Genomic DNA, 41,628 nt, shown 5'->3' with positions numbered 1-41,628 from the left:
AATTGGTAAGGGCCGCCGTTGTACAACCACTCGTCTAAGGAAGCTGCTTCCCAGATTGGGTAGAAGTGAAGACCAATGGCGTTGGATGAGGGAACAACAGCACCTGTGATGATGTTGTTACCGTACATTAAGGAACCTGCTACTGGTTCGCGGATGCCGTCGATGTCCACTGGAGGAGCAGCGATGAAGGCGATGATGTAGCAGATGGTGGCGCTGAGCAAGGTAGGAATCATCAAGACTCCGAACCAACCGATGTAAATCCGGTTGTCGGTTGATGTTACCCACTCACAAAAGCGTTCCCAGACGTTGGCGCTTTCGCGCTGCTGTAAGGTTGTTGTCATTGTTTTATGATTGCTGTATTTGGTTGTCAATGTTCGGATGATGTTTATATTATTAACGGTGTTGTTAAGGTTTGTAAAGGGGTTTGACGACAGTTAAACTGATGACTGTGATTAGGAAAGCTGATGTAAGGAGAGACAGGGGCGTAGCTGGCGGGGCCCGACGCCATTGCCCCCGCGCGAAAAGATGAAGATAGCGTGCACACGCGGCGCACCTCAACCCTAACGAACGGGAGCGCTCGGAGGCGGAGAAGGTAGAGGAACAGGAGCGAGGACAGGTGGAGAGGCAGGGATGCGAGCAGGTGGAGAAATCCTGAACTGCTGGAGTTGCTGTGGCGTGAGCGATCGCAAAATTCTCAGTCCGAGGGTGTCTCTGGAGATGCTTAAAGCGTAGGATGGCTCCAAATACGGGCGGAAATTGGATTTGTTGTTCAAATAGCTTTCCATGAAAGCTAGGCTGAGTCCGCTGAGGTAGCGGCGGGCTAAAACAGGTTCCGGCCCAATGACCTCTGGTGGTGGCAGAAAGAGGCTTTGAGGGGAATCCTCGATCGTTGAGAAGTGAGTCCCGTTGTTCATCAGCACCAGATATTTGTTGGGCGATGTCAGCCATGTGAACGGTTGAATTTGTTCGAGCAAAGCGGGGGCGACGGTATCGGCGCTGCCTGCGATTAGCATGACTGGGATTTGGATTTTGCTGAGGTTTGTTTCTCCAAGAATGCTGCTAACGATCGGGTTAACGGCGATCACAGCTTTGATGCGCGGGTCGTCGAAATTGTACTGGTTGCGCTCTAGGCCGCGGGCGCGGCACTGCAACAGTAGGGAGAGGTTCCAACTATCGTTTTCGACTCCGCAATCTTTGTCTAGCTGTGCAAAATTAATCCCCGCCCCGGCTAATGCTAAAGCCGTATAGCCCCCGAAAGACTGGCCGATGACACCGACCCGCTGCAAGTCGAGCTGCCCTTGATAGGCAGGATTGGTGGTAGAAAGTTGGGTTAAATAATCGAGCAAGTCTTTGATGTCGAGGGGGCGGTTGATAAATTCTGCTGGTTCTGCTACTTCATTCGCTCTGCCTGTTACTAAGTTTTGGATTTGTTGGGCGTTGCTGCCGGGGTGTTCGGGGACGGCGACCGCAAAGCCGTAGGAGGCTAGATGTTTGGCTAAATACTCGAAGGAAAGGCGATCGGAACCTAAACCGTGGGAAATTACTACTACTGGGGCCGGTTGCGGACTGCCTTGTGGCAGGTAAATGTCCATATCAAACGTGCGAGGGCGATTTGGACTCGTCACAGTTACCGATGATTTTTTCCAAGTATAGGGGCCCGGTAGCTGGGGCTGCAGCATTTCGGCTGGCGGTATGGCGGGTTCTGAGGCTGCTTGTGCTTCGGACAATTGAGCTACTCCGGCGATCGTCTGATTGGAACGGTTGATCAGCGATGTCAGCTCGTTGGCGATACCCAAGGCGCGGGCGATGTCAATCCTGATGCCATAGGTGGGGAATTTCCGCAGCACGTTGAGAATTGTCAGGCCTTCTGGATCTGAGGCTGCTAAAATCAGGGCGGCTCGGATGGCATAAAATCCAGGCTGCCGAGCTTTGGTTTGAATTACTCGGCCCAAGCGTCTCAGCAGCACTTCTCCTTGAGGCGTGTAAAGGAATTGGGCGATCGTCACCTGGCTGATTTCAGCTTTTGCTTGCAGGGCGGTGCGAATCTCAGCTAGCTGAGATTCTTTGACGTACTGAGCGAAGCCGTCCAAGTTTGAGTCTATTTTGCCTTCTTTGGCGAAAAGTGCCAGAGATTCGATGGGAACTGATTCTTCTAGCGGCCCGTAAGTTACGTAAATTCGCTCGGCACCCATTGCCGGTGCGGCAGTGCAAACAGCAGTGAATGCAAACAATCCTAGGTATTTTTGGGCGATCGACCGCCGAGTGCGAAGGGCAGCAGTGGAGAGGCTCGAAAACAGACAGTTCATAACTTTCACACCTAGGACTTCTAATAATTAGTCGGTGAAACGATGTAAATTGTTTCGTCAAAATTTAATGCCACAAAATCGATCTGTTGCTTCGGATGCTTCGGAAATTAGGTTATCTTGGGAAGCATAGCCAAAAAAGCAATTTTCTGACCTGACAAGACTAGCTGAAATTTAAAATTCAACACCGAGGGGTCAAACCTATTGGAATGCCCATTGATTATTTTTTCAGCTATGCAAGATATTTTCGATCAAGTTTGTAACTACAGCCTGAGTGGGAGAATTTATGATGTTCAATGCAACTGCTATCCTGATTGACGCTTTTGTGCAAGAGCTGCAGGCCGGCTACCGTCGCACCTACGGCAAGTACAAGCCTGACTACCCTGAAATTATCGCCTGGGCAGGGACTATGGCTCTGGAAAATATCGCTAACTGCGATGCTCTCTACCACAATGTGGAACACACAATGCTCGTGGCTTTGGTGGGACAAGAGATTCTCCGGGGCAAGCATATTCGCGAAGGCGGAGTGTCGCCGGAAGATTGGCTGCACTACCTAATCTCGCTGCTGTGTCACGATATCGGCTACGTCAAAGGTGTTTGCCGCCAAGACCAAGAAGCTGTGGGACTATATGCTACGGGTATTGACGGGGGCATGGTTTCTGTGCCGATCGGCGCAACTTCAGCCAGTTTAACTCCTTATCATGTCGATCGAGGCAAACTCGTAATTGACGAACGCTTCGGCGGCCACACATTAATTGATGCCGAACAAATCAAGCGCAATATTGAATTGACGCGCTTCCCAGTTCCTGCTAGCGAAACTCATCAAGACCGAAATAATTATTCTGGACTCGCTAGGGCAGCCGATTTGATCGGTCAGTTGAGCGACCCAAATTACCTACGAAAAATAAGTGCTCTGTTCTACGAATTTGAGGAAGTCGGCACTAATAAAATCTTGGGCTACAAGTCTCCGGGAGATTTGCGGCAAAATTACGCCAAGTTTTATTGGAATGGAGTTTTTCCATACATTCCAGCAGCTTTGAACTACTTGGAATTGACCCAGGGAGGCAAACAAATTATTGCCAACCTTTACGCCAACGTATTTCAGGTAGAACACGCTGAACCGCTCGCTTTCACCAAACCGAACGCTCAAGAATTCACCAAATCCCGCGCCAATAGCAACTTTAACGGCGAAAAAGATGGTGCGAATATTCAGCATTCCCTGTCCGGGGAAAACAAGAAATTTACCGAGTTTCCAGACTTAAATTTGTGATTATTTACGCCCAGAATGGGGCATCTATAAAGGCGAGTCAGTGGATTTTAAAATTGATAATTCTGTGTGATATGTTTGGCGCAACGTTCTGCTTTCAATCAGTCGAAGGATTTGAAATTTAATCCATAGATGAATCTGGGATGTTAAACAAGAGTCGAAATTTTAGGCCGACAGGCGTTGCCAGTCGGAAATTAAGTATCCGTTTTTTGGCAGCGTGATAATCAGGATAAGTTTTGATTTTTTAGTTGCTGGAGATTGGTTTTTAGCTCAAATTTAGATTAATTATCTCAAATCTAAAATTGCTCTAGCGGCAGATAGGTTGCTTGCTCCTTTTTTTTGAGCTAAAATCAAGAGTTATCATCAAAAATTTAACATAGAAAATCGAAAACCTTAAATTGATATGGCAGCAGAAATTCAGCAGCAAATTCAACAGTTGAGGCAGCAGCTACAGGAAGCTAGCTATGCTTATTATGTTCTCGATGCGCCGATTATTCCTGATGAGGTGTACGATCGACTTTATCGCCAGTTGCAAGAATTAGAATCAGATTATCCGGAATTAATTACTGCCGAAAGTCCGACTCAGCGGGTGGGAGAACAGCCTGCTACTCAATTTTTTAGCGTCAAACACAATATTCCTCTCTACAGTTTGGAAAATGCTTTTAATTTTGAGGAATTTGCTAAATGGCAGGAACGCTGGCAAAGGGTAGCACCTCCCCTAACCCCCGGTCAAGAGGGAAATGCACCCCCCCTAACCCCCCCTTATCAAGGGGGGGGACTTGATGGCAATGCACCTCTTCTAACCCCCGGTCAAGAGGGAAATGCACCCCCCCTAACCCCCCCTTATCAAGGGGGGGGACAAGAGGGAATAACATCTTCCATTAGCAATCAGGAAAATAGGGAAATTACTCCCCCCCTTAGCAAGGGGGGGCTGGGGGGGGGTTCCTATGTTTGCGAGTTAAAAATTGACGGTTCTGCTTTAGCGTTAACCTATGAAAATGGGGTTTTAGTTCGCGGTGCGACGCGGGGAGACGGCATTGCGGGAGAGGAAATTACTCAAAATGTCAAGACTATTCGCTCGATTCCTTTAAAGCTCAATTTAGATAATCCGCCGCCTGTTGTGGAAGTGCGGGGAGAGGCTTTTTTGTCTTTAGCTGTGTTTGAGGAAATTAATCGGGAACGGGAAAAAGCGGGGGAACAATTGTTTGCTAATCCTCGCAATGCTGCGGCGGGTACGCTGCGGCAGTTGGATTCTAAAATTGTGGATAAGCGACGGTTGGATTTCTTTGCTTATACTCTGCATTTAGATCAGGGTAACGAGGGTAATACGCAGTGGGATTCGTTGGAATTGTTGCGAAGAATGGGGTTTAAGGTGAATCCCAATCGCAAAATTTGCTATTCTTTGGATGAGGTTCGCGAGTATTACGAATATTGGGATACTGAGCGACGGAATTTGCCTTACATGACGGATGGGGTTGTTGTTAAGATTAATTCGGTTGGGCTGCAAAAACAATTGGGTTTTACTCAGAGGTTTCCGCGTTGGGCGATCGCCCTGAAGTATCCCGCGGCCGAAGTGCCTACAATAGTAGAATCTGTCACCGTACAAGTAGGCAGAACCGGGGCTCTGACTCCTGTAGCGGAACTCAAACCAGTACAGTTGGCGGGAACGACGGTTTCGCGGGCTTCTCTCCATAATAGCGATCGACTTTCCGACCTAAATCTCCATATTGGCGATACTGTGATTGTCAGAAAAGCTGGGGAAATTATACCAGAAGTTGTGCGAGTTTTACCGGAATTGCGTCCCCAAAATGCTCAACTTTTCCAAATGCCTAGTTGCTGTCCCGAATGCGAACAGCCTGTGGTTCGGGAAAAGGGGGAGGCCGTTACTCGCTGCATCAATACATCTTGTCCGGCAATTTTGAGGGGTTCGCTGATTCATTTTTGCAGCCGGGATGCTCTGGATATTAACGGTGTTGGCGAAAAGTTGGTGCAGCAGATGGTTGATAGCAATCTGGTGCATTCTGCGGCGGATTTGTACGATTTGACTGCGGAAAGATTGATGAGTTTGGAACGGATGGGCAAGAAGTTAGCAGAAAAGTTGGTAAGTGCGATCGCCCAATCGAAAAATCAACCTTATTCGCGCGTACTTTACGGCTTGGGCATCCGCCACGTCGGCAGCGTGAATGCTCAATTGCTAACAGAAAGGTTTGCAAATGTGGAAGAGTTAGCAGGAGTATCGGCGGCCTCGATTGAGGGCGTTTACGGCATCGGGCCGGAAATTGCTCAAGCTGTTTATCAGTGGTTTCGAGTGCCGGCTAATCAAAGTTTAATTGCACGGTTGAAAACTGCGGGATTGCAATTGCAGTCAGAAGTAAAAAATCCCAATTTAGCCAGCACAAATTTACAACTTGCAGGCAAAAGCTTTGTGCTTACCGGAACTTTGCCCACTTTGAAAAGAGATGAAGCTAAAGATTTGATTCAAAAAGCAGGAGGTAAAGTCACAAGTTCTGTGAGTGCTAAAACTGATTATGTGGTTGTGGGAGAAGATGCAGGTTCTAAGTTAGAAAAGGCTCAATCTTTGGGGATAAAACTACTTTCGGAATCGGAGTTATTAGAACTGCTATCGAGACCATAAATGATTGGTGAAAGTCAATATATCTCTCTTTTTTCTTTCTCTGCGCCCTCTGCGCCCTCTGCGGTTCGTAAAAAAGCTGATTCACTTGAGCCGTTTTCCGAGAACATCGCCAACCATTCTATTTCCCTAGGTGGAAAATAGCCCCTCGCGAATTGGGCAATACCTCAAAAGGCATAGAAATTGCGCTCGCACTTGGTCAATATACCTACTTCCCCGGCGGTGCTGCCCGCATCGGTTGTCGGTACTGGCTAGTTTTGCTAAAATTTGATAAAGTTTGCAATAGCGATCGCAACTGCCCGCTTAGCCAAATCCCAGCAATCATAGGAGATACATTATGTCTGAAATTCCAGCAGAACAAACACAAACAAACTTGACAACTCCAGAAATAACTACCGAAAGCTCCATTTCTGGAGTGGAAAACGTGAAAAATAGTTTGGGAAACGTCCTAAATAGTTGGAAGTTGAAAGCAGGATTAGCCGTTGCTGTACTTTTGGGAGTTTTGCTATTTGCTTTCTACTGGCAGCATATGATTGCAGTGGTAGGTATGAAGAGTTGGTCGGCGCGATCGGGAGCTAACCCGATCGAATGTATGGTAAGAGATACTAATAATGACGAGTATGTCAGTTGCAGCGCCCTCCTCGATCAGCAGATTGTCCCTCTTGAGTGCAGTTCGAGTTTGTTCAATATCGGCTGTCGAGTCAATTACGGAACTGCTGCACCAAATCCGAGACAAGTCAACCCTAGATAGAGCATCTGCGGGTTAGAGATGATTGTTCAATGAACAGATTTGCTGCTTAAAATATGGGACTTACAAAAAAAATCTCACCGTAAAAATACTCCACCAATAAGGATGAGAAAACTTTTGTTTTTCTCGTTGTAAATTAGCAGGTAATGAAAGTTACCTGCTATTGCCATGAGGTAATCTGTGATAGATGATGTGCGCCAGTATATTAATGTGAAGATTTCACATTTAGCATGGGTATCAAAGCATCCTCAGCTACTATAATAGATCAGTGCGCTCGCCCCTCATGATTGCTGACTATCTTTAATAACATTTTCTTCTATCATTGAAACCTGAAAATGATCGAGATTAATGGCTACGAGATTCTCACTCAAATCTACGAAAGTATCAACTCCACCGTTTATCGAGGCATCCGCCAACAGCACAACTAAGCCGTCATCTTTAAATTCCTCAAAGAAGACTATCCTACCCCCCTCCGCAGGGTAAACGCATCTTAACTTTAACCCAACATATGTTACAATTAAATCCGAGTAAATTTTAATGTAGTTTATTGTAGTTTATTGGTGCTATCAAGGGCCAGAGGTTTTAGTAAAGCTGTAAATTCCCGACAAAAACAAATAGATTCATTGGCTTACCTGAATATTTTAAATGCCAGTTTTTTAGAAGATTTTGCCAAGTTGAAGAACCCAAGAATAGAAAGAAGTCAATAACATTTGCTCAAAGATATTAGATCTATTGCGATTTTAGCTGTCATCAGCGGTGTCGACTGATGGGCAGGAATATAAGCTTATGGTAATGCCAAATATGAATGGTTGAAAAGCTTTATATAATTACCGAATGGTATCATCTCATGACAAGTTTAGTCTCCTTATTTGCCAGAATTGAACCGCCGCAGTTTCAAAAATGTTTTTTGAGTTAGGTAAATGCGATAGTCCGGGAAGTCTAACTAGAAGTGATTGCCATTGATGGCAAAACAATGAAACAATCTTATGACCGCAATGACCAGCAAAAAGTGCTACATATAGTTACTGCCTAGTCTTCATCTCATCAATTATTTTTAGGCAAAAAAGGGGATAAAATTTTTCATGAGCTAACAGCAAATCTTAAGGTTCTGATTTCATCTGCTCAATTCGGGTGAAAATTAAGAATTTCAAGAAGGTTTTTTTAGTTGTTTAGTAATTTACAAATTCACGCTTTTGTCACATTAATTGAAATGTGTTGGCCCTGATTATATGATGACTTTTCTCAACTCCTTGTGTAAAGCTTGATTGAGATTCTCTTACCCTGAAGATTGTGTTTAAAGTGCGATCGTATTTATTTCTACTATTTTTACTCCTCAAAATTTCTCATGTCAATAGGAGCAGCCTATTTTTGGCGATCGAATAATTAGGAATAAAAAAATGAAATGTATGTTTTTAATTACTATGCTTTACGTAAAAACAGTTTTTTTACTAGGAATCAGGCGCGGGAAATGAAACTTGGTTTCTTTTTTTGACTTTCACTGCTTCCCTGACCCAATTACCTTAAAAAACCGGGTTAAAGCGTCCGGGACTGTTGGTGAAAATATGGCACAGAACGCGAGGTTTATGGGTTTAAAAAAGTCTGAATTTTAGTCAAGACTACGTAAGTAGCACTCGCCTATTATACAGCTTGCTTAGATTGGCAAAAAACTCGCTCAAATTCCTACTCGCGGCCGCTGCCGCTTATTTTTGCATCCGGCGAGCAGCTTGCAGCGCGCTTTGAGGAGCAACTAACCGAACAGCCGAGTTTCTCTCAAAAACTTTATATTTTATGGATTAACTTTACTAAAACTTTATAAACCGCGAGCAAAAATTTTATGTATTTTTGATGAAAGCCAATATTTGCAAGTCTTACACTCAACTTGAGAGCGTTACCGAAACCAAGTAAATGTAGTAGGTTGGAAGTCTACGCAGGATGAAAATCTTGCTCTGACAGATTAAACTATGCCAGTCTGGTGTCAGTGAAAACTCTTAGAAGAAGCACTCATTTACTCCAAAACACCCTTAAGTGACATCTGTATGTATATTCACTGGTGTGGAGCCTCTTCTTTAGGTTTGACGATCGCCCTAAATATAGCAGGCTCGCGATCGTCTATTCGCGTCACGGCAACATGGCATTTAGGGCATTTTCCGCCTTACTACCTAACAATACTGGAGGAATCAGGGTTATGACTACCTTAACGCTAGTCAAAAAAACATCTTTTACAGTCGCCAGCTTGGCAACCACAATGTTGCTCAGCATCTGCACGCCCGTCCGAGCTTTCACGTTTGGCACTGCCGGCATCCAGTTCGATCAAGATACCAATATAAACTTTTCATTCGACCGATCTCGCAGCCCTTACCAGTCAAACTTGTGGGTTGCCCAAGCTGAGCCAGAAAACAATGGCTACACCAACATCGCTAGACTGTTTTACGAGACTAAAGCTTCAGATAACGGCTCTGCCAACAACTGGGAAGGAACCTTCGGCAACGCAGTCACCTCCGAAAACGGCTCCATCACCCAAACCTTCAGATTTTTGAAGAATCAAACTTATGCCCTGCTGCTGTGGAGCGACACGGGTAGTGGCAACTCTCGCGAGCAATACGTCTCGTCAAGCACCTTCATGAACAGCACCCTATGGTGGACCCCCGACACCCAGTTCCGAAGAGATGAATGTGGGGTGGCCGGATGTCAGCTTGCTGTGTTTGGTAACTTTATGCTCAACCCCAACTCCAGCGACTCATTTACAAACATCAACGGCGGTAAAGGCCCAGAGCAATTTTCATCCCTCACAATGGCCCAACTGGCTAATGGCACACAAATCTCCTTCGACGATTTGCACGATGCCAAACCAGGAACCGGGCTTGACTTCAAAGACTTCACCGTGTCGGCTCAGTCAGTCCCCGAACCAGTCCCCGGACCAGTCCCCGAACCAGTCCCCGAACCAGTCCCCGAACCAGTCACAGTATTCGGGACTATGCTGGGTATCGGGGCTTTGGCTGCGACTCGCAGAAAAAAAAAGCGAGGGCAGGAACCCTAAAAATGACTCTTAACGAGCCCCATACAAATCTAAATAGTGCGTCTGTTCAGTGGTAATCTGAGGAATAGCATTTCTAAATGTTAAGACTTTTTCCATAACGGGAAAAATAGCATCCTAACAAAGGCACTATTCATGGTATCCACCGCAACAAAAACGAACGTAGGCTACATCACCCAAATCATTGGGCCGGTTGTAGACGTAAAATTCCCAGGCGGCAAACTGCCCCAAATCTATAACGCTCTCACGATTTCCGGCAAAAACGAAGCAGGTCAAGACATTGCCGTTACCTGCGAAGTTCAGCAACTGCTCGGAGACAGCCAAGTGCGTGCAGTTTCCATGAGTACCACCGACGGCTTGGTGCGTGGCATGGAAGTAGTAGATACCGGGGCATCGATCCAAGTTCCCGTCGGAATCCCAACTCTCGGCCGGATTTTTAACGTCATCGGCCAACCCGTAGACAACCTCGGCCCGGTCAATACTTCCGAAAGTATGCCCATCCACCGCAACCCGCCGGCTTTCACCGAACTGGAAACCAAGCCTTCGGTGTTTGAAACGGGGATCAAGGTGATTGACCTGCTGGCCCCCTACCGTCGCGGCGGCAAAATCGGTTTGTTCGGCGGCGCAGGCGTCGGCAAAACGGTGATTATGATGGAACTCGTGAACAACATCGCCAAGGCTCACGGCGGCGTGTCCGTGTTCGGTGGTGTGGGCGAGCGCACCCGCGAAGGTAATGACCTCTACAAAGAAATGATCGAGTCGGGGGTTATTAACGAAGAAGACCGCAGCAAATCAAAAATTGCTCTGGTTTACGGTCAAATGAACGAGCCGCCTGGTGCTCGGATGCGCGTGGGCCTGTCGGCTCTGGCGATGGCCGAATACTTCCGTGATGTCAGCAAGCAAGACGTGCTGCTGTTCATTGACAATATCTTCCGGTTTGTGCAAGCGGGTTCTGAGGTATCGGCTTTGTTGGGTCGGATGCCTTCGGCTGTGGGATATCAGCCGACTCTCGGTACAGACATGGGCGACTTGCAAGAACGGATTACTTCGACTACCGAAGGTTCGATTACTTCGGTTCAAGCTGTGTACGTACCTGCGGATGACTTGACTGACCCCGCACCGGCTACGACTTTTGCTCACTTGGACGCTACAACTGTGTTGTCTCGCGGTTTGGCTGCGAAGGGGATTTATCCTGCTGTTGACCCGCTGGATTCTACGTCTACGATGTTGCAAGTTAGCGTTGTCGGCGAAGAGCACTATGGTGTTGCTCGTCAGGTGCAGTCAACTCTGCAACGCTACAAGGAATTGCAAGACATTATTGCAATTTTGGGCTTGGATGAGCTGTCTGAAGATGACCGCTTGACCGTTTCTCGCGCTCGCAAAATTGAACGGTTCTTGTCTCAACCGTTCTTTGTGGCTGAAGTGTTCACCGGTTCCCCCGGCAAGTACGTCAAGCTGGCAGACACCATTAAGGGCTTCCAGATGATTTTGGCTGGTGAACTTGATGATTTACCGGAACAAGCTTTCTATTTGGTGGGCGATATCAACGAGGCGATCGCCAAAGCTGAAAAAATGAAAGCTGACGCCAAGTAATTTTAGTCATTAGTCATTAGTCATTAGTCATTGGTCATTAGTTGTTAACAGTTAAAAGTTAACAGTTAACAACTAAGTGACTGATGATAGCCGACGGCTGACTAATGACTAATTACTAATGACTGCTGACTGCTGACTGCTGACTAATGACTAATGACTAAGGACAATTTATGACATTAACTGTGCGCGTAGTGGCCCCAGACAAAACTGTTTGGGATTCTAATGCTGAAGAAGTAATTCTGCCGAGCACCACAGGCCAACTGGGTATTTTAAGCGGTCACGCTCCAATGTTGACAGCTTTGGATACCGGAGTGATGCGCGTCCGTCCCGGCAAGGAATGGGTGTCTATTGCTCTGATGGGTGGCTTTGCAGAAATCCAAGAAAACAAAGTTACTATTCTTGTCAACGGCGCTGAAAAAGGCGAAACCATTGATAAAGAAGCTGCTCGTACTGCTTACACCGAGGCAGAAGCTCGTTTGGAAAAGGCTACTAGCGGCACTTTGCAAGAGCAAATTCAAGCTAAGCAAGCAATCAAACGCGCGAGAGCTCGTTTCCAAGCTGCTGGCGGCACGCTCTAGCTCTAAGGTTAAGGACATAGTGCTTTTGTAGTAGGGACACAACAATGTTGTGTCCCTACTGTTTTTCTCGCGTTGTGTCCCTAATGTTTCGCTAAACTCCCGCCTCGGACAATAGAGATTGCATTGTTTCCCAAGATAACCCCTGCTGAAGATAGCGGGGGTTATTTGGATTGTAGGGACTCTCCACGCGATCGACACTGACAATTTTTGCTTCCTCCGGCAAAACAGGAACATCTGGATCGAAAGCGGTCGATCGCGTCAGGGAGCTAGAAAAGCCTTTAAAAATAGCAATTTCATCGAATTCGCCGTCAATTTCGGCCTTAACGATTAAAACTTCGTGCGATCGTTTTACCGTGTATTGTTCCAAGCGACGAGCAATAGAGTCAGCCATAGCAAATCTCACTTTCCTGAAATCTGCTATAATATAGCTTAATTTTGTGGCTAATTTCAGGGACAGCCCGCTAAATTTTTATTTTTAATTCGACCTTTTTTAACCGCAGGAAGTAAGCACAAATCATATAAATTTTGTAAAAAACATCTGCAATATTTCCCGTCGGCAAAACTTACTTGTTCAATATTTTACAGCATATTCTATGTAGATTTAGTATGGAGAAACCGGGTTTCGATCAACCGAATCAGTACCAAATGGGAGAACTGTAAAGAAACCCCGTGAGAGCGCGGTTTAATTCATCAACCTAGAATATTCTGTATGATGCAGAAACAGAACAAAGGATTCAACTAAAACAGGCAAATGCTGCTGAATTTCAAAAATGTCTGGAGCTTTATTTCTAGAAAAATTTTCCTGAGACGCAAAAATTATTCAATAAGATTTGCGAAAGAAAGCCTCAAGATAAGTTAGCAGCAATTTACTCTCAGCGCTCTCTAAAGAATGGAATGTCTGGAGTGCCTGAAGGATAGTGGGGGATAGAAGCTTTGGATGAAAAGTAGTGATACAGATATATTGTATGTCAACATCGGTAGGGACAAAGAAATGCCTTGTCTGGCGCGGAGAGTAGCACACGGGAATCCCGTGTCTCTACGGTTCGCTTTGACTTTTAATAATTTGGTATAAGATGAAATATTGTAGAAACGAGATCGGCTCTTCCTTGTGTAAGTTGTGTTTAAGTACAAAATGGTTTATAATGCTTACCAGCGGTAAGGACTCGCTCCAAGTATTAACTGGGTTTTTCAACCTAAACTAATGTTATGTCCACTCCTTCTCTCAAGCACTTAGTGGGAAAACTTTCAAGAAAAGCAACGCTGCAAACCGTACTCATAGTTCCGTTTGTCTTGCAAGTATTTGCAGCGGTGGGTATTGTAGGATATTTATCATTTAGGAACTCTCAAAGAGCAGTGAATGACCTGGCGGATCAATTGATGGGGGAGGTGAGCAATCGCATTGAGCAAAATTTGAGAACTTATCTGCAAACTCCGCACCAAATCAATCAAAGCAAGCTGGATGCGGTGAAACTGGGTTTTGTAAACATGAAAGACTTGTCCGCTTGGGAAAAGTATCTGTGGCGACAAGTGCAATTATATCCTTATATCAATTTTACGTCGATCGCTAATCAAGATGGAGAATATCGCACTGGCGAAAAGATGTCTAACGGCACTTTATTGATTAACGCATCGGGCCCATCGACAAATTTTGATTTTTATTCTTACAATACTAATGATACGGGCGATCGCACTACAGTAGCCGCCGCCGTTAAAAACTTCGACATCCGGCAGCACCCTTCCTACGCCTATGCAGCTTTAGAAGCCAAACCAACTTGGAGCTCAGTCTATATATCCTTCCTAGAACCCACCTTGATTCTCAGCGCCCTGCAACCAGTTTACAACAGCCAGAAACAGCTAGAAGGAGTATTAATTGCTGCGTTACGTCTCGACAGTATCGGTCAATTTTTAAACAGCCTCAAAATAGGTAAATCTGGTCAAACATTTATTATCGAAAGAAACGGCACGCTGCTGGCAACTTCCACACCCGAAAAACCTTTCCGCAGCCAAAACGGTCAAAAAGAACTGTTTAAAGTTACAGAAAGCAGCGATGCAGTAACGCAAACTACAGCTAAATATTTAGAAACTCACTTTCAAAACTTACACCAAATTACAAAAGCCCAGCAAATAAATGTTGAGATAAACGACCAGAAGAAATTTTTAAAAGTCCTGCCCTTCCAAGACGACAAGGGTTTAGATTTGCTGATTGTAGTCGTCGTTCCAGAAGCCGACTTTATGGAACAAATTCATGCCGGCAACCGAACTACAGTTTTGCTATGCTTGGCAGCTTTGGGCATGGCAACTGTGTTAGGGCTTCTCACTTCTCGCTGGATTATCAAACCTCTTATAAAATTAAAAAATGCAGCAATAGCTTTATCTGAAGGACAATTTGACCAAACTGTAAAGCTTGATCGCTCCGACGAGTTGGGCGTACTTGCCGCTGCTTTTAACAGCATGGCAGCACAACTGCAAGCATCTTTTACTGCCTTAGAAACTAAAAATATCGAATTGCAGCGACTCGACAAACTGAAAGACGAATTTTTAGCCAATACTTCCCACGAACTCCGCACTCCCCTCAACGGCATTATTGGGATTGCAGAATCTTTAATAGACGGTGCTACCGGACAACTGCCAGACTCAACAAATTTTAACTTAGCTTTGATTACATCTTCAGGGAAAAGATTGTCTTCTTTAATTAACGATCTTCTGGATTTTTCTCAGCTCAAACACAAAAAGCTCGAACTGCAAATTAAGTCCATCGGCCTTCGAGAAATCGTCTCTGTAATTCTCACTTTGTCTCAGCCATTAGTAGGAAAAAAAAACTTGCAGTTGATTAACTCAGTCGCTCCTGAATTGCCGCCAATAGCAGCAGACGAGAATCGGTTGCAGCAAATACTTTACAACTTAATCGGCAATGCGATTAAATTTACCGAAAGTGGCAGAGTAGAAATTTCAGCAGAATTGGTAACTGGCAAGGCACAATCACCCCTTAATTCCCAATTAGCAATTACTGTATCCGACACCGGTATTGGCATCCCCGAAGATAAATTAGAGCGAATTTTTGAATCCTTTGAACAAGCTGACGGTTCCACTGCTAGAGAATATGGCGGCACTGGTTTAGGGTTAACGGTTGCCCAACAATTAGTGGAATTGCACGGAGGTAAAATTTGGGTATCTTCAACTGTAGGCGTCGGTTCCCAATTCATATTTACTTTGCCCGTATCTGAGAGTCAACCGGATGTTAGCAGGCTGCAGCCGCTTTTAAGCGAGAATTCTCCCATTTTTCTCACTCCTGAATTGGGTCGCCAATCATCTCTAATAAATTCTCCGATCTCAGACAATAGCGACTTGCTAGAAACTGAAAAAATAAAAGTTTTGGTAGTCGATGATGAACCCATTAATATTCAGGTTATCATTAACAGTCTTTCTATAGAAAACTACGAAATAACTCAAGCGAGCAACGGCTTAGAAGCTGTAAATCTGATTGAATCAGGATTTAAGCCGGACTTAATTTTACTCGATGTAATGATGCCGCAGATGACGGGTTATGAAGTGTGTCGAGAAGTCCGCAAAAAATACTCGCCGTTAGAAATGCCGATTCTGATGCTGACGGCCAAAAATCTAACTACCGACTTGGTAGAAGCTTTTAACTTAGAAGCAAATGATTATGTAACTAAACCTTTTATCAAAAAGGAATTGTTGGCGAGAATTAATACGCAAATTCGCCTAGCAAAACTGAATGCAGCCTACGGCAGGTTTGTGCCACACGATTTTCTAAACTTGCTGGAAAAGCCGAGTATTATTGAAGTAAAACTAGGCGAAAATCAGGAAAGAGATATGACAGTGCTGTTTGCTGATATTCGCTCGTTTACGGCGCTTTCAGAACAGATGACACCACCTGAAAATTTTGCATTTATTAATACTTATTTGGGAAAGGTTAGCCCTGCCATCAGGAAAAACAACGGGTTTATTGACAAATACATTGGTGATGCAGTGATGGCACTGTTTCCTACATCTCCTGATGATGGTGTACGAGCAGCAATTGATATGCAGAAAGAAGTGAATATCTACAACCAGCAGCGAGAAAAAAATGGCTTGTTTCCGATCGCGATCGGCGTCGGTTTGCACGCGGGCAATTTGATGTTGGGTACAATTGGCGAACGAGAACGGATGGAAAGTACGGTGATTGCTGATGCCGTCAATCTCGCGTCTCGTTTGGAAGGATTGACTAAGGTTTACGGATCGGGCATTCTAGTTAGCGGTGCAATTATCGATCGCCTAGACGATCCAGAAAAATATAAGTACAGATTTGTCGATCGAGTAACGGTGAAAGGAAAGACAAATGCTGTGTCGGTGTTTGAAATTTACGATACAGAAACAGAGGAAAGCATTGTACTCAAGCAGCAAACGGCGGAGGTTTTTCAAGAAGCCCTCAATTTTTACTACGAGCAAAAATTTGTTGCCGCCCAAAAAGTATTTCAAAACATTTTACAAATCAATCCGGACGATCGGGTAGCAATGCTGTATTTCAAACGCTCTCGCAAGTATCGAATGTACGGAGCCCCAGAGGGGTGGTCTGGGGTGGAAACTTCGACGGAAAAATAGGGCGCACACTGCACGCCCTACTCTCTTTAACAGATGGTTGCACAAACTTTAAAATATATTTGTACAAACACCCAATTTATTCCATGTTTTAGGGCCGACAATGCCATCAGCAACGATTTGTTGTTTGTTTTGAAAATTGATAACGGCTTGTTGGGTTTTTGGGCCAAATCCTCCATCAGTATTTACAGAAAATCCGCTGGCGTTCAAGAGTCGCTGAAGATAGCGAACGTCCTCATTTTGGGTGACGCCATCGTTGCGTTTGAGTAGGGGAAAATAACGGCAGGAAGGTAATTCAGTGCGAATTGCGTTTGTGGTTTGCATGGTTTAATTCTCCATTGGTTGTTTGCAAGTTGTTTAAAAGCAGAGAAGTGCGGAAAAGATGTTAATTAATAGTCCTGGATGCACTTTTGACGGGCATAAACGAGGTTTCGGCTTCCCTCAACCACTAGGTTTTTTAGCGTTTATGAGGGCGGAAAAAAAGTATTGCTGTGAAAAAACCTTGTTTCTTGCTACCCGTGGGCCTAGGATTAGTTAACTTGGATTTAACATCCGGGTTCACCTGTATAACAAGCGCCTAATAGACTCCAAGTTTGAGGGCCGACAATACCATCAACAGCAATCTTATTATCCTTTTGAAATTTGATGACTGCTTGTTCGGTTTTTGGGCCGAAGAATCCATCAGTTGAGACGGGATATCCGTTTTTAACTAAGGATTGTTGGAGATAGCGCACGTTTTGATTGGCAGTGGTGCTATTATTTCGTTTCAGTGTGGGTAGTGAAGAGCAAAGAGGCAATTGAGCGTAAATTGAATTTGTGGTTTGCATGGTTTGATTGGGGATTAGTGGTTTGCAAGTCGTTTGAACTTGCTATTCCCCAGTTGTAGCTGTGGGGGGAAGTGCTTTAACAGTCGCTTTTTATAGTGACGCTTATCTGGGGTAGCTCAGATGAGTGACAGGCAGCTATCAAATCCGTTTTGTATAAAATAATTGTCAAAGGCAAACAGCAGCTAATTTCCATTTTTTATCAACTTTTAGCATCTTTGCCGGAAGCCCCACACCATACCTGTAGGGCTGTTGGTGTCGGGATGGATAGGCAGATTGACGTAGGGAAAGCGAGGCAATCAATCCTGTCACGGTGTAATCGCTCCACTCTTGTATAAGCTGAGTAATGGTCTTTTCTATAGAGGAGGCAAAAATACTGTATTTAAAGCTAGTTAACCATGTGAGCGAAAAGGCCGATCGGGAAAATAGCTCTGGGGTTGGGACTTTAACTTAGAAGTGATATCGTAGAATCGGTAGATAGTAGATTTCCGGCTGTCAAACAACTTGAGAATTGAATCAATGACAATTTCTGTAACTATCGGGTTAAAATCGGAAATAAAGTCGTCGGCGTTGAGATTTTCTCGAAAAAATTCCTTAGCTCGATCGCACTGATACCGCATTTCGTCAAAGCCAACAATTTTTACCACAAACGTTGTCAGGGGCGAACTCTCCAAATCGGTATTAGAAGTGCTTTTAGCCCGCCCATTTTCTAATAAATTCAATACTTCCGCTTCTAAACTAATTTTAGGTTTATAAGGTTTCTCTATTTCGGGAAAAAAGCTTTCCAAGCGCACGCAGTTAGGAGCTTGAGCCGGAATTCCTCCCATCATCATCGCCAGAGAAACCTCAATCTCCAAATCCGAAGAAAGAGCTTCTAGTAGGGCTAGGGCAGACAGTTTGCACCCCAAATAAAGCTTCGCAATTTCGATATTGTACTTAGCAGTAGCTTCCCAGCGCTGATAGGTGCGATCGTTTGGATATCCCTCAAACTGTCGGAAAATTATTTCTGGCTTAAGATAATTCAGAAAACCTTCCATCTTGAGCAAAGCAACTCGGTAGTCGCGAACCGTGTAAAAACCCCACCAGATGAGATTGTGATTGGTTTCCGGCAGTAAATTCCAGGTATTTGCCAAAAAATGGGCTGAACTATGGTGAGCAAAACTCATCACATCCCGGTTAGAGATTCGCACAGCTTTTTTCACCGTTTCCCGCATTTCCCCGTCAGTCAAACTGAGGTTAAACAGGCTATTTATTGCTTGCAAGCGGTCATAAAGGCGCTGGCTTACCGTTACTCCTGCATCGGCGGCGCGAAACGGAATTGTTGCTTCAATGCAGCCTGCAATTTGAAGTAATTGCTCGCGTTTGAGAAATGGTTCTAGAGCTTTTACTGCTACGACAGCGCTGAGAAATTCGTTTTGTCCAGCGAAAGGATTGAGGACTTCGCCCGGTTCAAAATTGAATACCAGCATTACCATCTCGAAGGTAGCATCCGCAGACAGTTCAGATTTATCCCGAATTTGTAGTTGTTTGTTAACCTCTTTTGCAACAGGAGTGATGTAGTAGCTGACGTTAAAGTTAATGCTGCGATCCACTTGCACGTAGACGGTATCGTGAAATAAAGCTGCCAAAACCTCGATCGCGTCTTCCTTTCCCCCCACATCAAAAATATGTTCGGGAGTGTGAAAAAACCGCCAGGGCCCCATCATCGGCTGAACAATCAGTTCGGCAATCCGAGCGACTTCACTTGGTTCGACTTTTGCTTCCAGGCGATCGAGCGCCCAAATTAGCCTTTCTAAGCACTGTAAGTAGGCTTGTTTGCTATCCATCACAGTCTTTACCAATAACATTGCTGTCAGTCGATTTTAGATTTTAGATTTTAGATTTTAGATTTTATCCACAGATGAATCTGGGAGTTTGTACCTGAGTCTAAAATTTTTATATCTCCACGACAGGAGTCGTTCGCAAGTACCCGTTTGTGGGCGGTTTACGTCAGCCACCATGCTGTTATTTTGATTCTTTCATAGATGCGCCCGGCTTTTGTGAGTTAGGATTTTTGAGCTTTTTGTTGAAGACTTTAGCGGTAATTTAGGAGGCAAATACTTACTTAAAATCAACTTAATTTCCGGTTGCTGATCTCCCCTGTTTTCCTAGTCTAATTAACACAAAATATGACAAGTAAATTACATAAATTGCTAAACCTATCAGACCCAACAATCCCAAAAATTGAGGGTTTGCCGCAGGGTGAAACATTTGTTTGTAGAGCCAAGGTGGGTCTAACCAAACGCGGCAAAAAGGTTCATCAATGACTTGAATTTGAGATTTAAAAGCACAGCTTAAGAAGGGAAGTTGAGCTAGAGCGCCCAAACCGCTGTAAACAGTAATCGCCCACCGCCAAGCTGTAAAAGCCAGTTTCAGGGGCGACTGCGGTCGATCGGCAATTTCTTCGTTTAAATCCTCCCAAAACCACAGACTAGCAGGAATTAATGCCCTCCCAATCACCGACGATACAAAGCTCACAGGCAGCGCAGCCATCATCAGGTAAAGTGTAATGGCCAGCAAACTCGCCACCCGCCAATAAATAATCGACAAACGGACGATCGCCTCAGCTTTTGCCACAACAGCCCAAATCAGCACTACCAGCGGGATCGAAATTGTTAATAACACAGACAACCGGTAATCCATCCAGACTAGCGGTTGAAACCAAGGCCCGGTGGCTGCCAATAAAAGACTCAACATCTTTGGGAAAATATACTCACTTATTTGTCACAAATTTTACTACAAAAATGCTAAAAAATCAGCAACCAGAACACGGTCTTAATGTTTATAGTTACTGCTACCTTTTCTAAGGTACTTGGCGCGCTTTGAAGGGTACTTGAGACACGATAGACGGCAATACCCTTGAGTTAAAACTGTTTATTCCTCAGATATCTCCTTCCCATCCTCGCCTCCCTTGGGGGATGCAAGAGCAAATTATTGTCCCCCTTGGGGGCGAGGGGGAAGCTGGCGGATTTGAACCGTATTGGGATAGAGGGCCAATCTCGCCATTATTTCAAGACTCAACCCCTAAAATAAAATTCTCCCGCGCCAAAAGTTAGATTTCGGCGCGGGAGGGAAGGCATAGAGCTAAATGGCTCGTTTATTCCTCGTAGATGCGGCACTCAGCAGCGTCAGGATTGTCGTCGCAAAATTTTTCAAAGGAATTCTTAGGTTTGACTTGCTTTTGGTGGGAAGCTTCTGCTTGCAGTTCTTCAACTGCGTCCCACGCCGCCGCGCATTCCCCGGAAGTTGCGCCCTTTAGGTCACAGACGGTACGAGCGCTTTCTAGTTCTTCTTCAATTTTCTCTTGGATGTTGCCTGCGGGTGTTGTTGTCATAAAGCTTGTTGGTATGAATGTGTAGGAGAATATGGTGGTCCCCGACCTATTTCTAGGTAATGTTAGCACGCGCCTTTGTTTAGTGAGCTTGTTCGGCTAACGGCACGTCCTTAACCCAAATAAAGATGTTTAACCGTTAACGACAGAGCAAGGGAGTAGCTAAGCAGCCGCTTGGTGTCATAACTCAAAAAACGTAGACTTCTAAAGTATACGGCGGGTCAACTGTGGTTTAAGTCTTAGGCTCGAAGCGAGCGTGTCTTTAGACCTGGATCGTTGACCTTATTAAGTAAGAAAGGTTTTCTTTTTGGATGTTAGTTTGGGTGGGATTTGCTGTTTCGGTCTGGCAACCCCAGCTAATAATAGCTTGAGATGCGCTGCTGTTGCAGCAGCCCAGAGAGAAACCATCCATAACTGCGATCGCAGCCGCCGTCTCTACTTCCTGCTTTACTCTACCCCGTCGGCGGGGGAAGGGTTCACAGGCATCAATGTAGGTCGAGCTGACCTTACTTTTGATGAAAACATTACACGATGTTGGTGTGTCAAACTGTATTGAGCTTTATCTTTTAAGATTTAGCTGAATACGGCATTTAACACGAAACAGATTAGCGGGACACTCATGTTAACTTATGTTAACACAAGAACGGCAATCGAGGGGGAATCGATCGCCCAAGAATAGCCTCCCCCCAGTGGCCAGTTCCGGTTAGCCTAATGTATAGAGATAGTTTTATAGAGAAATTTGCCTTATGTACACCCAAAACCAAATGCAATGGGTCAGCGCTTTATCAACCCGTCCCTCTTTGGAATCCGCCCTTAAAGAAGTTATAGAACAAGCCGATCGCGACCTAGAAGGCCCGGCTGATTTAGCGCTGATATTTATTTCGTCTGCCTTTGCCAGCGAGTATTCTCGGCTGATGCCTTTACTCCGAGAAATGCTGCCAGTGACCGCGATCCTGGGATGTGGCGGGGGAGGAGTCATCGGCACGAACCGGGGCGGCCTCACCGAAGAAGTAGAGGGATCTCCCGCAGTCAGCCTGAGTCTGGCGCGCTTGCCGGGAGTGAATGTCAGAACTTTTCACGTCGGTGCAGAAGAACTGCCGGACTTAGATAGTCCCCCGGATACTTGGGTGGATCTCTTGGGCGTGCCGGCCCAGGAAGAACCGCAGTTCATCATCTTGGCTGACCCCTTTTCCGCAAAAATTAACGATTTGCTCCAAGGGCTAGATTATGCCTATCCGGGCGCGGCGAAGGTAGGGGGACTAGCCGGGGGGGATGGTGCGGGCAGGGGCGCGGCGCTGTTTTGCGACTATCAGCTTTACCGAGAAGGGACGGTTGGGGTAGCTTTGAGTGGCAATATAGTTTTGGAAACGATCGTCGCTCAAGGCTGCAGGCCGATCGGGCATCCTTATCGGGTGACGGAAGGAGATCGCAATATTTTGCTGAAACTCGAAGAACAAACCGACGATACGGGCAGCGCCGGCATCGAACGATCGCCCTTAGAGGCTTTGCGAGAGTTAGTTCAAACTTTGAGCGAAGAAGACCGAGAATTAGCCCAGCACTCGTTATTTGTAGGCTTAGTCAGCGATGAATTCAAGCTGAAATTAGAGCCGGGAGATTTTTTGATCCGCAATCTGTTGGGAGTAGATCCGAAAGTGGGGGCAATAGCGATCGGCGATCGAGTCCGTCCCGGACAGCGCATCCAATTTCACCTGCGGGACGCGCGCACCTCCGCAGAAGACCTAGAAATGCTGCTCAATCGCTATCAGCGGGCCGCCGAGTACAGTGGTACATCCAGCGCCGGCGCCTTGATGTTCTCTTGTCTGGGGCGCGGTGAAGGGCTTTACGGCGAATCGAACTTTGACTCCCGACTGTTTGGCCGATACCTCAAAAACATCCCCTTGAGCGGCTTTTTCTGCAACGGCGAAATTGGTCCCGTCGGCGGCAGCACATTTCTGCACGGCTACACATCCGTATTCGGGATTTGCCGCCAAAATTCATAATTGGTGAACTGATGAGTGTTAACTGTTGACTGATGAGTGTTAACTGTTGACAATCTAAAATCTAAAATCTAGCCACTCATGACCAATAAATAAAAGCGGCAGTCGCCTGCCGCTTTTACCTGTAACTAGATGTCTGGAAACCTTAGAAACTAAAGGTAGTACGGAGGAGTCCGACCCAGATATCCTCGTTGTTGTTGTTGTGTTCCGGATTCAGAATCACGTAAACGCCAGGTGTCACCGAAATAAAGTCATTGACTTGGAAGCGATAGAAACCCTCTAAGTGATAAGAGGTGTTGCGATTTCTGGCGACATCGCTCTCGGTAACTTTTGGCGGTACACCAAAGACGAAGCCGAGGACGTTGCCTTGTCGGGCAAAATCTCCCAGGGCCACAGTGATAGCACCATTCTGGATGGTAGCGTCATTGTTGCCACCCCGCAGTTGTTCAGCCTTCGTATAACCGTACCAACCGCCAATCTGAAAGCGACTGCTGGGTTTGAAGTTAACTTGCACGCCATAGTTATCTGATGCGGTAGGTGATTGATCGAAGGGCCGATTAGCCAACAAACTGCCGACGCCGCCCATGAGGTTAACATCGCCTGCCCGATTGTATTTCCGGGTGTAAGTCAAGCCCAAGTCAAACGGTCTGCTAAAAAAGCCGATCTGACCCAGAGCGCTGAAAGAACCGTCGAAAACGCCCCTGCCATCTGCGGGGTTGGGAGCATCGCCGTCGCCTGCGAGATAGCCCGCGGTAGCTCGGAAGCTGCCCAAGTTGAAACTCACACTTGCGCCTGCTCCCTGCGGGCCGCGGAATACGGCCGGGTTGCGAACTCCAAATCTGGAAAGTGAACCGTTACTCGTAGAGTTACCAAAGGTAGAAGCCTGGTCTGCAATTTCATCTAGGTCAAGCCCTTTAGGACCGACAAAGACTGTAGCTTTACCCATCGGGAACCGATAGTACAACTCGTCTAGTGTGAAATTGCTGTTCTCAGCTCCATCAAACGCTAGGCGAGCCATGTTAGTGCCCGTAGCTGTTGCTGCTGAGTAGTTGGCGACGTTGAGGGCTTGCAAGCGGGTTCTGAGCAAGTCTCGACCGGTGAAGCTGGTGTTGAAGTTCAACCGCACCCGGTAGCCGAAGTTGGTAGACGTTTGGTCGTCGCGATCGCGGATATGATTGCCGTTGGCGTCACGAGCTTGTATAGGATCTCCGAAGGTGTCGCTGACAGCAAAAATGGCTTCTCCAGCCAGTTTGGTGGTGGTGGAGAACTGGTTTGCTTCGAGTTCTGCAGTGCGAGCTTCTAGGCCGTCTACTCGTCCGCGCAGGGTAGCGAGTTCGGCTGCAAATTCTTCTTGCAGGCGTTGCAGGATGGCTAAGTCATCTTTGGTAACTAAGTTACCTGTTGACCCAATTAGCTGGGTTATCTGGTCTAAGCAAGCGTTGACGCCGGCTGCAAATTCGTAGCGAGTCAGGGCGCGGTTGCCGCGGTAGGTGCCGTCGGGATAACCTACGATACAACTGTAGCGTTCGACTAGGGATTGCAGGGCTTGGAATGCCCAATCTGTCGGTCGCACGTCGGAGAGCTGAGTGACTGATGTCACCTGGGACATGGTTCCCGACGGTTGAGCCGGCAGCGCTTGGGGAGCAACAGGGACGATGGGGCCGCCCATTCCGGCGGCTGGTGTCTGAGCAATTTCTACCTTAGTAGCTGGGGTGCTGGCGACTGCTGGCACTTCAATTTTCCCAGGGGTTTCTGTCTGGCTGATTTGCTCTGCCAAGTCTGATGCTTGGGGCGAGGATTCGGCTGCGCCAGCCGCTGCTAGGGGTTCAGTCGCTGCTGCGCTGGCCGGAGCGATTGGGGCTGCTAACCCGATGTCGCTCCCTGGTGTTTGCAGTGTTGTTTGCAGTGCTGCTGCGCTGGTTTCTGGTTCGATTGAGGCGATTTTTTCAGCGTCTGCTTCGTTAACGACCGGGGTTTGGGCCGCTTCGACGCTGCTGTTTAAAGCCAGGTTTTCTGGGGCAGCAGGGGCTGCTGCAACTGGTTCTGCAACTATTTCTCCAACTATTTCTGCAATTTTTGACTCAGATGACTGAGCTGTAGCTAGTTGGTTGGCTTCAGGGGTTGCGGTCGCTTCTGCGGCGATCGCAGTGGCACTCATGACTGATGATAGCCCCAGTATTGCCGGGGATACTAGCAGTAAATTCCAAAAAGTTCTGTTCATTTTCCTCACACCTTCACACTCTATTCAACTCGACGAGCAGCAATTCCCAACTGCTATTTTTTGTGGTTGCTTGCCTGTTGACAATAATTGCCAAAATAGAACCTATCCATAACTGTTGATTCACAGTAGGCGTGTCTACTTCTGCTTGAACGTAGGGGGCCCACCCCTTATACCGCCCCGGCATCAATTCAGGTCAAGCCCACATTACATTACAGTTGATTATACCATCACGTGCTAATTTCATCTCTCGATCGCCCGACTTGCTTGAGTTGCTCTACGGACGATCGACAACTGGTTCTACGGGCTCGACCACAATCTGCCTCTAACTGACAACTGCCCAGCGTCCTCGGTTACGCCAGACTTAATAGACAGTTATAGGTAGGATTGTGGCTGCTTGTCGCATCCCTTATACAGCTTTATATCCTATAATGTCAAGGTTTTTAACCTAACTTTAAACCTCGCGACCCGGCAGGGGCTATTTTCCCGCCATGAGTGGGGAACTGAGAGCTAAAGGCTGGTAGATTTACCCGATCCAAACCAAAGTTCAGGCTTGACCAATGTTGGTTTTTTGATGCCCGCTGCCACCGGGACTTGCCAGGACGATCGCCATTTTTGAGACTAACCGTCGGCGGGTTTAATTTCCCGCTACTTTAACACAATTTTTTTGCGGTCTGGCAGCAGCAGCCGACTGAATCCCTGTTAGCTGAAATTATAGTTTTGTGGCCTCGCTGTCTTGCGTTTGACAACCAGTTATTTTTTTGGCACAGCATCGGGATCTCAAAGCACATTTTCTCCGTGATTTATGCCACTGCCAAAGATATCCGCTCAATAATCCGGGATAAATCGCTCAACGATGCACCTCAAATGACGCAAAATCCTTCCTGAGTGGGTAGTACGCCCCGAATTATGGAGCGGATACTGTCAAAGTATCCATTGATTCTCCGGGCGTCCAGGACGCATCAACCGAGTTTGAGGAATGCAAATACTTCCTTTTAGGCGCTCAATCGAAGTTAAAAAACCGGGTTTATGAGAGTAAGGAGTGCATCCCAGACGGTTTTAATTTGCGAGGAACACAAGTAAATGCCGTAAGTTATGGGAGGGCGATCGAACAACCTGTAGATTGGGCAATGCACTCGTTCTTTCTATGGTATGTTAAATTGAGGCGTACCATATATATTTTTTACACCATCTCTGACTGGGATGAAAAGAAAACTGCGGCTGTTAGTATTGGTATTATTGCTATTAGGATTTTTCTTTCGCTTCGTCAACATCGACAAAAAGTTTTATTGGTACGATGAAGCATTTACTTCCCTGCGGATTTCTGGATACACGCAAACAGAAGTGCTTCGTGAAATAAGCAGCGGTCAGTTAGTAGCACCAAAAGATTTAATGAAATATCAGCGCCTCAATGCGACAAAAAATTTTGGTGATACTGTTAAAAGTCTGGCAATAGAAGAACCTCAACTACCACCACTGTATTTTCTGGCAGTCAAGTGTTGGGCAAAACTATTCGGTGATTCTCCTGCGGCGATAAGAAGTTTCTCAGCTTGGATGAGTTTGTTAGCGTTTCCGGGTCTGTACTGGCTGTGCCGAGAATTGTTTGCACCGCCGGAAGTGGCGTGGATAGCCGTGGGATTGCTAGCAGTTTCTCCCTTGCACGTGCTTTACGCTCAAGAAGCACGTCCCTACAGTTTGTGGTCGGCGCTGATTTTGCTTTCTTGTGCGTCTCTGCTGCGAGCACTGCGGCTGCAAAACAAGCTGAGTTGGAGCATTTACGCAGTAGCCAATATTATGGGAGTTTACACTCATTTATTTGGTCTGTTAGTTGCATTAGGCCACGGAATTTATATCGTAGGAACTCACGGTTTTAGATCGAACAAAAAGCTAGTGAGTTACTTGCTCGCAATGGCTGTGTCGTTGCTAGCATTGCTGCCTTGGATGGTAATTTTACTGGTAAATAAAAGTGCAGCATCCGGGGCAACAAGTTGGGCTAATCTAAAAATTCAGAGGCTATCAGTAGTTAAGAATTGGGCCGGAAATATCGGTCGCCTTTTTTTTGATGTCGGGCTAAGTTCTAATGCGATATCCGTAGAGCTTATTGGTTTAGTGGCAGCGACTTTAATTTTATTAACAATCGTAGGGTATGCAGTTTATTTTCTGTGTTCAGAGACGAAGAAACAGGTTTGGCTGTTTGTGGTGACGGTGATGGCGGTGACAGCACTGGCACTCGTGCTGCCGGATGTTATATTGGGAGGAATCCGATCGACTAAAGCTCGCTACCTATTTCCGACTTATTTGGGGATGCAAATCGCTGTGGCTTACCTGTTAGCAACTAAAATTACCGCGCTGGGTGTGCCAAGCTGGAAACGACAAATGTGGAAAGTTTTGACAGTTGTACTGTTAACGGGCGGGGTGCTGTCGAATGCCGTTAGTTCTCAAGCCGAGACTTGGTGGACTAAGGAATGGGGCCGGGAAAATCCCGAAATTACTCGCAGGATCGATCGTGCCCCAAAGCCGCTGCTTGTCAGTGATATCTCGGAAGTCAGTCTGGGAAATATACTGTCAATGAGTCATTTGTTAGAACCGAAAGTGCGGCTGCAATTGGTGTTGCTTGACCCGAAAGCGCGCCGTCGAGCTCAGTTGTTTGACAGACCAACTATACCCAATATTCCTAGCGGTTTTAGTGATGTTTTTGTCTACGGGCTATCGCAGAAGTTTAGTGCTAAGCTGGCTAAAATGCAAAACTTGAAAATCGAGCTGCTTTCAGAACAAAAAAACGAAACGCTGTGGCTAGGCAAGTTAGTAAAATAGTGAGGGTTTATGGAAGATTTTGGTGTTATTATTGCTTGCTGCGACCAAGATTATTTGTTAGCAAAGGGTTGCTGTGCTAGCATCCGATATTTCCTGGGAGATGTTCCCATCTGCCTGTTGATTGACGGTACGTTTTCCGTGAGTCCCCTAGAAAAAGTTTACGGAGTGCGCGTCATTAATCACGATACCGTCTCTGAGCCACTTCTGAGAAAAAGAAGCTTTGGTTGGGGAAAAAGTCATATGATTCCCTTTTGGGAAAGTCCTTGGCAAAATTTTCTCCTGATGGATGCAGATACAATTGTGTGGGGAGATGTCCTCAAATTGGCTAATTTTGAAGACTTCGACTTTATTATTGACCAGCCTTGTTACGATTACTCGGATGCGGATATCACGGAATTTTTCTTTGACATTCCGGGAGTCGAAAAGTATTTTCCAGATTTTCGTTGGCAAGACTATCGCTCTCGCTATGTCTGTCCAGGCACATTCTTTGGGAAACGAGGTGTTTTCAGCTTAGAGGAGTATAGAAAGATTCTGGATTTTAATGATGAACATCCAGACATATTTAAGTATGGAGACATGGGCTTTTTTAACCTGATGGTCTTCCGCGCCGCTCAAGAAGGCAAACTGCGGGTGCAGAATGTGGATATGCAGTTGTTGGTGCCGGATTTTGACCAGGATTTGCTGAGAAAGCAGTTTCCGGTGGAAGAAAGCGGGCCTGCAGTCGATCGTACTCAGGGGACGGTGATTCACTGGTGCGGCCCGAAGCCGACTTTATCTAGTCGGAAAGTTTACTCGGAACCGATGAATTTCTGTCGCCGCAAGTGCCAGGAAGATGTTTGGAACCGCACGGGTTTGGCTGCCGAGATGTCGCTGCAAGTTGAGGATTTACAGCGATTGATCTACGTGTATAAGAATAAGTTTAAGAAGAAGTTTCGGCAGTTGGCGGGAAGTAAGTAGGATTTTTTAACCGCAGATGTTAGCGGAGCAACGCGGATGCACGGGGATTTGAGCTTACCCTTCGAGGGGTAAACTTGGCCCTGCTGGGGGTAAAACTTGGCGGTGAACGCTTATTTTGTGGCTTTCCCGCTGAGTTTGCATTTCGACGGCGATCGCCTCAAATTCGACTTCCATGCAGCCGTAGGGAATCTCTAACTCGATACTTGCTCGCACGTTTCCCAACCCGTTAGCTTTAAATTCGGTAATCCAGCGGGGCCCGTCGAGAATCAGGTAGGTTTGTCGATCGTACACCCAAACTTTTACATAAATCCGGGGCATTAATTCCGGCAGTTGCACTTGCACTTTTACAGCCTGGCCCGCGATGATTTCGGCGCGCGGCAATTCCAAAACCGGCATCGGTACTAACTCGTCTTCTGGCAAAACGTAGGGAGTTGGGGGATTTACTTCTGCTACGACAGTTGCGGTTTTTTGAGCAACTTGTTTTGGTTGCGGGGGCTCGTCAAAAACCACAAATTCTCTGGCTTCCGGGCTAGTGGATTGGGGATCGGAAATTGTTTCGCTGGTTTCGGGTTGCTGCTGGGTTGGGCTACTTTCTTCCACAACGGCAATTTCGTCGCTGCTATTTGCGGCGGCTGTTGGAGTTGGTGACAGGGTGGTTGCTTTCAGCCAGTCGGAGGATTCGCCGTTGCTGGCTAAGGAACTCAGTCGCGACCAAAATCGACTTTCGACGTTTAAGGTTTGAAATGCCTGTTTTGTGGGTGCTGGCGGGGTTTCTGGGGCGGTTGTTTCTGGTTGGGGGATGTTTTCGGTTTTTTGGTCGATCGCTCCGATTTCGGCTGTTTGAGTGGGATTTGGGATGTCTGAGGGTTTGGTTTGTGGGTCGATCGACTCTTCGGTAGTTCGAGGCGAATTGGAGATTTCCGACAGCAATTGCGATCGGCTGCTATCGGGCAGTTTGTTACCGAAGGCGGGCAATTCTAAACCGCCTGCACTTGGGGTGTGACGCGAAGCCAGTAGAGGGGGTAGGGCTTCAGTGGTTGGGACTTCGGCGGGGGAGGGAGGGTCTAAGGATTTTTCTACTAGCTTGAGGAAGGATATATTTTTGGCGCTTCCAGACGGTTTTGAGGCTGTTGGGGAGGGTTCAGCTTGATGCTTTTCTTCGATGAAATTGTCTTTAATTTCCTGTAGAAGGTGCTCTAAACGAGCTGTAATTGTGAATAGTTTGGTGGCTAGGGTGACGCCGCCGCTGCTGAGAATTGCTTCTCCTAAAATTAGGCGGCTTTTGCACTCGCTTGGGATGTAGGTGACGCAGGCAAAGATGCAGGGGGGAACTTGTTCTGGCATCGGCTGCTGGATTTCTGCGAGAATTTTTGAGGTTTGGGGGTCGCGCAGGTAAATTTGCAGTTGTGCTGAACCGATGAGTTGTTTGAGTTCTAGCGCTTCGGATTCGGGGATGAGAGTTGCTGTTTTTCTGCTTTGTTGCGGGTGTTGGGGAATGTCGATTTTGCCGGAAATGATTAAGGGGCGACCGAGTTGGGTGACGAAGGTTTCTTGATCGAGGACGAGTTCGAGTTTGACGTGCGGTTTAGGTTGGGCGGTTTGGGGAATTGGGAATTGGTAGATTTTGGTCTGCTGCGGTGCTGAATCGGCTGCTGGGATTTCGGTTGGTGCGGGACGATCGACCTGTGCTGCAATTTGTGGTGCGGGGCGATCGACCGGTACTGCGATTTGTGGGGCTGCGGTGGAAGCAGCAGGTTCGATTTGGTCGATCGGCGGTAGGGGTTCGGAGGTTTCCGATTCTGCGGGCAATACTTCCAACTGAACGCCGTACTGCCAAGGTTTTAGTGGTGTTGATTGGGGATCTGGCAAGCAGGAGAGTTCCCACAGTCCGGGTTTGAGCCTGGTGTAGGGAATGATCACGACTAATCCTTCGGGGTTGGTGCGGGCCGATCGGCTTTGGACTTTCCGCTGCGCCCCTGGGTCGAAGGAGGTATGGGTAACGCGAATTTCGATGTCGGTGTTAGGGTGCTGAATGCGAGCAACCACGCGGTATTTACCTTCTAGAATTTCCACGTCGGAGGTTTCTAGGGGCAACCAGGCGCGATCGCCTTCTTTCTGTAGCAAAAATTCTAATTTTTTCATCTTTCTTTCCCCTTGAAGGCTCCCGCTTGATTCGTCACAGGTTGGTGGTGGTTTGTTGAGCGACAGCTACAGATATTAAATTACTTTATGTTGTACAGTTTATCACCTCGATCGGTCAAGAGTTACGTTCAGAATGATAGATAGGCATCGAGAAGTCGGCATTTGGCTCGATCGCTAAAATTGTCCTTCTATATCCCGCGATTGATGCAGGACTCTCACAATCTCGACTCTCTCTGGGAGAATTATATAGAAAATAATATAAGGTTTGACGGGAAAACTTCTCAATCCTGTGAGGAGTTCATTTCGCCCTCGCCCCATATTCGGAAATTGGGCAAGCATGGGAAAGCGATCTAGCAATCGCACCATTTGGAGATCGGCGCCAAGTTCGTCCTGCTGTGCCAGATAAATCCATATATCTTCTAAATCTTTTACCGCTTGCTGGGAAAGGCGATAGCGATTCACGGGTACTTACTCGTGTTGTAGGCGTTGTTGTCCGCGTTGTTTGATACTGAGGAGAAGATTCGGCAGAGAATTGTCATCGTACTCTGTATATTGTCCTGTCTGAAGCTGTTCTACACCGATCGCTATTTCCTGCTTAAGAGTTTCTCGATCGGCCTTTGTAGTGTCTGAAGTTTGATTTGGAGTTAGAAGTTTATGGATGAGGATGTGGCGCTCTTCCTCGGTGAGGGCGAGGATAATTTGGGTGAGGGTATCGATGAGTTGAGTGTTGATCGTGGCGGCTTCGGTCATATGCGATCGGAGAATGGTTGCATTAGAGGAGGGATAACGTTATTTTAACTTAGCCATTTTCAATCAGAATTCACCAAGGACTGCCGATAATGCTGAAAGCTGCCCAGTAGTAAGGATGGGATAAATCTTTGCTGTCGAGTTTGGGGATGGACGGGGGCAAGGGAATGTCGCCTCGGGCACTTCGCAGTTGACCGCCTTCGATCGTCACTTTGCCTTCGATCGCGGCAATTTGTGCTTGCCTGAGAGCTTCAGCTTTAATGATTGGAGGGTCGTTTAGCCTGCGGATTCTTAACTGCTGGTAAAACTCTGTCATCAGGGCGAGAGTCCCCGCATCGCTGACGTACCACAAGCTGGCGAGGGCTGATTTTGCTCCTGATTGCAGCGCTAAACCTGCAAATCCGAGTTCTGCTTCTTTGTCTCCCAAGGCGGTTCTACAGGCGCTTAATACTAATAGTTCGAGGGGTGGATTGTTCCATTTTAAATCTCTCATTTGATCGAGACCGAGTTGGGTGTCCCAAAATTGAATGTAGGAGTTATTTGGGGTTCCGGGGCGGAATTCGGCGTGGGTGGCAAGGTGGATGATTCCGTATCTTTGTTGCAGTCGCTGGGATTGCAAGTTTACTATGGTGAAGTCTTGGTTGAGAAAGGATTGACCGGGCCACTGTCGGGCGATCGCGCTTAGTTCTAATGGAACTGCTGGCAGCGGTTCTTTGTTCGCCGTTTCTGCGAAATCTGATGCTCCCATTGCTAGGACTTGCACGTTTCTGAGGTCGGTGTAATTGCTGTCTGTGAGTTTGAAGGCGGGGATGCGGGCGAGGCTGTATTTTTGGATCAGAAATTGCTTTCCGTCGTGCATTGCTGCTAGGGGTACGGTTCGCAAACCTGCCCCGACGCAGAACAGCAAGGTTTCAATTTTTGCTGTTTGCAAATCTGTTTCTAGGGGTGCAACTATCCATTTGTAGAGTTGTTGGGCTGGTTCTAGATAGGTGGTGGTGTTGAGTTTTACCGGGTTGGTGATTTCGCTACCTAATTCTTGGACTACTGAGAGCAGTTTCTCTTGTTTGGCTTCCGGGACGCTGCGGAGAATAGGCGCGCGATCGGGCAATATTAAGATTAATTCTAGTTGGTCGGTACGCGGGATAGCATAAATTAAAGCGGGTTTTTTATGGGTTTGAACTGCTAGCCTGGAGAGAGTTTTTGATATTGCTTCGGCCGTTTTCGCACGGGTTTCAAAGTCTTGTTCAAAGTATGTTTGATAGTCTTCTTCCCAGCTTTCTTCGATTCTGGTTACGGCTTCGGTGAGGTTTCCCCGATCGAGCAAATTTCTCATTTCTTGCCCGTTAAGCCCGCCCTGGCCTGTGTTTTGGGCAATTGTAGCGAGGTTCGCGGTACTCCAGCAGAAAAATATTGCTATCAAACAGTAAAAAATAGCTTTTTTAATTTTTTTCTGAGTCGTGTGTTTTTGGCGTTGCTGCTGGGATTGGTAGTGCATGATTTTGGGGCGGTTAAGGGCGCCGTTGGCGGCAGCAGTTGGCAAAAGTTTGGATGCGGCTGGGAATTTTGACTGAAAGCATCCAGGATACAAGCCCCCGGATTCATCGGTGGAGAAATAAAAAACCTGTATCCGAGAAACTTGCCCCCCGAATTTATCCGTGGGGTCAATGCTTCAATTCTTTAATCTAAAATCTAAAATCTAAAATCGATTGACTGTGCTGGCGATCGCGGCACAACTCTAGCATTCAAGACCAACCCCAAATATCTACCGTAGGGTGTGGATGCCAGCACCAACCAACTCCCCGCACCAAGAAATGCACGATTTATGTAAAAGTTTGTAAATTATTGCAGGGGTTTTGCATAAACAGGACTTACGCAAAAACCCAGTTTCTTCAAGTCAGTCCTGTTTTTTACATAGCAGCCAGTTACATTTAACTGAGATGTTGCACCATTCTCAATAATCCTTTTATGAACAGGCTTCTCGGCCTGTTCCACAAAAAATTCATCTTTTGTGGAACGGGCAGGAGAGCCCGTTCTTAAGAATGGTGCAAGATGTGAGTTTAACCGGCATTAGCTGTACGGGCGTCTTTTAATTTTTGCGGCACATCCGCACTTCTCAGGTTGAATCGAGTTTTGTCTTGGTATTAAGTGAGGAATACCCTACATCGAGCGCCGATATATTGAGTTACCTCAGTAGATATATTCTCTGTATTTACTTATTTTAAAATAGTTAACTTTTTTCGCGCCAACTTACTTAAAGATCGAGTGATTAATTGTTTTGTCTTGGATATCTGCTCGGTTATTTCGTACAATTCGCCGAGACTGCCTTTTGCCTAAGATTTGACCTGACAATCTCCTAGTTTTTTAGCATCATTGGCGGCGGTTGCCAAGAGTTGATCAACATAAATAAAAACACTTAATTATTTAGAGGATTTTACGCGATGCTGTCGATCGCTTTTTCCTTGTTGATTCTTGCTTCTATCCTAGATAACTGAAGCCTTTTTGCTTCCACTATACATTGTGTGCGATCGCACCGTGCCAAGTGCGATCGCGATCCAATTGGGGGATGTGTCTTAGTATTTCTTCACATATCCTGATTTCGGTCTATGATATATGCCTTATGGCGTATTTGTGTTTAAAGCCCGTTACCGCGTACCGCTGATGAGTCAATCAACCAATTCACCGCTATCCCAACCATTTTCTCGAAGAACCGCCCTCAAATTCCTCGGAGTCGGTGCCGCCGGCGGGCTGCTGGGCTATTCTCGATTTTCCAAGCCAGAGCCCACCGTTTTTGTGCAAGATTCTCTTGACTTGCCGCGAATGCTGAATCAGCGCAAAACCGTTGCAGTTGTAGGCGCAGGCTTGGCCGGGCTCGCCTGTGCTTACGAGCTCTCCCAGCGGGGTTTCGCCGTAACATTGCTCGACAAATCGCCCCAACTCGGTGGCAAAATTGCGAGTTGGCAGATACAAGTCGGGAACGAAACTTTTATGATGGAACACGGTTTCCACGGTTTTTTTCCGCAATACTACAACCTCAAAAGTGTTGTTGAAGAACTAGAAATTACCGATAATTTTGTATCTTTAGAATCCTACGCCGTTGTGTTTCGAGACGGCAAATACAAACCCGAAGTTTTCCGTCCCAACCATTCAGCTTTTCCCTGGAATATAGTTGATTTGGGGATATCTTCTCCTAATCGGCTCAAGTGGGGAATCAATCTGACAAAACCTGCTCACTGGGAAGTCTTTCGAGAAATAGGCGGCTTTCAAACTCAAAAAACTTTCGCTCGCCTCGACAATATATCCGTTGCCGACTGGGTAAAAGGTGAATTCCCGCGCGGACTTTATGACTTGTATTTTCTGCCTTTTGCCAAATCCAGCCTCAACGCTCCCGACGAATTGAGCGCGGGAGAATTAATGCAATTTTTCCACTTTTACTTTTTCGGAAATCCAGAGGGTTTGGCCTTCAACGGCACGCGGCAAGATATGGGTACGAGTTTGGTCCAGCCTATTGCCAGATCCATTGAAAGCAAAGGTGGCAAAGTATTGACAGATGTCGCAGTCAGTGAGATTCGCTGGGAAAACGGCAAGATTGATTCTCTGAGTTACCAGTCTGGAGACGTGCAAAGTAAAATACCTTTTTGGGTGAAGCGAAACGCGCTATTAACTGACAGCAACTCTACCGAATATTTCGGCGCTGGGGACAGCGTATTTGCGGCCGCACCCTCGGGAAAAGAGGCAATTTCTCTGAGCTGCACTCACCAAGGCTGCACAGTTCAGAAACAAAACGACGGTCAATTTCACTGTCCTTGTCACGGGGCAGTTTTTGATGCCGAAGGGCGAGTTGTCAGCGGGCCTGCTCAGCGGGATTTACCTCGATTTAAGGTAGTATATGAAAAAGCAGATGAAATACAGTTAGTAGCAGCGGTTAAGCAATCGCAGCCGCAAAATTTGGCGGAAACATTGAAGGCTGATTACTATGTTTTTGCGGCCGATGTTCCGGGGATGCAGCATTTGTTTAGTTTGGCCAGCGGTGAGGTAAATCCGCAGGTGCAGAGCCGGATAGAGAGCTTAAAAATAGCAGATCCGTTTGCGGTGGGCCGTTTTTGGTTCGATCGCGAATTTCCGTGGGAACACAGCAATTTCAGTTCGCTTTCCGGCTACAAACTGACTGACAGCATTACGCTTTACCACCGAATTCAGGATCAATTCATCGAGTGGAATCAGAAAACTGGTGGTAGTGTAGTGGAATTACACGCTTATTGTTACAAGGAGAAGGAATTTCCGAATCAGGAAGTTTTGCTGGCGACTTTTGAGCAAGAATTGTACGAAATTGTACCGGAATTAAAAGAGGCAAATATGCTGCACCGGGAATTGGTAAATCAAAAGAATTTCTCTGGATATCCGCCCGGTAGTTATGCGGAACGCCCGGAGACTTGCTGCGCTGTACCTAATCTTTTGTTTGCGGGAGATTGGGTGAAAATGCCGTTTCCTTGCGGTTTAATGGAAAGGGCAGTGAGTAGCGGTTTGTTGGCAGCTAATGCTATTTTATATCAAGAGGGTTTGCAGAGGCGATCGCTCTTGACGGTGAATCCCGAAGGCGTGTTAAAAATCTAAGCTTGGCAGTGGGGGCGGGTTTTATAAATCGTCAATTATCGGCTGCTATTCTCGGTGAAACCCGCCCCCTGTCATACCATTTTAGATTTTAGATTTTAGATTTTAGATTTTAGATTTGAAGAAATGGAAATCACTGATTCAATAAGGGTTTAGAGGTTTCCTACACTTGCATTATTTTTTTAAGATGAGTTACGGTTTGTGGGTGTGGTTTCCTTGAGAAGAAAAGGCAGAGCTTGCGAATTAAAAAAATATCTGCGTTAAGCGGGGCGGATATACGGTTAAAATATTATTGAATCAGTATAAAGCAATAATAGATGCTGAATAGTAACTTCAAAATTCGCAATAAATCTGTAACGTTTGATGCTTTTGCAACAGAATACGATTTCGCTGCCACCTTGCAAAACCAGAACGATTTCTTTACTAACAACCTATCGGCCAGCAAAGGTGCAGCATTAGATATTGGCTGCGGTTCGGGAATTCTTGCTTTTGAATTAGCCAAGTATTACGATAATGTAGTCGCCGTCGATTTGTCAGCAAAAATGCTAGATATAGCTAGTCAAAAACGCTCAGCCCCCAATATCGAATACATCCAAATGGATGCCAGTCAATTAGCGCTCGATCGCCAATTTGATTTAATAGTTAGTGCTGCTACTTTTCACCACCTGCCCAACCTCCCCGCCGCCCTCGATGCAATTAAAAAAATGTTAAATCCGCATGGAAAAATTGTCTTTTTAGATAATATTTCGGAGGTCGAAACACCTGCTACAATAGGCTACATATTAGGTGCTGCAAGAGATTTTAGACCAGACTGTTCCACCTACGGATTTCGCAATGCTTTAAGATTATTAAAATTTCGATTGTCGCCTGGGTGGTTGAAGCATTTAGCTAGCGATAGGTATTTATCAGAACGGAAATTTAGAAAAATTTACGGTCGTTGCTTTCCGGGCTGTTATTTTGTAAAATTTGGTTGTTTTATGGGCGTAATTTGGGAACATTTATAATGCAAAACAACGCGATAAAATCAGAATCTGCAAGGGAACAAAAAACTCACATCCGCCAGTTGGGCATTAATCTCGATCGCTGGTATGCGATCGCCCGCAGCAGCGAGGTGCAAACTGGGCCGCTAGCTGCGAAAATTTGGAATCGGGCGATCGTACTTTTCCGCGACAGTGCAGGCAAAATCAATGCTTTAGAAGATAGATGTCCGCACCGGCAAGTTAAACTCAGCCACGGCCAAGTTAAAGGCGATTTAATCGAATGTGCTTACCACGGATGGCGGTTAAATGCAAGGGGAGAATGTGCCGAAGTCGATTATTTAGCAGAAAATCAAAAGCTACCTAACTGCAAAATTCGTTCCTATCCAGTTCAGGAAAAAAACGGTTTTATCTGGCTGTTTCCCGGCGAAGAAATGCAAGCCGAAAAAATAGATTTACTGGATTTGCCAGAGTGGGAACATCTCAATTATATTGCCACTGTTTCAGTCATCGACTGTCAGGCACACTATTCATTTTTAATTGAAAACTTGATGGATATGTACCACGGACACTTGCACGATGATTGGCAAGCTTGGGCAAATCCAGTGTTAGATACTTTAGAAGAAAACGAGCATCAAGTAACTGCTCGCTATCAGGCACAAAGTTATTACAAAATAGATAAAATTTGGTCAATTTCTCAGTTGTTTTTTAAATCTTTGCGCCGACTGCACCCGGAACCGCTAGAGGTGAGTTATATTTACCCGCACTGGGTTTCAACTTTGGGCAGCGACTTTAAGATTTACTGCTTGGTTTGTCCGGTCAGCGAGACAGAAACTCGTGCTTATTTAATTCACTTTACCTCATTAAATGCGTTTTGGCGGCTGCACAAATTGCCTGTATGGTTTCGCAGGTTTATCAAAGATAGTTGTTTCGGTGCTGCTCAAAAGTTATTAGATGGTTTGGTGCGGCAGGATGTGTTAATGATTGAGGAAGAACAGCAGGCTTTTTTGCAGAATTCAGAAAGAAAAAATTATGAATTAAATCGGGCTTTAGCCAGCGTGCAAAAGTTGATGATAAGTCAGGCAAAAAATGGATAATTCAGTCGCAGAGTCAAACCTGCGGCGGGACGAATGAAACCAGCCTGCACAAGCTAGGGCGTGTTTTATTGCCTCGTTGTATCCTAGAAAATAAGCGATCGCAAGCTGTTAACGCTCATGAACCCTTGGAGACTTAAGCAACGAACAATGCGATTCGTTAAAACCGCTACTTCTACCACTCAAACCCCGAACAGGTAAACCCAATCACGACCACCGACAAGTGGTGAACAGCATTCTCTGGATACTCAGAACTCGTGCCCCGTGGCGACACCTGCGGTGAACGTTATGGTTCGTGGGAAAGCATCGCCACAGGGTTTTATCGATCGCAAAAAGCCGATATTGGGCAGCAAGTCTTTTATGAAGTCAGTGAATTTGTTCAGGTGAACTCGTGAAAAACAGATTAAGTTTTATATATTTACATCTTGCTTGGAGTGCGATCGGCTAGACTTTTTTTACTGAGGCGATAAATAATACTATCGGCAGATGACAAGATTGAATTAATCAACGGATAGGCGACTTGTTTTGAGGGTATCGCCCTAGCCGCCCCAAGCTGACCTCGGGTTGTGAAAGAAAGCAGAGATCGAGCTTAAGACCGAATTCAAGAGGCAATCGAGCTCACGATCGGACTCAATGAGTCAGTCCAAAGCATTCCTGAAGATAGCAGCGCTAATTTAGGCGGCTGATCACGTGACTCCATGAACCACGTACACATAGAGATTGAACTAACTATGTCATTAATGCCAGATAGCGATGGCACTCAACAATCTACCGCAGCTTCCTCTAGTAATTTCCCACAGGCAGTAGGTAAAACCGCCACACCCACTTTTGAAATCAACGCCTCTCGGCAGTTCACTTCCTGGTTAGCTTCACAAAATCTCAGTTTAGTTTTCACCACCTATCAGGCGGGGAAGGTCTTTTTCATTGGATTACGACAAAACGGGCAACTGTCGGTATTTGAACGGACATTTGAACGGTGTATGGGATTGTATGCCCACAACAGCAGCCTGTATCTGAGTTCGCTGTATCAACTGTGGCGGCTTGAAAATGCCCTAGAACCGGGACAAATAGCGGATGGCTACGATGCGGTTTATGTACCGCAAGTGGGGTATATCACGGGAGATTTAGATATTCATGATGTAGTGCTGGTTGAACCCTCCCAGCCCCCCAAGCTTCAGGGGGACCAACAAGTTGAACCACAATTTCCCTCCCTTAATAATGGGAGGTTAGGGGGGGTAGTCTTCGTCAATACCCTATTTAGCTGCCTTGCCACAATTAGCGAAACGAAAAGCTTTGTCCCCTTGTGGAAACCGCCGTTTATTTCCAAATTAGCCGCAGAAGACCGATGCCATCTCAATGGTTTGGCGGTGCGAGACGGTCAACCCCGTTACGTCACCGCAGTGAGTCAGTCGGATGTGGCGGATGGCTGGCGGGATAAACGCAAAGATGGCGGCTGCGTGATGGATATTAGCACCAATCAGGCGATCGCCACAGGCTTATCGATGCCTCACTCACCCCGTTGGTACAACGATAAACTGTGGTTGCTCAATTCAGGTCGTGGGGAATTTGGTTATCTAGACCTGGAACGGGGAGTATTTGAAGCGGTAGCCTTTTGTCCGGGATATCTGCGGGGTTTGAGTTTCTGCGGTGATTTTGCCGTGGTGGGGATATCCAAACCCAGGCACAACAAAACGTTTTCCGGTTTGGCCTTGGATGAGCAGTTACAGGCAAAACAGGCCCAAGCCCGATGTGGACTGCTGGTGATTGACCTCAGAAGTGGGGATATCGTCCACTCGTTACGCATTGAAGGAGTTGTAGAGGAATTATACGACGTGCAAGTCTTGCCAGGAGTGCGACGACCGATGGCGATTGGGTTGAAAACTGACGAAATTCGCCGCGTGATCTCGATCGGCGGTGGCTAAAGCAAGAAAACCGACTTCTGGAAAGAAGTCGGGAGGTGAAAACTTTCAACTAACCTAACAAGGAAGAACTAACACTATGTTTGAACCAATCTTCAATCTGTCAGACCTCAACGGCAGCAACGGCTTTGCCATTAACGGCATCGCAGCGTATGACCAATCAGGCAGGTCGGTCAGCAGCGCCGGGGACGTCAACGGCGATGGCTTTGATGACCTGATTATCGGGGCACGCTTTGCCGACCCCAACGGCATCTTTGAGGCAGGGCAAAGTTATGTGGTGTTTGGCAGCAACAGTGGTTTTGGTGCGGGCCTCAACCTGTCAACCCTCGACGGCAGCAACGGCTTTGCGATTAACGGCATCGCGGCGGATGACCGATCGGGCTACTCGGTCAGCAGGGCCGGGGACGTCAACGGCGATGGCTTTGATGACCTGATTATCGGGGCAAGATATGCCGACCCCAACGGCATCTTTCGTCCAGGGCAAAGTTATGTACTATTTGGCAGCAACAGTGGCTTTGGTGCCAGTTTCAACCTGTCCACGCTCAACGGCAGCAACGGCTTTGCGATTAACGGCATCGCGGCGGATGACCGATCGGGCTCGTCGGTCAGCAGCGCCGGGGACGTCAACGGCGATGGCATTGATGACCTGATTATCGGGGCACCAAGTGCCGACCCCAACGGCATCAACTTTGCAGGGCAAAGTTATGTGGTGTTTGGCAGCAACAGTGGCTTTGGTGACAGCCTCAACCTGTCCACGCTCAACGGCAGCAACGGCTTTGCGATTAACGGCATCGCGACCTTTGACCGATCGGGCTACTCGGTCAGCAGGGCCGGGGACGTCAACGGCGATGGCTTTGATGACCTGATTATCGGGGCAGCCTTTGCCTCCCCCAACGGCATCTACAATGCAGGGAAAAGTTATGTGGTGTTTGGCAGCAACAGTGGCTTTGGTGCCAGTTTCAACCTGTCCACACTTAACGGCAGCAACGGCTTTGCGATTAACGGCATCGCGGCCTTTGACAACTCAGGCTGGTCGGTCAGCAGCGCCTCTGACGTCAACGGCGATGGCTTTGATGACCTGATTATCGGGGCAGTCACTGCCGACCCCAACGGCATCGGTGGTGCAGGGCAAAGTTATGTGGTGTTTGGCAGCAACAGTGGCTTTGGTGCCAGTTTCAACCTGTCCACACTTAACGGCAGCAACGGC

29 protein-coding genes and 3 pseudogenes are annotated in these 41,628 nt (G+C 46.6%); 19 read left to right on the top strand and 13 right to left on the bottom strand.

What is annotated here, in order from left to right; translation table 11 throughout:
- Both Q5691_RS18740 and Q5691_RS18735 read right to left on the bottom strand, forming a co-directional pair.
- A pseudogene (locus tag Q5691_RS18740) lies at positions 1 to 341 on the bottom strand (photosystem II q(b) protein); the annotation flags it as partial.
- Positions 342 to 560: 219 nt separating this feature from the next.
- Entirely contained in the window at positions 561 to 2,306 is a 1,746-nt protein-coding gene (locus Q5691_RS18735; RefSeq protein ID WP_333209622.1) for an alpha/beta hydrolase, read from the bottom strand.
- A gap of 286 nt (positions 2,307 to 2,592) precedes the next feature.
- Here Q5691_RS18735 and Q5691_RS18730 point away from each other — a divergent pair, with 286 nt between their 5' ends.
- The 7 genes from Q5691_RS18730 (at position 2,593) to atpC (ending at position 12,155) form a co-directional block, all read left to right on the top strand.
- Entirely contained in the window at positions 2,593 to 3,573 is a 981-nt protein-coding gene (locus Q5691_RS18730) for an Npun_R2479 family HD domain-containing metalloprotein (RefSeq protein WP_333209756.1), read from the top strand.
- A gap of 400 nt (positions 3,574 to 3,973) precedes the next feature.
- Complete coding sequence (ligA, locus tag Q5691_RS18725) at positions 3,974 to 6,205, top strand: NAD-dependent DNA ligase LigA (RefSeq protein ID WP_333308790.1); 2,232 nt, start codon at positions 3,974 to 3,976, stop codon at positions 6,203 to 6,205.
- Between the two features lie 334 nt (positions 6,206 to 6,539).
- Positions 6,540 to 6,953: a hypothetical protein gene (locus tag Q5691_RS18720; RefSeq protein WP_333082927.1), complete on the top strand. Its 414-nt coding sequence runs from the start codon at positions 6,540 to 6,542 to the stop codon at positions 6,951 to 6,953.
- Between the two features lie 2,033 nt (positions 6,954 to 8,986).
- On the top strand, positions 8,987 to 9,139 hold the full coding sequence (locus Q5691_RS18715; protein ID WP_333209626.1) for a hypothetical protein: 153 nt from the start codon (positions 8,987 to 8,989) through the stop codon (positions 9,137 to 9,139).
- Positions 9,136 to 9,987, top strand: a complete 852-nt coding sequence (locus tag Q5691_RS18710) for a PEP-CTERM sorting domain-containing protein (RefSeq protein ID WP_333346242.1) — start codon at positions 9,136 to 9,138, stop codon at positions 9,985 to 9,987. The genes Q5691_RS18715 and Q5691_RS18710 overlap by 4 nt, the downstream gene beginning before the upstream one ends.
- A gap of 132 nt (positions 9,988 to 10,119) precedes the next feature.
- Complete coding sequence (gene atpD / locus Q5691_RS18705; RefSeq protein WP_333209629.1) at positions 10,120 to 11,577, top strand: F0F1 ATP synthase subunit beta; 1,458 nt, start codon at positions 10,120 to 10,122, stop codon at positions 11,575 to 11,577.
- Positions 11,578 to 11,747: 170 nt separating this feature from the next.
- Positions 11,748 to 12,155: an ATP synthase F1 subunit epsilon gene (gene atpC / locus Q5691_RS18700; RefSeq protein WP_006635885.1), complete on the top strand. Its 408-nt coding sequence runs from the start codon at positions 11,748 to 11,750 to the stop codon at positions 12,153 to 12,155.
- 91 nt (positions 12,156 to 12,246) lie between these two features.
- Here atpC and Q5691_RS18695 read toward each other — a convergent pair whose 3' ends face one another.
- Positions 12,247 to 12,546 carry a DUF7734 family protein gene (locus Q5691_RS18695; RefSeq protein WP_333075195.1) on the bottom strand — a complete coding sequence of 100 codons (300 nt, stop codon included), beginning with the start codon at positions 12,544 to 12,546 and terminating at the stop codon, positions 12,247 to 12,249.
- Positions 12,547 to 13,361: 815 nt separating this feature from the next.
- On the opposite strand from Q5691_RS18695, the gene Q5691_RS18690 reads away from it, so the two are divergent.
- Entirely contained in the window at positions 13,362 to 16,757 is a 3,396-nt protein-coding gene (locus Q5691_RS18690; RefSeq protein WP_333308787.1) for an ATP-binding protein, read from the top strand.
- A gap of 48 nt (positions 16,758 to 16,805) precedes the next feature.
- Here Q5691_RS18690 and Q5691_RS18685 read toward each other — a convergent pair whose 3' ends face one another.
- The 5 genes from Q5691_RS18685 to Q5691_RS18665 all read right to left on the bottom strand — a co-directional run bounded on the left by Q5691_RS18685 (position 16,806) and on the right by Q5691_RS18665 (position 20,951).
- A complete protein-coding gene (locus Q5691_RS18685; protein WP_333082922.1) occupies positions 16,806 to 17,078 on the bottom strand; it encodes a peptidoglycan-binding domain-containing protein in 273 nt (90 codons plus the stop codon).
- 221 nt (positions 17,079 to 17,299) lie between these two features.
- A complete protein-coding gene (locus Q5691_RS18680; RefSeq protein WP_333209635.1) occupies positions 17,300 to 17,581 on the bottom strand; it encodes a peptidoglycan-binding domain-containing protein in 282 nt (93 codons plus the stop codon).
- A gap of 389 nt (positions 17,582 to 17,970) precedes the next feature.
- The gene (locus Q5691_RS18675; protein WP_333346239.1) at positions 17,971 to 19,425 is read right to left on the bottom strand and encodes a hypothetical protein; all 1,455 of its coding nucleotides are present in this window, start codon (positions 19,423 to 19,425) and stop codon (positions 17,971 to 17,973) included.
- Positions 19,426 to 19,693: 268 nt separating this feature from the next.
- Positions 19,694 to 20,314, bottom strand: coding sequence for a DUF3177 family protein (locus Q5691_RS18670; protein ID WP_333045632.1), 621 nt, complete (start codon positions 20,312 to 20,314; stop codon positions 19,694 to 19,696).
- Positions 20,315 to 20,714: 400 nt separating this feature from the next.
- Entirely contained in the window at positions 20,715 to 20,951 is a 237-nt protein-coding gene (locus Q5691_RS18665; protein ID WP_190662788.1) for a Calvin cycle protein CP12, read from the bottom strand.
- Between the two features lie 304 nt (positions 20,952 to 21,255).
- Here Q5691_RS18665 and Q5691_RS18660 point away from each other — a divergent pair, with 304 nt between their 5' ends.
- Positions 21,256 to 21,504 carry a hypothetical protein gene (locus Q5691_RS18660; RefSeq protein WP_333209637.1) on the top strand — a complete coding sequence of 83 codons (249 nt, stop codon included), beginning with the start codon at positions 21,256 to 21,258 and terminating at the stop codon, positions 21,502 to 21,504.
- Between the two features lie 190 nt (positions 21,505 to 21,694).
- The gene (locus Q5691_RS18655; RefSeq protein ID WP_333209638.1) at positions 21,695 to 22,948 is read left to right on the top strand and encodes an FIST N-terminal domain-containing protein; all 1,254 of its coding nucleotides are present in this window, start codon (positions 21,695 to 21,697) and stop codon (positions 22,946 to 22,948) included.
- A 142-nt stretch (positions 22,949 to 23,090) separates the two neighbouring features.
- Here Q5691_RS18655 and Q5691_RS18650 read toward each other — a convergent pair whose 3' ends face one another.
- The gene (locus Q5691_RS18650; protein WP_333308779.1) at positions 23,091 to 25,166 is read right to left on the bottom strand and encodes an iron uptake porin; all 2,076 of its coding nucleotides are present in this window, start codon (positions 25,164 to 25,166) and stop codon (positions 23,091 to 23,093) included.
- A 1,200-nt stretch (positions 25,167 to 26,366) separates the two neighbouring features.
- Between Q5691_RS18650 and Q5691_RS18645 the strand changes: the two genes are divergently transcribed.
- Both Q5691_RS18645 and Q5691_RS18640 read left to right on the top strand, forming a co-directional pair.
- Positions 26,367 to 27,977: a glycosyltransferase family 39 protein gene (locus tag Q5691_RS18645; protein WP_333308776.1), complete on the top strand. Its 1,611-nt coding sequence runs from the start codon at positions 26,367 to 26,369 to the stop codon at positions 27,975 to 27,977.
- 9 nt (positions 27,978 to 27,986) lie between these two features.
- Positions 27,987 to 28,934 (top strand): hypothetical protein, encoded by a 948-nt coding sequence (locus Q5691_RS18640; protein WP_333209645.1) that lies wholly within the window; start codon positions 27,987 to 27,989, stop codon positions 28,932 to 28,934.
- 54 nt (positions 28,935 to 28,988) lie between these two features.
- Here Q5691_RS18640 and Q5691_RS18635 read toward each other — a convergent pair whose 3' ends face one another.
- The 4 genes from Q5691_RS18635 to Q5691_RS18620 all read right to left on the bottom strand — a co-directional run bounded on the left by Q5691_RS18635 (position 28,989) and on the right by Q5691_RS18620 (position 33,363).
- Entirely contained in the window at positions 28,989 to 31,076 is a 2,088-nt protein-coding gene (locus Q5691_RS18635) for a hypothetical protein (protein WP_333346236.1), read from the bottom strand.
- A gap of 174 nt (positions 31,077 to 31,250) precedes the next feature.
- Complete coding sequence (locus tag Q5691_RS18630; protein ID WP_333209649.1) at positions 31,251 to 31,538, bottom strand: type II toxin-antitoxin system RelE/ParE family toxin; 288 nt, start codon at positions 31,536 to 31,538, stop codon at positions 31,251 to 31,253.
- Positions 31,539 to 31,544: 6 nt separating this feature from the next.
- The gene (locus tag Q5691_RS18625; protein WP_333209651.1) at positions 31,545 to 31,826 is read right to left on the bottom strand and encodes a hypothetical protein; all 282 of its coding nucleotides are present in this window, start codon (positions 31,824 to 31,826) and stop codon (positions 31,545 to 31,547) included.
- 70 nt (positions 31,827 to 31,896) lie between these two features.
- Positions 31,897 to 33,363 (bottom strand): CHAT domain-containing protein, encoded by a 1,467-nt coding sequence (locus Q5691_RS18620; protein ID WP_333346232.1) that lies wholly within the window; start codon positions 33,361 to 33,363, stop codon positions 31,897 to 31,899.
- 1,118 nt (positions 33,364 to 34,481) lie between these two features.
- Here Q5691_RS18620 and Q5691_RS18615 point away from each other — a divergent pair.
- The 7 genes and pseudogenes from Q5691_RS18615 to Q5691_RS18590 form a co-directional block, all read left to right on the top strand.
- Positions 34,482 to 36,434, top strand: coding sequence for an FAD-dependent oxidoreductase (locus Q5691_RS18615; RefSeq protein ID WP_333346245.1), 1,953 nt, complete (start codon positions 34,482 to 34,484; stop codon positions 36,432 to 36,434).
- A 314-nt stretch (positions 36,435 to 36,748) separates the two neighbouring features.
- On the top strand, positions 36,749 to 37,435 hold the full coding sequence (locus Q5691_RS18610; protein ID WP_333209657.1) for a methyltransferase domain-containing protein: 687 nt from the start codon (positions 36,749 to 36,751) through the stop codon (positions 37,433 to 37,435).
- Positions 37,435 to 38,505 (top strand): aromatic ring-hydroxylating dioxygenase subunit alpha, encoded by a 1,071-nt coding sequence (locus Q5691_RS18605; RefSeq protein WP_333346229.1) that lies wholly within the window; start codon positions 37,435 to 37,437, stop codon positions 38,503 to 38,505. Before Q5691_RS18610 ends, Q5691_RS18605 begins: the two co-directional genes overlap by 1 nt.
- A gap of 193 nt (positions 38,506 to 38,698) precedes the next feature.
- Positions 38,699 to 38,785 (top strand): annotated as a pseudogene (locus Q5691_RS27750) (transposase); the annotation flags it as partial.
- Complete coding sequence (locus Q5691_RS18600; RefSeq protein ID WP_333346226.1) at positions 38,760 to 38,897, top strand: hypothetical protein; 138 nt, start codon at positions 38,760 to 38,762, stop codon at positions 38,895 to 38,897. The pseudogene Q5691_RS27750 and the gene Q5691_RS18600, both read left to right, overlap by 26 nt.
- Before the next feature lie 336 nt (positions 38,898 to 39,233).
- On the top strand, positions 39,234 to 40,424 hold the full coding sequence (locus Q5691_RS18595; RefSeq protein ID WP_333346223.1) for a TIGR03032 family protein: 1,191 nt from the start codon (positions 39,234 to 39,236) through the stop codon (positions 40,422 to 40,424).
- A 76-nt stretch (positions 40,425 to 40,500) separates the two neighbouring features.
- A pseudogene (locus Q5691_RS18590) lies at positions 40,501 to 41,628 on the top strand (integrin alpha); the annotation flags it as partial.

Source organism: Microcoleus sp. w1-18aA5, from assembly GCF_036701705.1.
In the GTDB taxonomy this organism is placed as follows: domain Bacteria; phylum Cyanobacteriota; class Cyanobacteriia; order Cyanobacteriales; family Microcoleaceae; genus Microcoleus.
Note: the sequence above shows the minus strand (reverse complement) of the source record. Positions and strands in the feature narration are given on the sequence as shown.

Bases quoted from the DNA above. Each gene is read 5' to 3' on its own strand.
- Q5691_RS18735 (WP_333209622.1), bottom strand. From the start codon at position 2,306: ATGAACTGTCTGTTTTCGAGCCTCTCCACTGCTGCCCTTCGCACTCGG.
- Q5691_RS18730 (WP_333209756.1), top strand. From the start codon at position 2,593: ATGTTCAATGCAACTGCTATCCTGATTGACGCTTTTGTGCAAGAGCTG.
- ligA (WP_333308790.1), top strand. From the start codon at position 3,974: ATGGCAGCAGAAATTCAGCAGCAAATTCAACAGTTGAGGCAGCAGCTA.
- Q5691_RS18720 (WP_333082927.1), top strand. From the start codon at position 6,540: ATGTCTGAAATTCCAGCAGAACAAACACAAACAAACTTGACAACTCCA.
- Q5691_RS18715 (WP_333209626.1), top strand. From the start codon at position 8,987: ATGTATATTCACTGGTGTGGAGCCTCTTCTTTAGGTTTGACGATCGCC.
- Q5691_RS18710 (WP_333346242.1), top strand. From the start codon at position 9,136: ATGACTACCTTAACGCTAGTCAAAAAAACATCTTTTACAGTCGCCAGC.
- atpD (WP_333209629.1), top strand. From the start codon at position 10,120: ATGGTATCCACCGCAACAAAAACGAACGTAGGCTACATCACCCAAATC.
- atpC (WP_006635885.1), top strand. From the start codon at position 11,748: ATGACATTAACTGTGCGCGTAGTGGCCCCAGACAAAACTGTTTGGGAT.
- Q5691_RS18695 (WP_333075195.1), bottom strand. From the start codon at position 12,546: ATGGCTGACTCTATTGCTCGTCGCTTGGAACAATACACGGTAAAACGA.
- Q5691_RS18690 (WP_333308787.1), top strand. From the start codon at position 13,362: ATGTCCACTCCTTCTCTCAAGCACTTAGTGGGAAAACTTTCAAGAAAA.
- Q5691_RS18685 (WP_333082922.1), bottom strand. From the start codon at position 17,078: ATGCAAACCACAAACGCAATTCGCACTGAATTACCTTCCTGCCGTTAT.
- Q5691_RS18680 (WP_333209635.1), bottom strand. From the start codon at position 17,581: ATGCAAACCACAAATTCAATTTACGCTCAATTGCCTCTTTGCTCTTCA.
- Q5691_RS18675 (WP_333346239.1), bottom strand. From the start codon at position 19,425: ATGTTATTGGTAAAGACTGTGATGGATAGCAAACAAGCCTACTTACAG.
- Q5691_RS18670 (WP_333045632.1), bottom strand. From the start codon at position 20,314: ATGTTGAGTCTTTTATTGGCAGCCACCGGGCCTTGGTTTCAACCGCTA.
- Q5691_RS18665 (WP_190662788.1), bottom strand. From the start codon at position 20,951: ATGACAACAACACCCGCAGGCAACATCCAAGAGAAAATTGAAGAAGAA.
- Q5691_RS18655 (WP_333209638.1), top strand. From the start codon at position 21,695: ATGTACACCCAAAACCAAATGCAATGGGTCAGCGCTTTATCAACCCGT.
- Q5691_RS18650 (WP_333308779.1), bottom strand. From the start codon at position 25,166: ATGAACAGAACTTTTTGGAATTTACTGCTAGTATCCCCGGCAATACTG.
- Q5691_RS18645 (WP_333308776.1), top strand. From the start codon at position 26,367: ATGAAAAGAAAACTGCGGCTGTTAGTATTGGTATTATTGCTATTAGGA.
- Q5691_RS18640 (WP_333209645.1), top strand. From the start codon at position 27,987: ATGGAAGATTTTGGTGTTATTATTGCTTGCTGCGACCAAGATTATTTG.
- Q5691_RS18635 (WP_333346236.1), bottom strand. From the start codon at position 31,076: ATGAAAAAATTAGAATTTTTGCTACAGAAAGAAGGCGATCGCGCCTGG.
- Q5691_RS18625 (WP_333209651.1), bottom strand. From the start codon at position 31,826: ATGACCGAAGCCGCCACGATCAACACTCAACTCATCGATACCCTCACC.
- Q5691_RS18615 (WP_333346245.1), top strand. From the start codon at position 34,482: ATGAGTCAATCAACCAATTCACCGCTATCCCAACCATTTTCTCGAAGA.
- Q5691_RS18610 (WP_333209657.1), top strand. From the start codon at position 36,749: ATGCTGAATAGTAACTTCAAAATTCGCAATAAATCTGTAACGTTTGAT.
- Q5691_RS18605 (WP_333346229.1), top strand. From the start codon at position 37,435: ATGCAAAACAACGCGATAAAATCAGAATCTGCAAGGGAACAAAAAACT.
- Q5691_RS18595 (WP_333346223.1), top strand. From the start codon at position 39,234: ATGTCATTAATGCCAGATAGCGATGGCACTCAACAATCTACCGCAGCT.